The sequence below is a fragment of the Streptomyces sp. NPDC104814 genome, from assembly GCF_055583185.1.
On the sequence record NZ_JBVJOL010000002.1, the window covers coordinates 962815 to 1005237 of the forward strand.

Consider the following 42423-nt stretch of genomic DNA (forward strand, 5'->3'; position numbering starts at 1 on the left):
TGCCCTGCTTGAGCCTTTTGCCCTCTTCGTACCGGCCCGGGTTGGGATAGGGGCATGCGGGCCTCTTGCGGGACGGACGCCAACTGCCCGAGCCGCCGTAGCCGTACGAGCCGCCCGGCTGCCGCCCGATCAGCGGCACCGGCCCGTCCCGCCACTCCGTCAGCGGGCGGCATTCCTGCAGCGGCAGCCTGGCCCCGCTCGCCGCGGCCGCCTTCAGGCTCGGCCGGAACGCCTCCGCCAGCACGCGCGCGTCGTCCAGCGCGTGGTGTGCCCGCTGCTGGACGACGCCGAAATGGGCGGCCAGCGTCTCCAGCTTGTGGTTGGGCAGCGGCAGCCCCAACTCCTTGGACAGCGCGATGGTGCACAGCCGCTGCCGCACCGGCGCCTCGCTCTCGGCGCGCGCGTACTCGCGGGCGATCATCTGCCAGTCGAAGACCGCGTTGTGCGCCACCAGCACCCGGCCGGACAGCCGCGCCGCGAACTCCTCGGCGACGTCCCGGAAGAGCGGCGCCCCTTCGAGGACCTCGCTCGTCAGGCCGTGGATCCACACCGGCCCGGGGTCGCGCTCGGGATTGACCAGCGTGTACCAGTGGTCCTGTACCTCGCCGCGCGCGTCCAGCCGGTAGACGGCCGCGGAGATGATGCGGTCGTCCCGGGCCAGGCCGGTGGTCTCCACGTCAACGACCGCGTATCCCTGGGGATACGCGGCCGGCCACTCGGTGGGGGAGGAGACTGCGGTCGCGAGGTCTTCGAGCATGGTCCCTGAGGATACGGGCCGCCACTGACAGCACCGTCCGTCAGGTCCACTCCCGGCCAGGGGGATTCACGCCACCGGTGTGCCCGATACGTCCCTTCTTCGTCTGAAACGCCGCCCCTTGTGCGGCGTCAGCCTCCACACCGGCCCGGCGGGTCGGCGTTCCCGCCCGCGCCGCCCGGTGCCATGCTCCGCATGTGACCGACTCCCCCCATGACGAAGCCCACGGCGGCGCGCTCGGCGAGCGGCTGAACTGGCTGCGGGCGGCGGTGCTGGGCGCCAACGACGGCATCGTGTCGACCGCCGGTCTCGTCGTCGGCGTGGCCGGGGCCACCGACGACCGCGCGGCCCTGCTGACGGCCGGCCTGGCCGGGCTGCTCGCCGGCTCCATGTCGATGGCGGCCGGTGAGTACGTGTCGGTGTCCACCCAGCGCGACTCCGAGCTGGCCGCGCTGGCCCTGGAGAAGCGGGAGTTGAGGGAGCGGCCGGAGGCGGAGCTGGAGGAGCTGGCCCAACTCCTCCAGGAGCGCGGGCTGTCGTACGAGGTGGCCCGGGAGGCGGCCGAGCAGCTGACGGAACGGGACGCGCTGCGCGCCCACGCGCGCGTGGAGCTCGGCATCGACCCCGACGCGCTGACCAACCCGTGGCACGCGGCCTGGGCGAGCTTCTTCGCGTTCACCGTCGGCGCGCTGCTGCCGCTGCTCGCCATCGTGCTCCCGCCCGCCGGCGTACGGCTCCCGGTCACGGTCGTCTCCGTCCTGGCCGCCTTGATGCTCACCGGGTGGAGCAGCGCCCGGCTCGGCGCCGCCCGCCCGGGCCGGGCCGTGCTGCGCAACGTCGCGGGCGGCGCCCTGGCGATGGGCGTGACCTACGCGGCGGGAGCCCTGCTGGGGGCCGCCGGGGTCTGAGGGGCGGGGCGTCGGGACTCCGGCCGGGCGGGCGGGGCGGCTGGTGTGCGGCTGGGCTGCCCGGGTGTCCGGGACGCCCCGGCCTCCGAAGGGCGGGCGTGCAGGTCGCTGGCGTACCGTGAGGTGCGCTCGCCACCCCTGAGCGCACTTCACGACACCGCACGAGAAAGATCCTCGCCATGCGCGCCACCACCATTCACGCCCCCTACGACATGCGCGTGGAGGACGTGCCCGAGCCCGTGGTGCAGCTGCCCACCGACGCCGTGGTCCGGGTGCTGCGCGCTTGTATCTGCGGCAGCGACCTGTGGGCCTACCGCGGCGAGGCGGCCCGGCAGCCGGGCCAGCGCATCGGCCACGAGTTCCTCGGCGTGGTCGAGGAGACCGGCTCCGAGGTGACGACGGTCCGGCGCGGCGACCTGGTGGTCGCGCCCTTCATGTGGTCCGACGGCGTCTGCGACTACTGCCGCGAGGGCCTGACCACCTCCTGCGAGCACGGCGGCTTCTGGGGCTCGGTCGGCTACGACGGAGGCCAGGGCGAGGCCGTGCGCGTGCCCTACGCCGACGGCACCCTCGTCCAGCTCCCCAAGGACGCGGCGTCCGACGACCACCTGCTGTCCGCCCTGCTGACTCTGTCCGACGTGCTCGGCACCGGCCACCACGCCGCCCTCGGCGCGGGCGCCCGCCCCGGCGCCACGGTCGCCGTCGTCGGGGACGGTGCGGTCGGCCTGTGCGCGGTGCTCGCGGCCAAGCGGCTCGGCGCCGAGCGGATCATCGCGCTCGGCCGGCACGAGGTCCGCACCGGCATCGCCCGCCGCTTCGGCGCCACCGACGTCGTCGCGGAACGCGGGGACGCGGCCGTCGAGGCCGTCCGGGAACTCACCCGCGGCCAGGGCGCGCACGCCGTCGTCGAGGCCGTCGGCACCGAGCAGTCCATGAAGACGGCCGTCCACATCACCCGCGACGGCGGCGCCATCGGCTTCGTCGGCGTGCCGCACGGCAGCGGCACCGGCCTCGACCTCGGTGTGATGTTCGACCGGAACATCGCCCTGCGCGGCGGTGTCGCCCCGGTCCGCGCCTACATCCCCGAGCTGCTGCCCGACGTCCTGTCCGGCCGCATCGACCCCTCGCCCGTGTTCGACATGACGGTCGGCATCGAGGGCGTGCCCGACGGCTACAAGGCGATGGACGAGCGCACGGCACTGAAGGTGCTGGTCACGAACGACCGGTGAGCCGCGGCGACTGGCGATCCGCGGCGACCGGATCCGCGAGGACCGACGATCCGCGACGCCCGCTGAGCCTTTAGGTCCAGCGGATCGGCAGCGGCAGTGCCGTCAGCAACCCCGACACCGCGACCACCGCCCCCAGCGCGACGACCTCCGCCCGCGCCGGCGCGCAGGCGCTCAGCGGGTCGGCGGCCCGCCGCAGCCGCCGGCGCGCCACCAGGGCGAGCACCGCGGCGACGGCGACGAGCAGCACCTTGGCCAGCAGGGTGCGCCCGTACGCCGTCGCCGTCAGCTGTTCCAGGATCGTCTCCGGTGGCATGCGGCGCAGCGCACTGCACACCCCGGTCGCGGTGATCGCCGCGAGCAGGGCGACGGCCACGCGCGCGTAGAGGCCCAGCAGGGCCGCCCCGGCCGGGCCGCCGCCCCAGCGCCGCAGCGTGCGCAGGGCGGACAGCAGACCGCCCGTCCACAGCGCCGCGCACGTCAGGTGCACCACGGTGAGCGCCGAGCCGAGCAGCGGGGTGTGCTCGGTCGGCGGATGCGCGCGCAGCGCCTCGGCGACGACCACCGCGGCGAGCGGCCACGCCTGCGTGCCGGGCCGCCCCGACAGCGTGCACAGGCCGGCCAGCAGGAAGGCGTTGACCTCCAGCAGGGCCAGCTTGCCGTCACGGGACCGGTAGAGGCCGCCCACGTCGATCTGGCCGAGGCTGTGCGGGACCAGGTTGCCGGTGGACACCACCGAGGCGAGCGCCAGCGCCGCGAGGAAACCGGCGGCCGCGGCGTACGGCGCCCAGCTGCGCGGTCGTTCCCCCGGCGCGCCGGGCACCCGACGGGCGAGCCGGCCGGCGAACAGCTCGCCCGCGCACACGGCCGGCGCGGCGAACAGCACGGCGCGCAGCAGGCCGATGCCGGCGACACCGGGTGCGGCGGCCTCCCCGGTGCCGCGCAGGGCGGCCGGCGGCCCGAGCAGCGGTATCAGCGCGCCGAGCGCCACGAGGACGAGGGCGGCGGCGCTCCGGCCGACGCCGGTCCGCCGCCCGGAGCCGCCCGCGTCGGCGACCCCGGGGGTCGGTCGTATCAAGGGCACCTCAAGATCATCACCAGCCCCGCAGAACCGGGCAAGTCCGCGGAAACAACTGGCTGTACGGCATTCCGTCGATCCGTACGTTTCCGGCCGCGGACCGGCTCACGTCCAGCGGGCGGGATCGGCGCCCCACGGGCCGGAGGGCCGGGTCCAGTCGGCGGGCCCTCCGGCGAACGAGACGGCGGGCCGTGCGTAGCGCAGCCGGCCGAGCGCGCTGTCGGTCTCGGCGAGCCATGCCCCGGGTCCCTCGTACGTCTCGCCCGGCCCGGCCGGCGCGTCGGGGGTGCCGTCCGTCAGCCAGGCCGCCGTGCGCGCCAGCGCCAGCCGCACGGACCGGCTGCCGCCCTGTCGCGTCTGCTCCGTCACCGCGCGCAGCACACCCGCCGCGAGCAGATACCCGGTGCCGTGGTCGAGGGCCTGCGCGGGCAGCGCGCCCGGCTCCCCGTCCGACCCCTCGGTGACCGCGATGCCGGTCGCGACCTGCACGAGGCTGTCGAACCCGCGTCGTTGCGCCCATGGTCCCCGCGCTCCCCAGGCCGAGACCTGTGCCACCACGATCCCGGGCCGGCGTGCGGCGAGCGCCCGCGGTGACAGCCCGAACCGGTCGAGGGCGCCGGGCCGGTAGCCGGTCACGACGACGTCGGCATCCGCCAGCAGCTCCTCGAACCTCTCCCGGTCGGCCGCGAGGTCCAGCAGCGCCGACCGCTTGCCGAGGCCGGTGTCGGCGTGCTGGTCGGGCAGTTCGGGCAGCCAGGGCGCGTCGACACGGAGCACGTCGGCGCCGAGCAGGGCGAGCGTGCGGGTGGCGACCGGTCCGGCGAGGACGCGGGTGAGGTCCAGTACGCGCAGCCCGGCGGCGGGCAGCAGGGGTGTGCCGGTGAGCGGCGCGAGCACGCGCGCGGGGGAGTCGTCCAGTCGTTCCCGCTCGACGAGGGGACGCCCGGCGAGGGCGGCGGCCTGGGGATGACGGGCCCACTCCCCGGGGCTGCGCAGGGCGACGGCGAGCCCTCCGGCGGCGTACACGCTCTCCTCGACCTCGACGGCGGAACGCCCGGCGAGCACCGCCTGTACGGCGTCGGCGTCCTCCGGGAGGCCGCCCAGCGCGGCGAGCAGCCGGGCACGGTGGTGCGGGTAGTTGGCGTGCGTGCGCAGCCAGCCGTCGGCCGTGCGCCACAGCCGGGACAGCGGCGCGAACGAGACCGGCGCCCGGCCGTCGACGCGCAGCAGCCGTTCGCTGCCGAACGCGGCGGCCACGGCGCCGTCGTCCACCCGCACGGCCGGCACGTCGGGGAGCCCGGCCCGGTGCGCCGCGAGTTCCGCGGCGGCCAGCGCGCACGCCCCGACGCACGCGCGTGCCAGCTCCCGTACGGGAAGGCGCGCCGGCAGCGCGCCCTCCCGCTCCACGATGGACGTCCGCGCGAGGAGGGCGGGGTCGCCGCCCAGCGCGGACCATGCGGACTTGATGTCAGTCATGACTGCACTATGCAGTATTGACTGAATCAATATACGGACGGATCGGATTGATCCGCGGCCCGCGAGGCGGACTACTTGGTCACCGCGTCCAGTGCGTCCGCCATGCCCCAGCCGTAGAACCCGTTGCGGTTCTTCGTGCCCTCGCACACCGCGTCGACCTTGCCGTCGGCGTTGATGTCGTAGGGGTCCGTGCACGGCGTGGCGTCGGCCTCGGCGTACAGCAGCGCCTTGACCATGGCCGCCGAGGCGTGCGGATGGGTGGACTTGATCAACGCGGCAACGCCCGCGACATGCGGCGTCGCCATCGACGTACCGGCCATGTAGCCCCACTTGCCGCCGGGCAGCGTGCCCAGGATCAGGCCGCTGGTGGCCGGCGGGGCCGGGGTCTGGTAGCGGGTCGAGTCGCCGCCCGGGGCGGCGATGTCGATCACGCCCAGGCCGTAGTTGGAGAAGGACGACTTGATGCCCTTCGCGCCCGTCGCCGCCACCGTCACCACGCCCGGCAGCTCGGTGGGTATGTCGAAGCACTTCGACGTGTCGATCACCCGGTCGCCCGGGGTGGAGTCGTTCGGCGAGACCGGGTCGGTGATCTCGTCGGCCGCGAGGTCGTAGTTCTCGTTGCCCGCGGCCGCGATGTTCACCGCGCCCTTCTTCTCCGCGTACCGCGACGCGCGCGTGACGGCCTCCACCAGCGCCTTCTGGTCCGGGTCGTCGGTGCAGTTGAAGTACCACGGGTCGGTGTAATAGCTGTTGTTCGTCACGTCGACGCCGTGCTCCGCAGCCCAGACGAACCCGCAGACGACCGCCTCCGTGTAGAAGAAGCCGTCCGGGTTGCCCACCTTGATGCCGGCGACCTTCACGCCCGGCGCGACCCCGGTCATACCGATGCCGTTCTTCGCGGCGGCGATCTCCCCGGCCACGTGCGTGCCGTGCGGGCTCTCCGCCGCGCTCGGCCGCCACGCCCCGTCGGCCGTGTCCGGCTTGCCCGACACGCAGTTGACCGACGCGGCCCGGTCGAAGTTGGGCGCGATGTCCGGGTGGGTGTCGTCGACGCCGGTGTCGATCACCGCGACGGTGACGTCCCGGCTGCCCAGCGTCTTCTCGTGCGCCTTGTCCGCCTTGATGGCCGGCAGATCCCACTGCAACGGCTCCAGCGGGTCCTGCCCGGCCGTGGCCTGCGCGGCTGCGACCTCCTGGGCGGTGAGCACCTTCGGCGCGCCCATGTCGCCCGTGGACTGGGCCGGCAGCGGCGCGGTGCGCGTGGCGCCCGCCGACTGCACACCCGGCACCTTGCGCACGGCCGCGGCGAAGTCGGCGTTCGAGGAGTGGACGACGATCACGCCGATCTGGTCGTACGACGTCACGATCGTGCCGCCGGCCTTGGCGATGGCCTGCTTCACATGCGCCGAGACGCCGTGCCCCGGCGGGACGTTGACGACATAGCTGAGCGCGGCAGGGTCGGCGGTCGAGCCGGCGGTGGCGGCGGCCGTGTGCTGCGGCGCGGCCGAGGCGGTGACGTTCGGCAGGAACGCCAGAGCGGTGGCCAGGGCCATGCCGGCCGGGATCGCCACGAGTCGGCGGTGGCGCTGGTGGGACGCTGTCATGGTGTGCATGTCTCCAGTTCGTTCGCGGGACGAGCGGACCGTGCGGGCCGTGCGGAAGTGCCGGTGAGAACCGGTCACTTGACCGCGCGCAGCGCGTCGACGACGCCGAAGCCGTAGAAGCCGTTGACGCGTTTGCCGCCCACGCAGGTCGCGTCCACCACGCCGTCCCCGTCACCGTCGTACGGTCCGGCCGGGCAGCCCGGGTTGTCCGCCTGCGCCTTGAGCAGCGCCTGCAGCTGGGCCGGGGTCGCGTGCGGGTGCGCGGACTTCAGCAGCGCGGCCACACCGGCCACGTGCGGGGAGGCCATCGAGGTGCCCTGGAGGAAGCCGTACTGGTTGCCCGGCATCGTCGACAGGATGCGGCCGTTCTTCGACGGGGTGTCCGGGATCTGGTACTTGTCGCCGCCCGGCGCGGCCACGTCCACCACACCCAGGCCGTAGCTGGAGTAGTACGACTTGGTGCCCTTGACGCCGGTGGCGCTCACCGTGACCACACCCGGCAGCTGGGTCGGCACGTCGAAGCACTCGTGCGGGTTCACCGTCCGGGTCACCGGGGTCGCGTCGTCCGGGCTGGAGTCGTCCACCAGCGCGTCGGAGTCCAGGTCGTCGTTGGAGTTGCCCGCCGAGGCGATGTTGAGGGTGCCCTTGCGCTGGGCGTACAGCTGGGCCCTGTTGACCGCGTCCACGATCGCCCGCTGGTCGGGGTCGTCCATGCAGTTGTACAGCCACGGGTCCACGTAGTAGCTGTTGTTGGTGATCTCCACCCCGTGGTCGGCCGCGAAGACGAACGCGCAGACCACGTTCTCCGGGTAGAACAGGCCGTCCTTCGGGTCGCTCACCTTGATGCCGGCGACCTTCACGTTCGGCGCGACACCGGCCACCCCGATGCCGTTGCGGGCCGCGGCGATCTCGCCGGCGACATGCGTGCCGTGATAGTCCTCGGCCGGGTTGTACGGCCGCCAGGCGCCCTCGCTGGTGTCGGCGACACCGCCGACGCAGTTCGCCGACTGGGACCGGGAGAAGTTCGGCGCCAGGTCGGGGTGGGTGTCGTCCACGCCGGTGTCGATGATCCCGACGGTGACGTTCCGGCTGCCGGGGTTGGTCTTCGCCGCCTTGTCGGCGCCGATCGCGCGCAGGTCCCACTGGTCGGCCTCCAGCGGCTCCTCGCCCGTCGCAGCACCCTGGGTGACCTTCGCGGCCTCGGCCTTCGACAGGTACTGCACCGCGCCCTCTTCGGTGGTGCCGGCCGCGCTCAGCGGGGCGGTGCGCGTGGCGCCCGCCGACTGCACGCCGCGCACCGCGCGTATCTCCTTGCCGAACTCCGGGTCGGCGGAGTGCACGACGAAGACGCCTATGCGCGCGTACGTCGCCACGACGGTCCCGCCGTGCGCGGTGATCGCCTGCCGCACCGACTCGATCGTGCGGTGGTCGGTCCGCGTGTTGACGACGTACGCCAGCGTTCCGGCCGTGCTCGCCTGTGCGGTGGTCTCGGCGTGCGGCGCGGCCGACGCCACCGACGGCAGGAAGCCGAGCGAGGCGGTCAGCGACATCACGACGGGCACGGCGAGGGCGAGACGGCGTCTGGAGCGCAGATGAGCCATGGGGTCTCCACATCATCCGGAAAAGAAACCGGCCCGAGACACAGATGGTCCTCGGGCAGGTACATGACGGGTGGTGCAGGCCGAAGCTATCCCGCCACCTCGACGGCCAGCAATGACCTGTGACGATGCGACTGAAAGAAAAAGTGATGACCAGCGAAGACCCAAGGGAAAGAAAAGAGCCACTGAACCGGACCTCGCGCGGCGCCGTGCCGTTGTACAGGGAGCCCCCGCAGTGCCGGGAGCCCCTGCCGCAACCGTCCGCGACGCGAGGAGAACCAGGTGGCCACCGAGACACCACCCCCCTCCGAAACCCCCACCGCACTCCCCGCCCCAGAGGAGTTCGTCCATATGCAGGAAAGCGCGGAGTTCCGTGAACTGCGCCGCGCCCACCGCTCCTTCGCCTTCCCGCTCACCGTCGCGTTCATCGTCTGGTACCTGCTGTACGTCCTGCTGTCCAACTATGCGGGCGCTTTCATGGGCACCCGGCTCGTCGGCAACATCAACGTCGCCCTCGCGCTCGGCCTCGCCCAGTTCCTCACCACGTTCCTCATCGCCTGGTGGTACGCCCGGCACGCCGCCGCCAAGCTCGACCCCAGGGCCGAGGCGATCAAGTCCCGGATGGAGGACCGGACATGAACGCGGCAACGATCACCCTGGCCGCCGGTGAGGCGAGCGAACACCGGACGCTGATCATCACCCTGTTCGCCGTCTTCGTCGCCGCCACCCTCGTCATCACCGTCTGGGCCGGCCGGCAGACCAAGGACGCCGCCGACTTCTACGCCGGCGGCCGGCAGTTCACGGGCTTCCAGAACGGCCTCGCCGTCTCCGGCGACTACATGTCCGCCGCGTCCTTCCTCGGCATCGCCGGCGCCATCGCCCTCTTCGGCTACGACGGCTTCCTGTACTCCATCGGCTTCCTCGTCGCCTGGCTGGTCGCCCTGCTCCTGGTCGCCGAGCCGCTGCGCAACTCCGGCCGCTACACCATGGGCGACGTGCTCGCCTACCGGATGCGCCAGCGCCCGGTGCGCACGGCGGCCGGCACCTCCACCATCGTCGTGTCGATCTTCTACCTGCTCGCGCAGATGGCCGGCGCCGGCGTCCTCGTGTCCCTGCTGCTCGGCATCACCAGCGACGGGGGCAAGATCGGCATCGTCGCCCTGGTCGGCGTCCTGATGATCGTCTACGTGACCATCGGCGGCATGAAGGGCACCACCTGGGTGCAGATGGTCAAGGCGGTCCTGCTCATCGCGGGCGCCCTGCTGCTCACCTTCCTGGTGCTGCTGAAGTTCCACTTCAACGTCTCCGACCTGCTCGGCTCGGCCGCCGACAACAGCGGCAAGGGCGCCGCCTTCCTGGAACCCGGCCTGAAGTACGGCGCCACCGGCACCACCAAGCTGGACTTCCTCTCCCTCGGCATCGCCCTGGTGCTCGGCACCGCCGGCCTGCCGCACATCCTGATCCGCTTCTACACCGTCCCGACCGCCAAGGCCGCCCGGAAGTCCGTCATCTGGGCCATCGGCCTGATCGGCGCCTTCTACCTGATGACCCTCGCCCTCGGCTTCGGCGCCGCCGCGCTCATCAAGCCGGACGAGATCATCGCCTCCAACAAGGCCGGCAACACCGCAGCCCCGCTGCTCGCCCTGCACCTGGGCGGCACCGACTCCAGCTGGGGCGCGATCCTGCTCGCCTCCATCTCGGCCGTCGCCTTCGCCACCATCCTCGCCGTCGTCGCGGGCCTGACCCTGGCGTCCTCGTCGTCCTTCGCGCACGACATCTACACCAACGTCATCAAGAAGGGCCGCGCCACCGAGAAGCAGGAACTGGGCGCCGCCCGCTGGGCCACCGTCGGCATCGGAGCCGTCTCCATCGTCCTCGGCGCCCTCGCCCGCGACCTCAACGTCGCCGGTCTGGTCGCCCTCGCCTTCGCGGTCGCCGCCTCCGCCAACCTGCCGACCATCCTCTACAGCCTGTTCTGGAAGCGGTTCACCACCGCCGGAGCCCTGTGGTCCATCTACGGCGGCCTGGTCACCGCGGTCGGCCTGGTGCTGTTCTCCCCGGTGGTCTCCGGCAAGCCGTCGTCGATGTTCCCGGACGTCGACTTCCACTGGTTCCCGCTGGAGAACCCCGGCCTGATCTCGATCCCCGTCGGATTCCTGCTGGGCGTCCTCGGCACGCTGCTGTCGAAGGAGACCCCGGACAGCGGCAAGTACGCCGAACTTGAGGTGCGCTCGCTGACCGGCACCGGAGCCCACTGAGCGGCGCCTGGCACATCCTCCGAGCGGCCGTGGCGTGGGTGCCTGGTAGGTACCTACGACACGGCCGCGTCTTACGTCGTGGGATCGGGCTGGTGTCGCTGTCAGTGGTGTCACGTAGGCTCGCAGGTGACGAACCGGTGAGCTGGATACCCGTGACCGGTACGACAGCTCCGTGACGAGGGAGGGGGCCCACGTGCTCATCGACACCTACGGCCGGGTGGCCACCGACCTGCGGGTCTCGCTGACCGACCGCTGCAACCTGCGGTGCACCTACTGCATGCCCGAGGAGGGGCTGCAGTGGCTGGCCAAGCCCGACCTGCTCACCGACGACGAGATCGTCCGCCTGATCGACATCGCCGTCACCTCCCTCGGCATCACCGAGGTCCGCTTCACCGGCGGCGAGCCCCTGCTGCGACCGGGCCTGGTCGGCATCGTCGAGCGTGTCGCCGCCCTCTCCCCGCGCCCGCAGATGTCCCTGACCACCAACGGCATCGGCCTCAAGCGCACCGCCGCCGCCCTGAAGGCGGCCGGCCTGGACCGGGTCAACGTCTCCCTGGACACCCTGCGCCCCGACGTCTTCAAGGCCCTCACCCGCCGCGACCGCCACAAGGACGTCCTGGAGGGCCTCGACGCCGCCCGAGACGCCGGTCTGACCCCCGTCAAGGTCAACACGGTGCTGATGCCCGGCCTGAACGACGACGAGGCCCCCGACCTCCTCGCCTGGGCCATCGAGCACGACTACGAACTGCGGTTCATCGAGCAGATGCCGCTCGACGCCCAGCACGGCTGGAAGCGCGACGGCATGATCACCGCCGGGGACATCCTGACCTCGCTGCGCACCCGCTTCGAGCTGACCGAGGAGGGCCAGGAGAAGCGCGGATCGGCCCCGGCCGAGCGCTGGGTCGTCGACGGCGGCCCGCATGTGGTGGGCGTCATCGCCTCCGTCACCCGCCCCTTCTGCGCCGCCTGCGACCGCACCCGCCTCACGGCCGACGGCCAGGTCCGCACCTGCCTGTTCGCCACCGAGGAGACGGACCTGCGCGCCGCCCTGCGCTCGGGCGCCCCCGACGAGGAGGTCGCCCGCATCTGGCGCCTGGCGATGTGGGGCAAGAAGGCCGGAGCGGGCCTTGACGACCCGAGCTTCATCCAGCCGGACCGCCCGATGTCGGCGATCGGGGGCTAGCCCCCGGCGAGGGGCCGGCCGGCGGGGTCCGCGAGGGGGCTCAGGCGCCCTCGGGTGCCTGCCACTCCTCGAACCTCACGACGTCCTTCAGGAAACCCCGCACCCCGAGGAACTGCGACAGATGCTCGCGGTGCTCGTCGCACGCGAGCCACGTCTTGCGCCGCTCGGGCGTGTGGAGCTTCGGGTTGTTCCACGCCAGCACCCACACGGCGTCGGCGCGGCAGCCCTTGGCGGAACAGATCGGGGTCTCGTCACTCACAGCTTCGTCTCACAGGAACAGGCGCAGAGGAACAGGCGCACAAAAGGCGACGCCGAGCAGCCACGGGGGGAGCTGCCCGGCGTCGGTCCGTCGCTCCGACGGGGGATGCGGAGCGCGTACGCAGTATGTCACGACCCGCAGGCCGCAGGGCAGCGGAACAACAGGATTGATCTGAGCATTTCTTGAGCTTCGCGCACAGGCCGCGCACAACCGGCGCGCACCGCACTCACACCTGCGGCTCGGGCGGCTCCTTGGCGGCCCGCCCGGCCCGCTCCGCTCCGGGTTCCGCTCCCGGTTCCGTGAAGCCCTCGCCGGAGCGCTCGTCGTCCCGCGGCGGGGCGATCATCGTCCGCACCGGCGTCGTCAGGAACGTCGAGGGCAGCCCCGGCGCGTTCTCCCGCCCCGCGTTGGCGACCACCACCGCGACATAGGGCAGCACCGCGCCCAGGACCAGCGCCGCGATCGCGACGTAACGCTCCACGTTCCACAGGGAGACGGCGAGGATCACCGACAGGGTGCGGATCGTCATCGAGATGACATACCGCCGCTGCCGACCACGCACGTCCTCCTGCAGGCCCGTGCGCGCCCCCGTGATCCGGAACACCTGGGTGTTGCCGCTGTCGTGCTGCAGCTTCCGCATCGAATTCCACCACCCGCCCGCTCGGACTCCCCCGGACATCCCGGACACGTCCACGGTACGCCGCCCCCGCCACGCCCACGAGACCGGGTCCCCGGCCGGTGGAAGCGCGCGACCTGCGCCGTAGCGCGTACGGCGGTACCCGGCAGGCGCCGTACGGCGTACGGCCCGAGACTCGTCGTAATGCTCACGTCGAGCGGGACGAGGAGGCAGCCATGGGCTGGTTGTGGGCGATCATCGTCGGATTCGTGCTGGGGCTGATCGCGAAGGCGATCATCCCGGGCAAGCAGCACAGCCCCCTGTGGCTGACGACCATCTTCGGCATGCTGGGCGCCATCGTCGGCAACGCCGTCGCCCGCGCCGCGGGTGTCGAGGCGACCTCGGGCATCGACTGGATGCGCCATCTCTTCCAGCTGGTCGCCGCGATCGTCATCGTCGCCGTCGGCGACATGGCGTACATGGCCCTGTGGGGGAACCGCAAGCAGCGTCAGCGGGCCTGAACGGGACGGGCCCCGCACCCCTTCACAGGGATGCGGGGCCCGGCGCCGTACTCACGCCCCGGTGACCTCGACGGCGGCCAGGTTCTTCTTGCCGCGCCGCAGCACCAGCCAGCGCCCGTGGAGCAGGTCCTCCGCCGTGGGGACCGCGTCCTCGGCGGTGACCTTCACGTTGTTCACGTAGGCGCCGCCCTCCTTCACCGTGCGCCGGCCGGCCGACTTACTGGGCACGAGACCGACCTCGGCGAACAGGTCGACCACCGGGGCCGGCTCGGCGACCCGCACATGCGGCACCTCGGAGAGCGCCGCGGCCAGCGTGCGCTCGTCCAGGTCGGCGAGCTCGCCCTGGCCGAACAGCGCCTTCGACGCGGCGATCACGGCGGCCGTCTGGTCGGCGCCGTGCACCAGCGTCGTCAGCTCCTCGGCCAGCGCACGCTGCGCCGCACGGGCCTGCGGACGCTCCTCGGTCTGCTTCTCCAGCTCCTCGAGCTCCTCACGGGACTTGAAGGACAGGATGCGCAGGTAACGCGAGATGTCCCGGTCGTCCACGTTCAGCCAGAACTGGTAGAACGCGTACGGCGTCGTCATCTCCGGGTCCAGCCAGACGGCGCCGCCCTCGGTCTTGCCGAACTTGGTGCCGTCCGCCTTGGTCATCAGCGGCGTCGCCAGCGCGTGCGCCGTGGCCTCCGGCTCCAGCCGGTGGATCAGGTCCAGGCCGGCCGTGAGGTTGCCCCACTGGTCGCTGCCGCCCTGCTGGAGCGTGCAGCCGTAGCGCCGGTAGAGCTGCAGGAAGTCCATGCCCTGCAGGATCTGGTAGCTGAACTCGGTGTAGCTGATGCCCTGGTCGGACTCCAGGCGCCGGGCCACCGAGTCTTTCGTCAGCATCTTGTTGACGCGGAAGTGCTTGCCGATGTCCCGCAGGAACTCGATCGCGGACAGGCCCGCGGTCCAGTCCAGGTTGTTCACCATGATCGCGGCGTTCTCGCCCTCGAAGGACAGGAACGGCTCGATCTGGCGGCGCAGCTTGTCCACCCAGCCGGCGACCGTCTCCGGGTCGTTCAGCGTGCGCTCGGCGGTCGGGCGCGGGTCACCGATCAGGCCCGTCGCACCGCCGACCAGCGCCAGCGGCCGGTGGCCGGCCTGCTGGAGCCGGCGCACGGTGAGCACCTGCACCAGATGCCCCACGTGCAGCGACGGCGCGGTCGGGTCGAAGCCGCAATAGAACGTGACGGGACCGTCCGCGAGAGCCTTGCGCAAGGCGTCCTCGTCGGTGGACAGGGCGAACAGCCCACGCCACTTCAGCTCGTCGACGATGTCCGTCACGGTGGTATGTCTCCTCGAACGAAGGAAAATCGGAGAAAGCAGTGCGGGCTTCCCCGAAGGAAGGCGTCCCCCCAGTCTATGGGGGGCCACCGACACCTCAGACGCCCTGGCTGACCGAGCTCATGTTGAAGTCCGGCACCCGCAGGGCGGGCATCGCAGCCCTAGTGAACCAGTCGCTCCACTCCCGCGGCAGCGTCTTTTCCGTACGCCCCGCCTCCGTGGCCCGCCCCAGCAGGCCCACCGGCGACTCGTTGAACCGGAAGTTGTTCACCTCGCCCGTGACCTCGCCGTTCTCCACCAGGTAGACGCCGTCCCGGGTCAGACCGGTCAGCAGCAGCGTCGCCGGGTCGACCTCGCGGATGTACCACAGGCAGGTCAGCAGCAGCCCCCGCTCGGTGCTCGCGACCATCTCCTGAAGGGAGCGGTCCGCACCGCCGTCCAGGATCAGGTTGTCCGCGCCCGGCGCGACCGGCAGCCCGGTCAGGCCCGCGCTGTACCGGCTGGTGGTCAGGTGCCGCAGCTCGCCGCGGCTGACCCACTCGGTGTCCCCGACCGGCAGACCGTTGTCGAACACGGACTGGTCCCCGCCCGAGGAGTGCGCGATCACGAACGGCGCCGACTCCAGGCCGGGCGCGTACGGGTCGCTGCGCAGGGTCAGCGGCAGGCCGGTGAGCCGCTCGCCCACGCGCGTGCCGCCGCCCGGCTTGGAGAACACCGTCCGCCCCTCGGCCGCGTCCCGGGCCGACGCCGACCACAGCTGGTAGATCAGCAGGTCCGCCACGGCGGTCGGCGGCAGCAGCGTCTCGTACCGCCCGGCCGGCAGCTCCACCCGCCGCTGCGCCCAGCCCAGCCGTACGGCCAGCTCGGCGTCCAGCGCCGCCGGGTCGACGTCCTTGAAGTCCCGTGTGGCACGGCCGGCCCACGCCGAGCGGGTCCGGTCGGGCGACTTGGCGTTCAGCTCCAGCGTGCCCGTCGGCTGGTCGTGCCGCAGCCGCAGCCCCGTCGACGTGCCCAGGTACGTCGAGACCAGCTCGTGGTTGGCGAAGCCGTACAGCTCCCGCCCGCCCGCACGCGCGCGTGCGAACGCCTCGCCCAGGGCCGGGGCGAAGTCGGCGAAGACGGCCGAGGAGGTCTCCGCGGGCGGCTCGGCGAAGTCCGCGGACTCCGGCACCCCGGCCACCAGCGGCTGCGCGTCCTCGGCGGGCCCGGCACCGCGCGCGGCGGCCTCGGCGGCCCGCACCAGCGGCTCCAGCTCGTCGGCGGTCACCGCGGACCGGGAGACCACCCCGGATGCCGTGCCCTCCTTGCCGTCGACGGTCGCGATCACGGTGAGGGTGCGCCCGCGCGTGACACCGTTGGTGGTGAGCGCGTTCCCGGCCCAGCGCAGGTTCGCGGTGGACCGCTCGTCGGCGATCACCACACAGCCGTCCGCCCGGGACAGCTCGAGGGCCCGCTCGACGATCTCGTGCGGCTTGTTCGTCGCGGCGCTCATCGACCGGCCTCCTGCGTGGTGTTCAGAATGTTGACGCCCTTGAACAGGGCCGACGGGCACCCGTGCGAGACCGCCGCGACCTGCCCCGGCTGGGCCTTGCCACAGTTGAACGCACCGCCGAGGACGTACGTCTGCGGGCCGCCGACCGCCGCCATGGAACCCCAGAAGTCGGTGGTCGTGGCCTGATAGGCGACGTCCCGCAGCTGCCCCGTGATCCGTCCGTTGTCGATCCTGAAGAACCGCTGGCCGGTGAACTGGAAGTTGTAGCGCTGCATGTCGATCGACCACGACCGGTCCCCGACCACGTAGATCCCGCGGTCCACGGACCCGATGAGGTCCTCGGTGGACATCCCCGCCGGGTCCGGCCGGAGTGACACGTTGGCCATCCGCTGCACCGGCACATGCGCCGGGGAGTCGGCGTAGGCGCACCCGTTGGACCGCTCGAAGCCGGTGAGCCTCGCGATCCGCCGGTCCAGCTGGTAGCCCACCAGCGTCCCGTCCTTCACCAGGTCCCAGGACTGCGCCGCGACGCCCTCGTCGTCGTAGCCGATCGTGGCGAGCCCGTGCTCGGCGGTGCGGTCGCCGGTGACGTTCATCAGCTCCGAGCCGTACCGGAGCTTGCCCAGCTGGTCGAAGGTGGCGAAGGAGGTGCCGGCGTAGGCGGCCTCGTAGCCGAGCGCGCGGTCCAGCTCGGTGGCGTGCCCGATGGACTCGTGGATGGTCAGCCACAGGTTCGACGGGTCGACGACCAGGTCGTACAGCCCCGGCTCGACGCTCGGCGCGCGCATCTTCTCCGCGAGCAGCTCCGGGATCTCGGCGAGCTCGCGGTCCCAGTCCCAGCCGGTGCCGGTCAGATACTCCCAGCCGCGCCCGGCGGGCGGTGCCAGGGTGCGCATCGACTCGAACTCGCCGCTGGAGTCGTCCACCGACACCGCCGTGAGCACGGGGTGCAGCCGCACCCGCTGCTGTGTGGTCACGGTGCCCGCGGTGTCCGCGTAGAACTTGTTCTCGTGGACGGTGAGCAGGGAGGCGTCGACGTGGTCGACCCCGGCCGCGCCCAGCAGCCGCCGGCTCCACTCCGTCAGCAGCCCGGCCTTCTCCTCGTCCGGCACCGCGAAGGGATCGACCTCGTACGCCGAGATCCACGTCCTGTCGGCGTGCACCGGCTCGTCGGCCAGCTCCACCCGCTCGTCCGACCCGGCGGCCTTGATGACCTGCGCCGACAGCTTGGCCATGGCCACCGCCTGGGAGGCGACCTTCGCGGCGGCGTCCATCGTCAGGTCCACGCCCGAGGCGAACCCCCACGTCCCGCCGTGCACGACCCGCACCGCGTACCCGAGGTCGGTGGTGTCCGACGACCCGGCGGGCCTCGCGTCCCGCAGCCGCCACGAGGCGCTGCGCACCCGCTCCAGCCGGAAGTCGGCGTGCTCGGCCCCCAGCGCACGCGCGCGTGCGAGCGCGGCGTCGGCGAGGGCGCGTAGGGGGAGTGCCGTGAAGGCTTCGTCGATCGTATGAGGCACCGAGGTCTCTCCTGTCGTCGTGACCTGTCGTCGTGACCTGTGGTTGCCCCGATCATGTCGCGCCCGCCCGGCCGCGGACCACAGGTTTGCGGCTGACGTGCGCCGCTTTCTGTAGGGACCCCACAGTCAGTTCCGTATGCCGCTGTCGGTGCCCGAATGTCCGCGCGCCCGGGGGGACCGATAGGTTTTCCGGGAAGCCGCCTGTCGTTCCAGCTGTCCGGGCGGGTGTGTCCGACCGCAATCGAAAGGGTGATCCGTTGAGCCGCTCGGTTCTCGTCACCGGAGGCAACCGGGGCATCGGCCTCGCCATCGCCCGCGCGTTCGCCGACGCCGGCGACAAGGTCGCCATCACGTACCGCTCGGGGGAGCCGCCGGCCGGCTTCCTCGCCGTCAAGTGCGACATCACCGACCCCGAGCAGGTGGAGCAGGCCTACAAGGAGATCGAGGCCGAGCACGGTCCGGTCGAGGTGCTCATCGCCAACGCCGGTGTCACCAAGGACCAGCTCCTGATGCGCATGTCCGAGGAGGACTTCACCTCGGTCATCGACACCAACCTCACCGGCACCTTCCGGGTCGTCAAGCGCGCCAACCGCGGCATGCTGCGCGCCAAGAAGGGCCGGGTCGTCCTGATCTCGTCCGTCGTCGGGCTGCTCGGCTCCGCGGGGCAGGCCAACTACGCCGCCTCCAAGGCCGCCCTCGTCGGCTTCGCGCGCTCCCTCGCCCGTGAGCTGGGCTCGCGCAACATCACCTTCAACGTCGTCGCGCCCGGTTTCGTCGACACCGACATGACCAAGACGCTCACCGACGAGCAGCGCAAGAACATCGTGGCGCAGGTGCCGCTCGGCCGTTACGCGCAGCCGGACGAGATCGCCGCGACGGTGCGGTTCCTCGCCTCGGACGACGCCTCGTACATCACTGGAGCCGTCATTCCCGTTGACGGCGGACTGGGAATGGGTCACTGATCACCATGAGCGGAATTCTCGAGGGCAAGCGCGTCCTGATCACCGGTGTGCTGATGGAGTCCTCCATCGCCTTCCACGCCGCCAAGCTGGCCCAGGAGCAGGGCGCCGAGATCATCCTGACCGCGTTCCCGCGGCCCACCCTGACCGAGCGCATCGCCCGGAAGCTGCCCAAGCCCACCAAGGTCATCGAGCTCGACGTCACCAACGACGAGCACCTCGGCCGGCTCGCCGACCTGGTCGGCGAGGAGCTGGGCGGCCTCGACGGCGTCGTGCACTCCATCGGCTTCGCGCCGCAGGACGCGCTCGGCGGCAACTTCCTGAACACGCCGTTCGAGTCCGTCGCCACCGCGATGCACGTCTCGGCGTACTCCCTGAAGTCGCTGACCATGGCCTGCCTGCCGCTGATGCAGAACGGCGGCTCGGTCGTCGGTCTCACCTTCGACGCGCAGTTCGCCTGGCCGCAGTACGACTGGATGGGCCCGGCCAAGGCCGCCCTGGAGGCCACCAGCCGTTACATCGCCCGCGACCTGGGCAAGCAGAACATCCGCTGCAACCTCATCTCCGCGGGCCCGCTCGGCTCCATGGCCGCCAAGTCCATCCCGGGCTTCAGCGACCTGGCCGCCGTGTGGGACACCCGCTCCCCGCTGGAGTGGGACCTGAAGGACCCGGACCCGGCCGGCCGCGGCATCGTCGCCCTGCTGAGCGACTGGTTCCCGAAGACCACCGGCGAGATCATCCACGTGGATGGCGGTCTGCACGCCATCGGCGCCTGATCACGGCCGATCCGCCGACCCGGTCACGACCGGAGGACCGCTCGTGAAGGGCCCGCACCCGCTGGGGTGCGGGCCCTTTCCGTGTCACCCGTTCGGCTCACCGGCCGGGCGGACAGCGGTGCTCACCGCGCACGCTGGGAGGGCACCGCCCCGCAGCCGTACGGCCGAGGAGGTCCGCTTGTGTGCCTGTTCCGCAGCCTCGCCCCCGTGACCGTCGCCGCCGCTGTCGTCCTCTGCCTGCCGTACGACGCGCTGCCCCACGCGCGTGCGGCGCGCCCGGCCGCCGAGCAGCCCTTCGGCGCCGAGTGCCGCACGACCGTCCACGGCTCCGAGGTCGTCGCCTGGTGCCACAACCCCTATGTGGACACCGATCGCGTCGCTCTGCACATCGAGTGCGCCCGATGGTGGGACCTCGACACCGACTCCGCCCCGGTCCAGGCCGGCCCGGCCACGACGGTACGGCTGACCGGCCGGTGCTGGAAGGAGGTCGAGTCGGTGTGGATCAGCCACGACAAGGGGTGAGCCGCGGGGACCGGCCACGGGGAGGTGGACGGGCCGCGCGGGGTCAGCCTCCAGGGGGCGTGAAGCGGCCCGGGCGGCACAGGAACGGGTAGCTCGCGGCCTCCACCGCGGCCGTCTCGGCGTCACCGGTGCGCAGCGCGTCGAGCAGCCGCCGGTGGTCCATGTGCGTCTCCGGGGTCAGCCGGCCGCCGACGTCCTCGCGCAGCCAGTCCCGCAGCACCTCGCCCAGGTCGGCGTAGAGCGCCTTCAGCACGTCGTTGTGGGACGCCGAGACCACCGCGAGGTGGAAGGTGGCGTCCGCCGTCACGAACGCCTCCGCGTCCCCCGACTCCCACGCCTCCTCGCGCCGCAGCAGCAGCGCGTCAAGCTGCTTCAGGTCCTTCTCCGTGCGCCGGTGCGCCGCGAGCCGGGCCGCGCTCGACTCAAGCGTGGAACGCAGCTCGGCGACGTGCTGCGGATCGGCGTCGGCGAACCGCCGGTGCATCACACCGGCCAGCTCACTGGTCGCCACCACATACGTGCCGGAGCCCTGGCGGATGTCCAGCAGGCCGTTGTGCGCGAGGGCGCGCACGGCCTCGCGGACGGTGTTGCGTGCCACCCCGAGCTGCTCGACCAGCTCGGGTTCGGTCGGGATGCGCGAACCGACCGGCCACTCGCCGGAGGTGATCTGGTTGCGCAGCTCGGCGATGACCTGCTCGGACAGCACCGAACGTCGGGGATGGCTCAGGGGCATGGGACACCTTCGCACGCGCGCGGCCGGGGCCGGCCGCCCGGGAATGGACAACCAATCATCCCATGATTCTATGATGGGTGGCATGGCTAGTGAGGAAACACGGACGATGACGACCCCGACCCAGCCCGCGGCGAGCCGGAAGACCGGCGGCGCCGCCCCGCGCAAGTGGGCGACGCGCCTGGTCGTGCTCGGCATCATGCTGTCCGCGCTCAACCTCCGCCCTGCCATCACCAGCCTCGGCGCCCTCCTGGAGGAGGTCCGCGACGGGCTCGGGATGAGCGGCAGCGTGGCGGGCCTGCTCACCTCCGTGCCGTCGCTGTGCTTCGCCGTGTTCGGCGTGACCGCACCCCGGCTCGCCCGCCGCTTCGGCCCCGCCGCCGTCGTCTGCGCGGGCATGGCCGCCATCGCCCTCGGCCTGGTCGTACGGCCGTACGCCGGGAGCACGGCCGGCTTCCTCGCGGCCAGCGCGCTCGCCCTGATGGGCATCGCCGTGAGCAACGTGCTCATGCCGGTCATCGTCAAGCACTGGTTCCCCGATCGGGTGGGGTCCATGACCGGCCTGTACTCGATGTTCCTCGCGTGCGGCACCTCGATCGCGGCCGCCACCACCGTGCCGGTGACCCGTGCCCTGGGCGGCAACTGGCAGTCCGGCCTCGCGGTGTGGGCCGTCCTGGCCGCCGCGGCCGTCGTGCCCTGGCTGCCGGTCCTGCGCGACCGCGGCAGCGCCGACCCCGCCGCGTCCCGGCAGAGCGCGCCCGCAGCGTCGCGGCAGGACGCCCCCGGCGCGTCGCGGCGGAGCGGCGCGGCCGGGGAGCCCGCGCTGCGCATCACCCGTAGCCGCACCGCCTGGGCGCTCGCCGCCTTCTTCGGCCTCCAGGCCACCGCCGCCTACATCACGATGGGCTGGATGGCGCAGATCTTCCGTGACTCGGGCGTCTCGGCGGGCACCGCCGGTGTGCTCCTCGCCGTCACCATGGCGATGGGCGTGCCGCTCGCCTTCGTCATCCCGCGGCTGGCCACCCGGCTGCCCCACCAGGGCCCCATGGTGATCGCCCTCGGCGCCTGCGGCCTCGCCGGATACGCCGGGCTGTACTTCGCCCCGGCGGCCGGCGCCTGGCTCTGGGCCGTCCTGCTCGGCATCTCCAACTGCTCCTTCCCGCTCGCGCTGACCATGGTCGGCATGCGCGCGAAGACGGGCGCGGGTGTGGCACAGCTGTCGGCGTTCGCCCAGAGCACCGGCTATCTGATCTCGATCCCCGGTCCGCTGCTGGTCGGCGTGCTGTACCAGAGCAGCGGCGGCTGGGGCCTGCCGATCGCCCTGATGGCCGCGCTGATGCTGCCGCAGATGGTGGTGGGCTTCCTCGCGGGGCGTGACCGCACGGTGGAGGAGGAGGCGGCGTCCACCCGCTGACGGCCGGTGCGGGACCGCATCCGGCGGGCGCGGGTCCCGACGGGTGACGGCATGGGGGTGGATGAGGGGGTTTCGGCGGACCCCGAAGCCAGGTCTCCCCGGCCGGGGTGCGAGACTGGCGGCATGCCCGTGCTCGAGCCGAACCCCCAGAACGGCCAGAAGAAGATGCTCATCGTCTTCGGCTCGTTCCTCGCCATCTTCGTGATCATCGCCATCATCGCGACGATCGCCTCCCCGTGAGCCTGCGGCCGACCGCCTGCCCCTGAGCCTGCGCCCGGCCGACCGCCTTCCGTGAGCGTTCCCCGGCCGACGATCGCCTCGTGGTGAGGACATCCTGAGCCGTGCCACGCGTGAGGGTGGGGCTGCCCCCCCCTGTCCCCTAGGGGGTCAGGGTCAGGGTCAAGTGGGTGGATCACCGGATGGGCCGCGCCCCGCGGATTCCGTAGCGTCGAGACATGGCCGCCGAACGGCGGCCGGGACCACGTTCACGGCACGCTCGACGACCGCGGAGGCACCCATGTCGGCCCGTTCGCACACCCCGCCCCGCCCGGCGACCACGGGCGGCGTCCGGGCCCGGCTGCCCTGGTGGGCCCTCGCCCTGCCCACGCTCGCCTTCGTCACCCTGTTCGTGCTGATACTGAACCCCACGGACGCGCAGGCCGCCGCCGGTGAGCCGGCGATCACCCAGCTGCTCCGGCACCTCCAGGCGCTCCTCGCGCGTTAGGGGCCTCCCTTGGTGGGAAGGCCGGTCAACTCCCTGCGCCCCATGGCCTGTTTCATGCGAAGCTGGGACGCATGAGCGTCGCAGAACCCCGCAGGATCGTCCTCTTCCGGCATGCGAAAGCCGACTGGCCACAGGTGCCCGACCACGAGCGGCCGCTCGCCGAACGGGGCCGCAAGGACGCCGTCGAAGCCGGACGCAGGCTGGCCGACACCGGCATCCCCTTCGACCTGACCCTCTGCTCCACCTCGACCCGCACCCGCGAGACCTGGAAGCTCGCCGCCCACGAGTTCCCGCACCGGCCGAAAACGGTCTACGAGGAGCGGATCTACGAGGCCTCCCCGGGTGAACTGATCGCCCTGCTCAACGAGACCCCGGACGACGTGCGCAGCCTGCTGCTCATCGGTCACAACCCGGGCGTCCAAGGACTCGCCGAGGTCCTTGCCGGCGCGGCCGAGGACGAAGCCCGCGCGACCATGAGCCGGCGCGGCTTCCCGGCCGCCGCCTTCGCCGTCCTCACCTTCGACGCGCCCTGGAAGTCCCTGGAGCCGGGCCTGGCCACGCTGGCCGACTTCTGGGCGCCCGCCGACTGACCCACGCCCGCGCAGCGGCCCCGCCCTCCGCGCGCGGCGCCCACGCACAGGGGCCCGGCACCGTCGCGGTGCCGGGCCCCTGACGCGTCCGTCGTCCTACTCCCCGGCGACCGTGTCCGCCGCCTCGACCTCTTCGCGGGTGATCCCCAGCAGATACAGCACCGTGTCCAGGAACGGCACGTTCACCGCGGTGTGCGCGGCCTCCCGCACCACCGGCTTGGCGTTGAAGGCCACCCCGAGCCCGGCCGCGTTCAGCATGTCCAGGTCGTTGGCGCCGTCGCCGATCGCCACCGTCTGCGACAGCGGTACGCCCGCCTCCGCGGCGAACCGGCGCAGCAGCCGCGCCTTGCCCGCCCGGTCCACGATCTCGCCGGTGACCCGCCCGGTCAGCTTGCCGTCGACGATCTCCAGCGTGTTGGCCTGGGCGAAGTCGAGCCCGAGGCGCTCCTTGAGGTCGTCGGTCACCTGGGTGAAGCCGCCGGAGACCACGCCGACCTGGTAGCCGAGTCGTTTCAGCGTGCGGATCAGCGTGCGCGCGCCCGGCGTCAGCCGCACCTCGCTGCGCACCTTGTCCACCACGGACGCGTCCAGACCCTCGAGCAGGGCCACGCGCGCGTGCAGTGACTGTTCGAAGTCCAGTTCCCCGCGCATCGCGGCCGCGGTCACCTCGGCGACCTTGTCCTCGCAGCCGGCGTGCGCGGCGAAGAGCTCGATCACCTCGTCCTGGATCAGCGTGGAGTCGACGTCCATCACCACGAGCCGCTGCGCCCTGCGGTGCAGGCCCGCCGCGACGACCGCGACATCGACACCGAGTGCCGCCGCGTCCGTCACCAGGGCGGTCCGCAGCGGCTCGGTCGCCACGCCGGACACCGCGAACTCCACGGCGGTCACGGGGTACTTGGCCAGGCGGAAGATACGGTCGATGTTGCCGCCCGCCTTGGTGATCTTCGCGGCGATGGCGGCGGTGGCCTCGGCGGTGAGCGGGTGGCCCAGCACGGTGACCAGGGAGCGGCCGAGTCCGCGCGGACGGTTGTCGCCGTGGCCGGAGATGATCTCGGCCTGCATCTTCATCGACTCGGCCCAGCTGTGCACGGTCGCCCGCAGGTCGCCCTCGAGGCTCTGCGAGGGCTGGGTCACGAGCGCGCACAGCACGATCCGGCCACGGGTGACGACCTGCTCGATGTCGACCACGTCGACGGAGTAGGCGGCAAGGGTGTCGAAGAGTCCCGCCGTGATGCCCGGCCGGTCCTTGCCGAAGATCTTGACGAGGAGGGTGGGGACGTCCGAGTACTCGGGGGTCTCGGGAGTCCCGGGGGTCGAGGTCTGCGAAGCGCTCATGGTGTTCCCACCGTATCCGGCACCGAGTGCCTTGCGCCCCCGAGGTCCGCCTGGCGGACACGGAACACTCGGCGACACCCGGGTGACGCCCGGCCGACGGGGAGGGGTCCGGTCCGGGTCGGCCGGATGCCGCACGGCGGGGGCGCGAAGAGGCATGTACGGAGGTGTGCGCGGGCGCGTACGCCGCCGGCCCCCGTTCCCGCATCCGCCGGGTCCCGTGGCTCAGCGGCGCCCCTTGGGCCCCCGGGGCGGGGGAGCGGGCGGTGGCGGTGGCGGAGGCGGCACCTCGTCGGGCCAGGACGGCGACCGCCGGCCCTTCCGCGGCGGCGCGAGCGGACCGACGACAGTGGGCGCGCCGTACACGTCGGGCGCCGCCCCCTCCGGCCCCGTCTCCTGACGCCCGGTCCTGTCACGGCCCGTCTTCTCACGCCCCGGCTCGTCACGGCTCGTCCCCGCACGCCCGGCTCCCTCACGCTCCTGCTCCCCGGCAGGCCGCGAGTCCTCCGGCTCCTGGTGGCTCTCCGGGACCCGGAGGTAGGGGTTCGTGTCCGGGTTCGGCGCCCGGTACGAGGACCTGGGGGCATACGGCCCCGACCGCTCGGCCGAGGTGTACGGCCGCGACGGCTCGGCCGAGGTGTACGGCCGCGACGGCTCGCCCGAGGTCTCCGGCCCCGCCCGCCCGTCCGGGCCGTACGGCTCCGGCGACGCCCCGCCGGCCCCCGACGCCCCGCCGGCCTCCGAAGCCCCGCCGGCCCCCTGCGCCCCGCCCGCCCCCGCACCCTCCCACCGCACCGCCCGCGCCCCGACCTTCCCCGCCGCGTACGCCAGCAACCCCCCGACAGCCCCCGCCCCCGCGCCCCACACGGCCCCCAGCAACACGGCGAAGCCCCACCGCTGGTGCAGTTCGATGCCCGCGCCGAAGGCGTCGAAGCCGAGGACGGACAGTGACGCGTCGGCCGACAGCCCCGCCAGCCACCCGAGCAGTACCAGCGCCGGTGCGGTCACCGCGGCCAGCCCCGCCGCGCACCGTCCGGCGAAGGCCGCGGGCCGCAGCTGCGCGCCGTCCACCGGCAGCCGTACCCCCGTCAGCACCCCCGCGAGCAGCATCAGCGACGCCGCGCCCAGCGCCAGCAGCCACACCCGGCCGTCCAGATCGGCCAGCCGGGTGAGGGTCAGCGGACGGTCGGTGCCGGAGCCGACGAGGTCGTCCACGGGGTGCGGCAGGGCATGGGTCAGGATTCCCGTGGCCCGGCCGTCCCACGGCACGAACAGGCCGAGGGGGACGCCGAGCCAGACCCCGTTGGGCGCGCCGAGCAGCGCCGCGCCCGCGATCCGCCGCGGATGGGCGTCGCCCGTCGCCGCGTACGCCGCCGCCGCGAGCCCGGCGGCCACGGCCAGCAGCAGCACCGTCACGAGCGCGGACGCGGCCGGCCGTAGTACCCGGTGGACGGCCTCCCAGCCGCGCGGCAGAGGTGTGCGCCGCGAGGCCAGCAGCGCGACGAGCAGTACGCCGGCCGCCCAGCCGAGACCGCCGAGCAGCGTCGGTGCCGCGTCGACCGTGAATCCCACGGCCGCCTTGGCGCCGACGAGGTCGCCGATCCGGTCCGGCAGCGACCCGCCGATGTCACCGAGCTCGAGGTCGCCGAGCCCGACGTCACCCAGCCCGGGGATCGCCGGCCCGCCGCCGCCCGGCAGCCGGGCCCGCCCCAGCGCGCCCCCGTCGATCGTCACCACGTCGTGCCCGGCCCAGGCCAGGACGCCCATCAGACCGGTGAACAGGACGAGCACCGTGCCCACGCGCGCGAGGAGTTCGGCCGGTGCGACGACAACCCCGGCCGTCCGCAGGGACCGTAGAAAGAACCAGGACAGCAGCAGCGCACCGACCAGGCTCACCCCCAGTGGCGTGATCTCGATGGCCGTATGGGCCGTGGCGCCGTCGAGCCCGAAGACGGACACGTCCCCGGCCGGGCTGACCGCCCCACCCGCCCCGAGCGCCACCGTCGCCGCGGTCATCGGCCCCAACGCGCCCGCCGTATCGGCCCCGAGGAGATGCAGACCGAGCGCGGCCGTGCCCGCCATTCCTGCGAGTGCCCAGCTCACAGCGGCGATCGAGGACAACAGAACGTCCGTCCAGGGAAGTTGGGCGCCCGAGGGCGCGTCCCCGGTCTTCGCAGCTGAGCCCATGGCAGACCCCCCGATCCGCGCCGCGGCTTGCGCCGCGCTTGTCCCCCTCGCGGGGGATTACCACTCTCCGGCCCGGTTTCCACCCCGTCAACGGGAACGGCGGAGACGCTCTTGAGAGCTCTTCACAAGGCCCGACTTTCGGTCAGGGGGCCGCTACTGAAATAGTTCCCCCCGATGTTCGACATCCCTAGACTCCCTGCGACGGGGGTAATTCGGGGGACAACTCAGTGGGGCATGGAGTGCCGGAACTCGTACTGGAATCAAACGGACGTACCTGGACGCTCGATCCATCCAGGTCATACACCCTCGGACGCGATCCGCAGGGCGACATCGTCTTCGACGACGCCAGGGTCTCCTGGCGCCACGCCACGGTCAGCTTCAACGGCCGTGGCTGGGTGATCGAGGACCACGGCAGCACCAACGGCACGTTCGTGCAGGGGCAGCGGATCCAGCATCTGGAACTCGCCGCAGGGACGGCGGTGAACCTGGGCAACGCCACCGACGGCCCGCTGCTGAGCCTTACCGGCGCGGGCGCCGCGGTGGCCCAGCACCAGCAGCCGTACGCCGCGCAGGCCGCCAACCCGGCCTGGGGGCAGCCGCAGACGCCGCAGGCCGACTGGCAGCAGACGCCCCAGCCGCAGACCGCGCAGCCGCAGGCCCCGCAGGCCGACTGGCAGCAGCAGTCCGCCCCGGGCATCCCGCAGCAGCAGGGCCCGGCGCAGCACACGCCCGGTGGTGGCGCGGGGGCTCCGCCGGTCTACGGCGACCGCAGCCCGACCACCTTCCACCAGTTCTCCCTCGGCCGCGTGATGCGCATCGGCCGTGCCCTGGAGAACGAGCTGGTGGTCTCCGACCTGCAGGTCTCCCGGCACCACGCCGAGTTCCACGCCACGCCCGACGGTCGCATGGAGATCCGCGACCTCGGCTCGCACAACGGCACGTACGTCAACGGCCAGCCGATCCCGAAGGGCGGCTCGCAGCTGCTCGGCCCCACCGACATCGTCGGCGTCGGCCACTCGACGTTCCGGATCGTCGGCGACCGGCTCGAGGAGTTCGTGGACACCGGTGAGGTGTCCTTCTCCGCCCGCCACCTGACCGTCACGGTCGACGGCGGCAAGCAGATCCTCAAGGACGTCTCCTTCGGCGTCCCCGAGAAGTCGCTGATCGCGGTCATCGGCCCGTCCGGCTCCGGCAAGTCCACGCTGCTCAAGGCGCTCACCGGCTACCGGCCCGCCGACCAGGGCGAGGTCCTGTACGACAACCGCAACCTCTACAAGCAGTTCGCCGAGCTGCGCCAGCGCATCGGTCTGGTCCCGCAGGACGACATCCTGCACAAGGAGCTGACCGTCAAGAAGGCGCTGAAGTACGCGGCCAAGCTGCGCTTCCCGGCGGACACCACGGGCGCCGAGCGCGACGCCCGGATCGACGAGGTGCTGCGCGAGCTCAAGCTCGACATCCACAAGGACAAGAAGGTCACCTCCCTCTCCGGCGGTCAGCGCAAGCGCGTCTCGGTCGCCCTGGAGCTGCTGACCAAGCCGTCGCTGATCTTCCTCGACGAGCCGACCTCGGGTCTCGACCCGGGCATGGACCGCGACGTGATGCAGCTGCTGCGCGGCCTCGCCGACGACGGCCGCACCGTCCTCGTCGTCACCCACTCGGTGGCCGAGCTGGCACTGTGTGACAAGCTCCTGGTGATGGCGCCGGGCGGCGCGGTCGCCTACTTCGGCCCGCCGGAGGAGGCGCTGAACTTCTTCGGCTACGACACCTGGGCCGACGTGTTCTCGGCCTTCGAGAACTACCGCGACTACGACTGGGCGGGCCGCTGGAAGGGCTCGCAGCACTACCAGATGTACGCCGCGGACATCGACGCCGTCGCCCCGCAGGCCGTACAGGTCCCGCCGATGCAGGCGATGAAGCCGCCGAAGCCGCAGGGCTGGCTGTCGCAGTGGGTCACGCTGGTGCGCCGCTACGTCTCGGTGATCGTCTCCGACAAGGGCTTCCTCGCCCTGATGGTGATCCTGCCGGCCGTCCTCGGCGCGGTGAGCCTGCTCATCGACCACGACCGCGGTCTGCTGCCCAACCCGGTCAATCCGCAGACCGGCCGGATCATCCCCAACGGCACCGCGACCACGGTCCTGCTGATCCTCGCGGTCGGCGCGTGCTTCGCCGGCGCCGCCAACTCCGTCCGTGAGCTGATCAAGGAACGGGTGATCTACGAGCGGGAGCGCGCGACGGGCCTGTCCCGGTCGGCGTATCTGATGTCGAAGGTCTTCGTGCTCGGCCTGATCACCGTGGGCCAGGGCCTGCTGGTCGGTGTGATCGGCTTCGCCAGCCGGGAGATCCCCTCCGAGGGCCTGGTCCTCGGCGGCGCCACCCTGGTCGAGCTGTCCCTGCCGATCATGGCGCTGGGCTTCACCTCGATGATGTTCGGCCTGATCATCTCCTCGCTGGTGAAGACCGCCGAGAAGACGATGCCGCTGCTGGTGATGTTCGCGATCATCCAGGTGGTCTTCACCGGCTGTCTGTTCCGGCTGCAGGGCTCGGTCGGCGTCAACGAGTTCTCGTACCTGATGCCCTCGCGCTGGGCGGTGGCCGCCGCCGGCGCCACGCTGGACTTCAACAAGATCAGCCCGCCGGAGAAGGGCGGAGACACCGACTCGCTGTGGAACCACACGGTCGGGGCCTGGAGCCTGGACATGGTCGCGCTGATCGCGCTCGGCGTGGTCTGCGGCTTCTTCGTGGCGCGCTTCCTGCGCCGCCACGAGCCCGAGGTCATGCGCAAGTAGGACGGCCGGACAACCCCGAAGGGCGGCACCCCGTCAGTTGGGTGCCGCCCTTCGGCGTCTGTGCTCGCGAGGACCGTGGTCGTCGCGGATACGTCGCGTGTGCGAGAAGAGGTCCGCGCCGACCTCAGTACGCGCTGTTGACGTTGTCCATCGAGCCGTAGCGGTCGGCCGCGTAGTTGCAGGCGGCGGTGATGTTGGCGACCGGGTCGTAGATGTTCCAGGACGTGCCGGGGACGTGGTACGCCTTGAAGGTCGGCGGGATCACCTGGAGCAGGCCCTTGGACGGGATGCCGTTGATGGCGTTGATGTCCCAGTCGTTGATGGCCATCGGGTTGCCCGAGGACTCCCGCATGACGTTGCGGTGGATGCCGGAGTAGCTGGCCGGGATGTGGTGCTTCTTCAGGATGTCGAGCGACTCGCGGATCCAGCCGTCGAGGTTGTTCGGGTAGCTCTTGACCACGCGGGGCTTCAGGGCCGGGCGCTTGGCGGCGCGGCTCGCGGCCTCCTTGGCCTTGCGGACGGCCTCGGCCTTCTTCGCGGCGGCCTGCTTGGCGGCGGCCTGCTTCGCGGCCACGGCCTTGGCGACGGCGGCCTTCTGGGCGGCCTCGGCCTTCTTCTGCGCGGCGATCTGCTGCGCCTTGAGGTCGGCGCTGGCGAGCTGGTCGGTGATGCTCGCCTTGACGTCCTTGATCTGCTCGGTGCTGTAGGCGACCTTGGCGGGCGCGGCGGCCTCGCTGGTGACCGTGGTCTTGCCCTCGGCGCTGCTGGGCACCGCGGACATGGCGATCGCTGCGGCACCGAGGACACCGACACCGGCGGCCGCGAGCTTCTGGTGCTTGGTCAGCGAACGACTATAGAGACGGGAGGAAAAGTTCTTGGGCATGCGTAACGGACCTCTTCGAATAGCGCGGAGATCGCTCATGTCCGGCGGGGGACTACGGGCACTTCCCGCACGAACGCCGCGGACGGTGAGCCCGCGGCGCTGAGCGACGAAGCAATTCTTAGCGGCCGCAAAATTCGCTGGCAAAGGTGTGACGTACGAAGCCAGATAGTGGATCAGGTAATGGCAAAACGGCACAGACTGGACTGTCTGCCCCGTTCATGTGGGGGTGCTTGTCCTCCTAATCCCCTTCGTACGTGATCTGGACCCTATGCGCGGGCTCACACCGGCGGGGGGCCGGTCTCACCCGCAGTTGCGTCAGCAATGCGGTGTGTGAGGGCTCTCCTCCGGCAGGATGAGATGCAGGTCCCCGAACTCGTGCCAGAGATACAGACCGCGCAGCGCCTCCTCGTACGCACGGGTCACCGCCGCCCGGCCGGCGACGGCCTCCAGCATCAGAAGGTGCGAGGCCCGCGGCTCGTGCAGCCCGGTCAGCAGCCCGTCCACCACGCGCACCCCGCGCGCGGGCGTCACCACCAGATCCGTCCACCCCGCACGCGCGCGTACGGCCCCGTCGGCGCCCACCGCCGACTCCACGGCCCGCACCGCGGTCGTCCCGACGGCGATCACCCGCCCGCCCTCCGCCCGGACGGCGTCGATCAGCCGCGCCGACGCCCGCGGCACCGCGAACCGCTCCGGATACGGCGGCTCGTGCGCCTCGGCCGAGGCCACCCCCGTGTGCAGCGTCACCGGCGCGAACAGCACCCCCCGGCTCACCAGGTCCGCCACCAGCCGTGCCGTGAAGGGCCGCGCCGCGCTCGGCATCTCCGCACTGCCCGTGCCGTCCGCCGTCGGCTGCGCGAACACCGTCTGGTAGGCGGACAGCGGCTGGTCCCGCTCCGTGTACGCGTACCGGATCGGCCGCCCGTGCTCCCGCATCAGCCCCAGTACGTCCCCCTGCGCCACCCGCGCCCACCACAGCCGCGCGCCGCCCTCGCTCACCGGCTCCTCCAGGACGATCCGGGCGCCCCCGGGCAGACCTATGGACGCACCCGCGGGCGCCCCCGCACGCGCGCGCGTGGTGCCCCGGCCGTCCGGCTCCCGCAGTTCCACCGCCCACCGGCCGTCGTCCCCGCGCGTGGAGAAGTGCACCACCACGCGCGCGTGCCCGAGCCGTCCGTCGACCGCCGCCGCCAGCGTCGGCGAGGTGTTCACCACCAGCACGTCACCGGCCCGCAGCAGCCGCGGCAGCTCCCTGAACGCGTGATGCGCCACCCGTTCCCCGCGCGACACCAGCAGCCGCACCGCGTCCCGGTCCAGCCCCGGCCCCCGCTGCTCCACCGGCACCCGCGCGGACAGCTCCTCGGGGACCCGCAGCGCCAGCGTCACGACTGCTCCCGCAGCAGGGCCGCGCTGTACCGCCCGCTCGGCCGGCGCTCGTCCAGCAGCCGCAGCAACAGCGGAGCGACCTCCTCCGGCGCCGGCGTGCCCGTCAGATCCTCGTCCGGCTCCGCCGCCGCCAGCATTCCGGTCCGCATACCGCCCGGATCGGCCCACCACACCCGCAGGTCCGGTTCCTCCACGGCCAGCACCGCCGACAGCTGGTCCAGGGCCGCCTTCGTCGCCCCGTACCCGCCCCATGTGCGGTACGCCTCCACGGCCGCGTCCGAGCTCACGTTCAGTACCGCTCCGACCTCGGCCCGGCGCAGCAGCGGCAGCGCCTCCTGGATCAGCGCCAGCGGAGCCACCACGTTCGTCTCCAGCGCCGCCCGGAAGCCGTCCAGCGGATGCCTCTCCAGCGGGACCAGCGGCTCCACGCCCAGCACCCCGGCATTGTTGACCAGCAGATCGACACCGCCCAGCGTCCGGGCCGCCGCCACCAGCTCCGACCGGTGCCCGGCGTCGGTCACATCCCCGGCCACCGCCTCCACCCGTGTGCCCTGCGACGCGAGCGCCGCAGCCGTCTCCTTCAGTGCCCCCGCACCGCGCGCGTCCAGCACCAGATCCCAGTCACGGGCGGCCAGCGCCCCGGCCAGCGCCCGCCCCAGCCCCTTCGAGGCCCCCGTGATGATCGCAACCGGCATGACAACCGTCTCCTCGTCGCTCGGCCGCCTCCGTTCGGCGGTGACCTCACGGTAGGAATGCGGGCCCGGGCACCGCCTCGGACGCGGGCCGCACCCTGCCGGGTCCCTTCGCCCTAGGCGGGAGGAGGGACCGTTCGACCGTTCGTCCTAGTTCCGGGGCTCTAGGCGGCAGCCCGTCACGGGGCCGATCCGTGATGTCCGACCCCGCCGGTACCGTGAGGTCATGAGTCACGGTCCCCGGTCCGGCCTCGCCGCGGTGAGCGCCGCGCTGCTGGCGATGAGCAGGCATCTCGAGGTGCGCGACGTCCTGAAGACGATCGTCGCCTCGGCCCGCGAGCTGCTCGACGCCCAGTACGCCGCCCTCGGCGTCCCCGACGACCACGGCGGCTTCGCCCAGTTCGTCGTCGACGGCGTCAGCGAGGAGCAGTGGAAGGCCATCGGCCCGCTGCCGCGCCAGCACGGCATCCTCGCGGCGATGCTCCAGGAGGCCAGGCCCGAGCGCCTCGCCGACGTGCGCAAGGACCCCCGCTTCGAGGGCTGGCCCTCCGCCCACCCCGAACTCGCCGACTTCCTCGGCCTGCCCATCCGCGACGGCGACGAGGTCATCGGCGCGCTGTTCCTCGCGAACAAGAACTGCCCGCGTCAGGACGGCAGATGCGGCTTCACCGAGGAGGACGAGGAACTGCTCGCCCTCCTCGCCCAGCACGCGGCGATCGCCCTGACCAACGCCCGCCTCTACGAGCGCAGCCGTGAGCTGACCATCGCCGAGGAGCGTTCCCGCCTCGCCCACGAACTGCACGACGCGGTCAGCCAGAAGCTGTTCTCCCTGCGCCTGACCGCCCAGGCCGCCGCCCGCCTCGTCGACCGCGACCCGGCCCGCGCCAAGGGCGAGCTGCAGCAGGTGGCCGCCCTCGCCGCCGAGGCCGTCGACGAACTGCGCGCCGCCGTCGTCGAGCTGCGCCCCGCCGCGCTCGACGAGGACGGCCTGGTCGCCACCCTGCGCACCCAGATCCAGGTCCTCGACCGCGCCCACTCCGCCCGCGTGACGTTCGCCGCCCGCGGCATCCGCGCCCTGCCCTCCGCCCAGGAGGAAGCCGTGCTGCGCGTCGCCCAGGAGGCCCTGCACAACGCCCTGCGGCACGCCGCCGCCGAACACGTCGACGTCACCCTGGACCGCCGCGGCCCCGGTGCCGTTCTGCGTGTCACCGACGACGGCACCGGCTTCGACCCGAAGGCGATACGGCGCGCGGGACGCCACCTCGGCCTGGTCTCCATGCGCGACCGGGCGGACGGCGTCGGCGGCAGGCTGACCGTGGAATCGGCGCCCGGCAAGGGCACCACGATCGAGATGGAGGTCCCCGGTGGCTGAGGCAATCAGGGTGCTGCTCGTCGACGACCACCAGGTCGTCCGCCGGGGCCTGCGCACCTTCCTGGAGGTGCAGGACGACATCGAGGTCGTCGGGGAGGCGGCCGACGGCGCCGAAGGCGTCGCCCGCGCCGAGGAGTTGAAGCCGGACGTCGTCCTCATGGACGTCAAGATGCCCGGCATGGACGGCGTGGAGGCCCTGCGCAAGCTCCGCGAACTCCACAACCCCGCGCGCGTGCTCATCGTCACCAGCTTCACCGAGCAGCGCACGGTCGTCCCGGCCCTGCGCGCCGGCGCCGCCGGGTACGTCTACAAGGACGTGGACCCCGACGCGCTGGCCGGTGCCATCCGCTCCGTGCACGCCGGGCACGTGCTGCTCCAGCCCGAGGTGGCCACCGCGCTGCTCTCCCAGGAGGAGGCGAACTCCGGTCAGGGCCGGGGCAATGCGCTCACCGAGCGGGAGCGTGAGGTGCTGGGCCTGATCGCGGACGGCCGTTCCAACCGGGAGATCGCCCGGGCGCTGGTCCTGTCCGAGAAGACGGTGAAGACCCATGTGTCGAACATCCTGATGAAACTCGACCTGGCGGACCGCACGCAGGCCGCGCTGTGGGCCGTTCGTCACGGTGTGTCCGGGTGATCGGCAACTCGGAAGGTTCCCTTCCGGACTGAGATTCATACCGTCGTGGGAATGTCCCCCGGATGGCGTATCCCGGGGTGGGCTCCCGCCGTTCTCCAGTGCGTGCTGCGGCGACTGCCGCGGCAATCGCAAGGAGGGCTTTGAAAGTGAAGAACCTGAAGAAGGCAGCGGCCGTGACGATGGTGGCCGGCGGGCTGATCGCCGCCGGTGCGGGCATGGCCTCCGCCACCGAGGGCGCGCACGCCGGCGGCACCGCCGTGGGCTCGCCGGGTGTCGTCTCGGGCAACGTCATCCAGGCCCCGGTCCACGTGCCGGTCAACGTCGTCGGCAACAGCGTCAACGTCATCGGCGCCCTGAACCCGGCCTTCGGCAACCTCGGCCTCAACCACTGAGACCCCCCGCCTGACCCCGGCCCACCGCCCCCACCCGAGAGGCCGGGGTCAACCCCTCAAGGCGCCGACGAGACCGCGCCCCCGCCGGTGCCGCGCCCAGCAACGCGGCACCGGCCACCCAGCCCCGAGCGGTCGCGCGGCACCGGCCACCCAAGACGCGGGCAACTTCGCGCACCGGCTTCCGCTGCGGCCGCACCCGGCCCAAGCCCCGTGCAGCCACGCGCATCCCTGCGCAAGCCGCGGGCAGTCGTGCCGCAGGGCGGCACGGGTGGGCGCGGCCGGTGCCCCGCAGCGCCGGGCCGCGCTCCCACCCCCCGGCACCGGCCCCGGTCACCACCTCACGAACCCAGCCGAGCCCGCCCGCAAGCACCCGGCGCGCAGGAACAACCAACGCTCACGGCGCCCCCTTGACGCGCCGCAGGCCCGCTCACCGCTCACGATCCTCCACATACGCGTTGTAGGCAGCCACCTGCGCCCGCCGAGCCACCCGCTCCACAGGCCGCAACGCCTCCGCCCGCGCGAACATCTCCCCGGCGCTCACCGCACCCCCGTGCCCCTTCTCCGACGCCAGAGACACCAGCAGCCCCACCCGCTGCGCCAACTCCAGCACCCGTACCGCCCGCGGCGGATACCCCGGCGCCAGCACCTCCCGCCCCCGCTCGGCCCGCGCCCGGTACGCGTCGATCGCCGCCTCCGCCACCGGCCCGGACCCGGCGACATCCAGCCGCGCCAACGCGGCCGTCGCATCCCGCAGGCCCTCCGCCAGCTCCCGCTCGGCCTCACCCAGGGACGGCACATCGGCCGGCGGAGCCTCCCGCACCGGCAGACAGTGCCAGACGACCTCCACATGCACATCACCGTCGGGACCGGCCTCGTACACCTCGGGCACCAGCCCCAGCGCACCCCCGTGGCAGATCACCGCCTCCTCGGCCTCCAGCGCCCGCTTGTTGAACTCCGGCGGACCGCTCAGCCCCAGCGGATGCCCCGGCGCCGGCAGCGCCACCCGCAGCCCGGTCACGCCCAGCGACCGCAGACGGCCCAGCGCGAGCGTGAGACCGACCGGAGCCGACTCACCCGGCAGTCCCTCCACCCGGTGCACCGCGTCCTCACCCACGATGGCGAGTACGGCGTCATCCGGAGAGACAAGTCCGGCAAGAAGGGCATTTCCCCAGGCGGCAAGGCGGCCGGCGCGCGGTTCCACGAGCATGCCCCCACCCTAAGGACCGGACCGATGGAACGGCTCGCCCGGTCGGTGGCGTAGATTCGTTCAGGGCCGCGCCCACCGGCGCGGCGAACAGAGCCACAGGCGTACGCGACAGCCGTGACCGGCCACACTGCAAGGGGAGACAACGCGCTCATGAGCGATGTTCTGGAGCTTCAGGACGTATCCGTGGTCCGTGAGGACCGGGCTCTGGTGGACCAGGTCTCCTGGTCGGTCAAGGAGGGCGAGCGCTGGGTCATCCTCGGCCCGAACGGCGCCGGCAAGACCACCCTCCTGAACGTCGCCTCCAGCTACCTCTACCCCAGCAAGGGCACCGCCACCATCCTCGGCGAGACCCTCGGCAAGCCCGGCACCGACGTCTTCGAACTGCGCCCCCGCATCGGCATGGCCGGCATCGCCATGGCCGAGAAGCTCCCCAAGCGCCAGACCGTCCTCGAGACCGTCCTCACCGCCGCCTACGGCATGACCGCCACCTGGAACGAGGACTACGACGAGATCGACGAGCAGCGCGCCCGCGCCTTCCTCGACCGTCTCGGCATGAGCGACTACCTCGAGCGCCGCTTCGGCACCCTCTCCGAGGGCGAGCGCAAGCGCACCCTCATCGCCCGCGCCCTGATGACCGACCCCGAGCTGCTGCTCCTCGACGAGCCCGCCGCCGGCCTCGACCTCGGCGGCCGCGAGGACCTGGTCCGCCGCCTCGGCCGCCTGGCCCGCGACCCCATCGCCCCCTCGATGATCATGGTCACGCACCATGTCGAGGAGATCCCGCCGGGCTTCACCCACGTCCTCATGATCCGCCAGGGCAAGGTCCTCACCGCCGGCCCGCTGGAACTCGAACTCTCCTCCCGCAACCTCTCCCTGTGCTTCGGCCTCCCGCTCGTCGTCGAGCAGGTCGGCGAGCGCTGGACCGCCCAGGGCCTGCCCCTGTCCTGACCCCGTGCGCCCCGCCCGGCGCCCTGTCCGCAACCCGACCGGCGGCCCTACGATTGCCGTGTGAACGACATCGACGCATGGGTGTGGTGGCTCGTCGGTGCGGCAGCGCTCGGAATCCCGCTCGTGGTCACCGCGATGCCTGAGTTCGGGATGCTCGCCGTGGGCGCGGTCGCCGCGGCGATCGCCGCGGGCTTCGGCCTCGGCGTCGTCGTCCAGGTGCTCGTCTTCCTCGCCGTCGCGATCGCCCTCATCGCCGTCGTACGGCCGATCGCGGCCCGGCACAGCCGCCAGCGCCCCCAACTCGCCACCGGCATCGACGCGCTGAAGGGCCGACAGGCCGTCGTCCTCGAACGCGTCGACGGCTCCGGCGGCCGTATCAAACTCGCCGGAGAGATCTGGTCGGCCCGCGCCCTCGACACCGGCCGAGCCTACGAGGTGGGACAGGAAGTGGACGTCGTGGACATCGAGGGGGCCACCGCCATCGTCATGTGACCTCCCACGACGCGACAAGCGGCGACCCGGTGCGGACTCGGCCGAACACCCCCCGAGCCTTCCGACGGTCTGTCAGACTCGACCAGCAAGATCTTCAACAGCCATAAGATCTTCCGAAAGCGCCGAGGCGGAGAAGGGTACGGGCAGCCACGATGGAACCGGTCATCATCGTCCTGATCATTCTGGTGGTGTTGGTCTTCATCGCCCTGATCAAGACCATCCAGGTCATCCCACAGGCGAGCGCCGCCATCGTGGAGCGCTTCGGCCGCTACACGCGGACGCTGAACGCGGGCCTCAACATCGTCGTCCCGTTCATCGACACCATCCGCAACCGCATCGACCTGCGTGAGCAGGTCGTCCCCTTCCCGCCGCAGCCGGTGATCACCCAGGACAACCTGGTCGTCAACATCGACACGGTCATCTACTACCAGGTCACCGACGCCCGCGCGGCCACCTACGAGGTCGCCAGCTACATCCAGGCCATCGAGCAGCTCACCGTCACCACGCTGCGCAACATCATCGGCGGCATGGACCTGGAGCGCACCCTCACCTCCCGCGAGGAGATCAACGCGGCCCTGCGCGGCGTCCTCGACGAGGCCACCGGCAAGTGGGGCATCCGCGTCAACCGCGTCGAACTCAAGGCGATCGAACCGCCCACCTCCATCCAGGACTCGATGGAGAAGCAGATGCGCGCCGACCGCGACAAGCGCGCCGCGATCCTCCAGGCCGAAGGTGTCCGGCAGTCCGAGATCCTGCGTGCCGAGGGTGAGAAGCAGTCCCAGATCCTGCGGGCCGAAGGTGAGGCCAAGGCCGCCGCACTGCGCGCCGAGGGCGAGGCCCAGGCCGTCCGCACGGTCTTCGAGGCCATCCACGCCGGCGACCCCGACCAGAAGCTGCTGTCCTACCAGTACCTCCAGATGCTCCCGAAGATCGCCGAAGGCGATGCCAACAAGCTCTGGATCGTCCCGAGCGAGATCGGCGACGCCCTCAAGGGTCTCTCCGGCGCGATGGGCAACTTCGGCGGCATGGGCGGCGGTTCGGGCGGCAACGTCCCGCGCCAGAACGGCGGCGACGCGGACCGCCGAGAAAAGCCGTCCATCGACTGACAGGGCTCGACAACAAGGTTCCCCGCACCCACCTCAGGGGCGCGGGGAACTGTGCGACGAGCCGCTACGAAAACCCGCAGCCGACAGCGCACACAAAGTCCTACGGCGAGGACTCAGGCGGCATCCGACGTCAACCAATCGGGCAGAGTCGCAAGATCATCCGCCCCCATGGCCAAGAGCATCGCATCGGCCGGCGTCGGCTCGAACGGCTCCCGGAGCAGCCGCATCCCCGCCTCCTCCGGCGTTCGGTCCGCCTTGCGGTGATTGTCCTCCGCGCACGCGGCCACCGTGTTCAGCCACGAGTCCTGCCCGCCCCGCGACCGCGGCACCACGTGATCCACGGTCGTCGCCCTGCGCCCGCAGTACCCGCACCGGTGCCGGTCCCGGACCAGCACACCCCGCCTCGACCACGGCGCTTGTCTTCGGAACGGCACCCGTACGTACCGGCACAACCGGATCACCCGAGGCGCGGGTATGTCCACATCGGCGCCGCGCATGCGCAGCTCGGGGTGGGCCTGCTCGACGACCGCCTTGTCCTGCAGCACCAGAACCACGGCTCGGTTCAGCGTCACCGTCGACAGCGGTTCGAAGCTGGCGTTCAGAACGAGCGTGTCACGCATCAAGCCCACCTCCCGTGTGCACCGGCCCACCCCCCGGCGGGCTTGGATCAACTCTGGACGGGCGCGCCGAGATGGACAACGCAATAAAAAATGCCCGCCTCCGATCACTTCCAAGACCAGAGGCGGGCAAACCTTCCGTGAACGTCAGGCTTCCGCGGGCTCCTCGTACTCACCGATCAGCTGCGCCCGGGCGATCGTGTGGAACCGCAGGTTGAAGCCGACGGCGGCAGGAGAGGCGTCGGAATCCGGACCGAGCTTCTCCTGGTCCACGGCGTACACCGTGAACACATACCGGTGCGGCCCGTCCCCGGGCGGCGGCGCGGCCCCGCCGAAGTCCTTCGAGCCGTAGTCGTTGCGCACCTGCACGGCGCCCTCGGGCAGTCCCTCGAACTTGCCGGTGCCCGCACCCGCCGGCAGCTCGGTGACCGACGCCGGGATGTCGAAAACGGACCAGTGCCAGAACCCGCTGCCGGTCGGCGCGTCCGGGTCGTAGCAGGTCACGGCGAAGCTCTTGGTCTCCGGCGGGAAGCCCTCCCACCGCAGCTGCGGCGAGGTGTTGCCCTTCGCGTAGACCTGAGCGTCCTTGAGGGTGGCACCCTCCTGGACGTCCTCACTCGTCACCGTGAAGGACGGCACGGGCGGATGGAAGTCGTGGGGGAGCGGCCGCCTCTTGAGCTCGGTCACCTCGGTACCTCCTGATCGCTTGCGTTCAGTGGGTCCGAGCCTAGAACCAGTTCCGCTTGGAGCCGACCTCGGACAGCCACTGGTTCAGGTATGCCGCCCAGTCGGTCCCCTGCCAGTCGTTCAGACCGACCTGGAAGGAGCGGTAGGTGTCGCTGCCCTCGCTGAACAGACCCGGCTTCTTGTCCATCTCCAGGACGACGTCCATGGCGTGCTCGTCGGCGACGAAGCTCAGCTCCACCTGGTTCAGCCCGCGGTACTGCGACGGCGGGAAGAACTCGATCTCCTGGTAGAACGGCAGCCGCTGCCGCGTACCGCGGATGTGGCCGCGCTCCATGTCGGCGCTCTTGAAGCGGAAGCCCAGCTGGATGAACGCGTCCAGGATCGCCTTCTGCGCCGGCAGCGGATGCACGTTGATCGGGTCCAGGTCGGAGGAGTCCACGGCCCGCGCGATCGCCAGCTCGGTGGTCACCCCGATGTGCATGCCGCGCAGCGACTGCCCGTCGATCATGGTGACCGGCGTCTCCCAGGGAATCTCGAGCCCGAACGGCACCGCGTGCACGGCACCCGCCTGCAGCTCGAAGGCACCCCCGAGCCGCACCTTGGTGAACTCGATGTCCTGCTTGTACTCCTGGTCGCCGCTCTCCACCTCGACCTTGGCCTGCAGCCCCACCGACAGGCCCTCGATGTCCTGGCTGACGGACCCGCCCTGGATCCGAACCTCGCCCTGGACCACGCCACCCGGCACCACGTTCACCTCGGTCAGCGCGGTCTCGACCGAGGCCCCGCCGGCCCCCAGGCTCGCGAGCAGCTTCTTGAACGCCATGGTTCTCCTCAACGACTACGACGGAAACGACTGCGACTGCGTCCTCGCCCCGTACAAACGCGCACCGGTCCCGGCCGGTTCCGCGCCCTCACCCTGGCAAGCCGCACGCCCCCTGACCACCCCCTGGAACCGACCGACTCCAGTACGCTCGGAGGGCATGATCGCGAGCCCCGACCGTACGCCCCTGCCACGCGCCTTCTTCGACCGGCCCGTCCTCGAAGTCGCGCCCGACCTTCTCGGCCGCATCCTCGTCCGTTCCACCCCGGACGGCCCGATCGCCCTGCGCCTGACAGAGGTAGAGGCCTACGACGGCCCGAACGACCCCGGCTCCCACGCCTACCGCGGCCAGACCGCCCGCAACAGCGTGATGTTCGGCGAGCCCGGTCATGTGTACGTCTACTTCACCTATGGCATGTGGCACTGCATGAACCTGGTCTGCGGACCGGTCGGACGAGCCAGCGCCGTCCTGCTGCGCGCCGGTGAGATCGTCGAGGGCGCCGAGCTGGCCCGGGTCCGTCGCCTCTCGGCCAAGAACGACAAGGAGTTGGCCAAGGGTCCCGCCCGCTTGGCCACCGCCCTGGACGTGGGCCGGGCCCTGGACGGTACGGACGCGTGCGCCGAGGGAGAGACCCCGCTGCGGATGCTGACGGGCACGCCCATCCCCTCCGACCAGGTACGCAACGGTCCCCGAACCGGCGTCGCCGGCGAGGGCGGCAACGGTGACGTCCACCCCTGGCGCTTCTGGGTCGCCAACGACCCGACGGTGAGCCCCTACCGGGCCCATGTCCCGAGGCGGCGCAGCGGTTGACGCAGCGCGCGAAGGTGCGTAATGTGGCCCGAGCCGCTGAACCGGGTACGGCGATCGCCTGCAGCCGGAGCGGCCAACCCACTACCTAGCTACAGCCCCTCGGCGGGGTCGATTCTGGTGCGTTCGCGTACCCGAATTCGAACTCGCGGGACTCGATTATGAGTCGCCGAGAGAATGAGCTAACGTAGTGAATGTCGAAAGGGCGGACGGCGAAAGCCGAAAACCCCAGGACATCCCGCCGACCGGGAATCGGACGCCGAAAGGATCTGATAGAGTCGGAAACACCGAAGGGAAGCCCGAAGGGAAGCCCGGAGGAAAGCCCGAGAGGGTGAGTACAAAGGAAGCGACCGTTCCTTGAGAACTCAACAGCGTGCCAAAAGTCAACGCCAGATATGTTGATACCCCGTCTCCGGTCATCACGACCGGGACGAGGTTCCTTTGAAAAAACACAGCGAGGACGCTGTGAACGGTCGGGCCTATTCCGCCTGACCGTTCCGCTCTCGTGGTGTTCATCCCGATTACGGGAAAACATTCACGGAG

At 71.8% G+C, this 42423-nt stretch carries 41 protein-coding genes (1 of these 41 only partly in view); 21 read left to right on the top strand and 20 right to left on the bottom strand.

Translation table 11 applies throughout. The features are described from left to right. Positions 1-757, bottom strand: partial view of a DEDDh family exonuclease gene (locus ACZ64A_RS12880; protein WP_469810087.1) — the 5' portion only. Its footprint begins 236 nt before the window's first position; only the first 757 of its 993 coding nucleotides appear in the window; the start codon lies at positions 755-757; its stop codon lies off the left edge, out of view. Positions 758-951: 194 nt separating this feature from the next. Between ACZ64A_RS12880 and ACZ64A_RS12885 the strand changes: the two genes are divergently transcribed. Together ACZ64A_RS12885 and ACZ64A_RS12890 are read left to right on the top strand one after the other, a co-directional pair. Then, complete coding sequence (locus ACZ64A_RS12885) at positions 952-1662, top strand: VIT1/CCC1 transporter family protein (protein ID WP_469810089.1); 711 nt, start codon at positions 952-954, stop codon at positions 1660-1662. 179 nt (positions 1663-1841) lie between these two features. Continuing rightward, positions 1842-2891 (top strand): zinc-dependent alcohol dehydrogenase family protein, encoded by a 1050-nt coding sequence (locus ACZ64A_RS12890; protein ID WP_469810090.1) that lies wholly within the window; start codon positions 1842-1844, stop codon positions 2889-2891. 70 nt (positions 2892-2961) lie between these two features. Here ACZ64A_RS12890 and ACZ64A_RS12895 read toward each other — a convergent pair whose 3' ends face one another. The 4 genes from ACZ64A_RS12895 to ACZ64A_RS12910 form a co-directional block, all read right to left on the bottom strand. Then, positions 2962-3972, bottom strand: a complete 1011-nt coding sequence (locus ACZ64A_RS12895) for a CopD family protein (RefSeq protein WP_469810092.1) — start codon at positions 3970-3972, stop codon at positions 2962-2964. 99 nt (positions 3973-4071) lie between these two features. Further along, entirely contained in the window at positions 4072-5442 is a 1371-nt protein-coding gene (locus ACZ64A_RS12900) for a CoA transferase (protein WP_469810093.1), read from the bottom strand. A 71-nt stretch (positions 5443-5513) separates the two neighbouring features. Then, on the bottom strand, positions 5514-7046 hold the full coding sequence (locus ACZ64A_RS12905) for a S8 family serine peptidase (protein ID WP_469810194.1): 1533 nt from the start codon (positions 7044-7046) through the stop codon (positions 5514-5516). Between the two features lie 74 nt (positions 7047-7120). Beyond that, positions 7121-8647, bottom strand: a complete 1527-nt coding sequence (locus ACZ64A_RS12910; RefSeq protein ID WP_469810095.1) for a S8 family serine peptidase — start codon at positions 8645-8647, stop codon at positions 7121-7123. Between the two features lie 279 nt (positions 8648-8926). Here ACZ64A_RS12910 and ACZ64A_RS12915 point away from each other — a divergent pair, with 279 nt between their 5' ends. The 3 genes from ACZ64A_RS12915 (at position 8927) to moaA (ending at position 12085) form a co-directional block, all read left to right on the top strand. Beyond that, complete coding sequence (locus tag ACZ64A_RS12915; protein WP_469810096.1) at positions 8927-9283, top strand: DUF485 domain-containing protein; 357 nt, start codon at positions 8927-8929, stop codon at positions 9281-9283. Next, the gene (locus ACZ64A_RS12920; RefSeq protein ID WP_469810097.1) at positions 9280-10902 is read left to right on the top strand and encodes a solute symporter family protein; all 1623 of its coding nucleotides are present in this window, start codon (positions 9280-9282) and stop codon (positions 10900-10902) included. The genes ACZ64A_RS12915 and ACZ64A_RS12920 overlap by 4 nt, the downstream gene beginning before the upstream one ends. Before the next feature lie 193 nt (positions 10903-11095). Continuing rightward, a complete protein-coding gene (gene moaA / locus ACZ64A_RS12925) occupies positions 11096-12085 on the top strand; it encodes a GTP 3',8-cyclase MoaA (RefSeq protein WP_469810195.1) in 990 nt (329 codons plus the stop codon). A 40-nt stretch (positions 12086-12125) separates the two neighbouring features. Here the strand turns inward: moaA and ACZ64A_RS12930 are convergent, their stop codons facing one another. Together ACZ64A_RS12930 and ACZ64A_RS12935 are read right to left on the bottom strand one after the other, a co-directional pair. Beyond that, the gene (locus ACZ64A_RS12930) at positions 12126-12344 is read right to left on the bottom strand and encodes a hypothetical protein (protein ID WP_469810098.1); all 219 of its coding nucleotides are present in this window, start codon (positions 12342-12344) and stop codon (positions 12126-12128) included. Between the two features lie 226 nt (positions 12345-12570). Continuing rightward, positions 12571-12984 carry a DUF3099 domain-containing protein gene (locus ACZ64A_RS12935; RefSeq protein WP_469810099.1) on the bottom strand — a complete coding sequence of 138 codons (414 nt, stop codon included), beginning with the start codon at positions 12982-12984 and terminating at the stop codon, positions 12571-12573. A 212-nt stretch (positions 12985-13196) separates the two neighbouring features. Between ACZ64A_RS12935 and ACZ64A_RS12940 the strand changes: the two genes are divergently transcribed. Then, positions 13197-13481 carry a GlsB/YeaQ/YmgE family stress response membrane protein gene (locus tag ACZ64A_RS12940; protein WP_469810196.1) on the top strand — a complete coding sequence of 95 codons (285 nt, stop codon included), beginning with the start codon at positions 13197-13199 and terminating at the stop codon, positions 13479-13481. A gap of 51 nt (positions 13482-13532) precedes the next feature. Here the strand turns inward: ACZ64A_RS12940 and tyrS are convergent, their stop codons facing one another. From tyrS to ACZ64A_RS12955, 3 genes are all read right to left on the bottom strand, one after another. Then, positions 13533-14801: a tyrosine--tRNA ligase gene (tyrS, locus tag ACZ64A_RS12945; RefSeq protein WP_469810100.1), complete on the bottom strand. Its 1269-nt coding sequence runs from the start codon at positions 14799-14801 to the stop codon at positions 13533-13535. A 97-nt stretch (positions 14802-14898) separates the two neighbouring features. Further along, positions 14899-16293 carry a metallopeptidase TldD-related protein gene (locus tag ACZ64A_RS12950; protein WP_469810102.1) on the bottom strand — a complete coding sequence of 465 codons (1395 nt, stop codon included), beginning with the start codon at positions 16291-16293 and terminating at the stop codon, positions 14899-14901. Then, complete coding sequence (locus ACZ64A_RS12955) at positions 16290-17813, bottom strand: TldD/PmbA family protein (protein WP_469810104.1); 1524 nt, start codon at positions 17811-17813, stop codon at positions 16290-16292. Before ACZ64A_RS12955 ends, ACZ64A_RS12950 begins: the two co-directional genes overlap by 4 nt. 257 nt (positions 17814-18070) lie before the next feature. On the opposite strand from ACZ64A_RS12955, the gene fabG reads away from it, so the two are divergent. From fabG to ACZ64A_RS12970, 3 genes are all read left to right on the top strand, one after another. After that, positions 18071-18775: a 3-oxoacyl-[acyl-carrier-protein] reductase gene (gene fabG, locus ACZ64A_RS12960; protein ID WP_361637643.1), complete on the top strand. Its 705-nt coding sequence runs from the start codon at positions 18071-18073 to the stop codon at positions 18773-18775. 5 nt (positions 18776-18780) lie between these two features. Next, positions 18781-19548: an enoyl-ACP reductase FabI gene (gene fabI / locus ACZ64A_RS12965; protein ID WP_469810106.1), complete on the top strand. Its 768-nt coding sequence runs from the start codon at positions 18781-18783 to the stop codon at positions 19546-19548. A gap of 180 nt (positions 19549-19728) precedes the next feature. After that, positions 19729-20070 carry a hypothetical protein gene (locus ACZ64A_RS12970; RefSeq protein ID WP_469810108.1) on the top strand — a complete coding sequence of 114 codons (342 nt, stop codon included), beginning with the start codon at positions 19729-19731 and terminating at the stop codon, positions 20068-20070. A gap of 43 nt (positions 20071-20113) precedes the next feature. On the opposite strand, the gene ACZ64A_RS12975 is transcribed toward ACZ64A_RS12970, so the two are convergent. Continuing rightward, the gene (locus ACZ64A_RS12975; RefSeq protein ID WP_469810109.1) at positions 20114-20803 is read right to left on the bottom strand and encodes a FadR/GntR family transcriptional regulator; all 690 of its coding nucleotides are present in this window, start codon (positions 20801-20803) and stop codon (positions 20114-20116) included. 70 nt (positions 20804-20873) lie between these two features. Here ACZ64A_RS12975 and ACZ64A_RS12980 point away from each other — a divergent pair, with 70 nt between their 5' ends. The 4 genes from ACZ64A_RS12980 to ACZ64A_RS12995 all read left to right on the top strand — a co-directional run bounded on the left by ACZ64A_RS12980 (position 20874) and on the right by ACZ64A_RS12995 (position 23528). Next, a complete protein-coding gene (locus tag ACZ64A_RS12980) occupies positions 20874-22214 on the top strand; it encodes a CynX/NimT family MFS transporter (RefSeq protein WP_469810111.1) in 1341 nt (446 codons plus the stop codon). A gap of 123 nt (positions 22215-22337) precedes the next feature. After that, the gene (locus ACZ64A_RS12985) at positions 22338-22454 is read left to right on the top strand and encodes an SGM_5486 family transporter-associated protein (protein ID WP_363267678.1); all 117 of its coding nucleotides are present in this window, start codon (positions 22338-22340) and stop codon (positions 22452-22454) included. 277 nt (positions 22455-22731) lie between these two features. Beyond that, positions 22732-22938 (top strand): hypothetical protein, encoded by a 207-nt coding sequence (locus ACZ64A_RS12990; RefSeq protein ID WP_469810113.1) that lies wholly within the window; start codon positions 22732-22734, stop codon positions 22936-22938. Positions 22939-23009: 71 nt separating this feature from the next. Beyond that, positions 23010-23528 carry a SixA phosphatase family protein gene (locus ACZ64A_RS12995; RefSeq protein ID WP_469810114.1) on the top strand — a complete coding sequence of 173 codons (519 nt, stop codon included), beginning with the start codon at positions 23010-23012 and terminating at the stop codon, positions 23526-23528. Between the two features lie 96 nt (positions 23529-23624). Here the strand turns inward: ACZ64A_RS12995 and serB are convergent, their stop codons facing one another. After that, the gene (serB, locus tag ACZ64A_RS13000) at positions 23625-24866 is read right to left on the bottom strand and encodes a phosphoserine phosphatase SerB (RefSeq protein WP_469810115.1); all 1242 of its coding nucleotides are present in this window, start codon (positions 24864-24866) and stop codon (positions 23625-23627) included. 222 nt (positions 24867-25088) lie between these two features. Then, complete coding sequence (locus ACZ64A_RS13005) at positions 25089-27050, bottom strand: streptophobe family protein (protein ID WP_469810117.1); 1962 nt, start codon at positions 27048-27050, stop codon at positions 25089-25091. A 239-nt stretch (positions 27051-27289) separates the two neighbouring features. On the opposite strand from ACZ64A_RS13005, the gene ACZ64A_RS13010 reads away from it, so the two are divergent. Next, positions 27290-29836, top strand: coding sequence for an FHA domain-containing protein (locus ACZ64A_RS13010; RefSeq protein WP_469810118.1), 2547 nt, complete (start codon positions 27290-27292; stop codon positions 29834-29836). Positions 29837-29960: 124 nt separating this feature from the next. Here ACZ64A_RS13010 and ACZ64A_RS13015 read toward each other — a convergent pair whose 3' ends face one another. The 3 genes from ACZ64A_RS13015 to ACZ64A_RS13025 all read right to left on the bottom strand — a co-directional run bounded on the left by ACZ64A_RS13015 (position 29961) and on the right by ACZ64A_RS13025 (position 32800). Next, the gene (locus ACZ64A_RS13015; RefSeq protein WP_469810119.1) at positions 29961-30719 is read right to left on the bottom strand and encodes a transglycosylase SLT domain-containing protein; all 759 of its coding nucleotides are present in this window, start codon (positions 30717-30719) and stop codon (positions 29961-29963) included. Positions 30720-31034: 315 nt separating this feature from the next. Further along, positions 31035-32105, bottom strand: coding sequence for an S-adenosylmethionine:tRNA ribosyltransferase-isomerase (locus tag ACZ64A_RS13020; protein ID WP_469810120.1), 1071 nt, complete (start codon positions 32103-32105; stop codon positions 31035-31037). After that, entirely contained in the window at positions 32102-32800 is a 699-nt protein-coding gene (locus ACZ64A_RS13025) for an SDR family NAD(P)-dependent oxidoreductase (RefSeq protein ID WP_469810121.1), read from the bottom strand. Before ACZ64A_RS13025 ends, ACZ64A_RS13020 begins: the two co-directional genes overlap by 4 nt. 223 nt (positions 32801-33023) lie before the next feature. On the opposite strand from ACZ64A_RS13025, the gene ACZ64A_RS13030 reads away from it, so the two are divergent. From ACZ64A_RS13030 to chpE, 3 genes are all read left to right on the top strand, one after another. Continuing rightward, on the top strand, positions 33024-34169 hold the full coding sequence (locus ACZ64A_RS13030; RefSeq protein WP_469810122.1) for a GAF domain-containing sensor histidine kinase: 1146 nt from the start codon (positions 33024-33026) through the stop codon (positions 34167-34169). Beyond that, positions 34162-34803, top strand: coding sequence for a response regulator (locus ACZ64A_RS13035; RefSeq protein WP_469810124.1), 642 nt, complete (start codon positions 34162-34164; stop codon positions 34801-34803). The genes ACZ64A_RS13030 and ACZ64A_RS13035 overlap by 8 nt, the downstream gene beginning before the upstream one ends. Before the next feature lie 146 nt (positions 34804-34949). Next, on the top strand, positions 34950-35195 hold the full coding sequence (gene chpE / locus ACZ64A_RS13040) for a chaplin ChpE (protein WP_469810126.1): 246 nt from the start codon (positions 34950-34952) through the stop codon (positions 35193-35195). A gap of 427 nt (positions 35196-35622) precedes the next feature. Here the strand turns inward: chpE and ACZ64A_RS13045 are convergent, their stop codons facing one another. Next, positions 35623-36402 (bottom strand): hypothetical protein, encoded by a 780-nt coding sequence (locus ACZ64A_RS13045; RefSeq protein ID WP_469810127.1) that lies wholly within the window; start codon positions 36400-36402, stop codon positions 35623-35625. Positions 36403-36552: 150 nt separating this feature from the next. Here ACZ64A_RS13045 and ACZ64A_RS13050 point away from each other — a divergent pair, with 150 nt between their 5' ends. From ACZ64A_RS13050 to ACZ64A_RS13060, 3 genes are all read left to right on the top strand, one after another. After that, positions 36553-37350: an ABC transporter ATP-binding protein gene (locus ACZ64A_RS13050; protein WP_469810128.1), complete on the top strand. Its 798-nt coding sequence runs from the start codon at positions 36553-36555 to the stop codon at positions 37348-37350. A gap of 60 nt (positions 37351-37410) precedes the next feature. Then, a complete protein-coding gene (locus ACZ64A_RS13055; protein ID WP_469810129.1) occupies positions 37411-37842 on the top strand; it encodes an NfeD family protein in 432 nt (143 codons plus the stop codon). Positions 37843-37994: 152 nt separating this feature from the next. Next, a complete protein-coding gene (locus ACZ64A_RS13060; RefSeq protein ID WP_469810130.1) occupies positions 37995-38948 on the top strand; it encodes an SPFH domain-containing protein in 954 nt (317 codons plus the stop codon). A 113-nt stretch (positions 38949-39061) separates the two neighbouring features. Here the strand turns inward: ACZ64A_RS13060 and ACZ64A_RS13065 are convergent, their stop codons facing one another. The 3 genes from ACZ64A_RS13065 to ACZ64A_RS13075 form a co-directional block, all read right to left on the bottom strand. Further along, on the bottom strand, positions 39062-39568 hold the full coding sequence (locus ACZ64A_RS13065; RefSeq protein ID WP_469810131.1) for an HNH endonuclease: 507 nt from the start codon (positions 39566-39568) through the stop codon (positions 39062-39064). Positions 39569-39712: 144 nt separating this feature from the next. Further along, positions 39713-40252, bottom strand: coding sequence for a YbhB/YbcL family Raf kinase inhibitor-like protein (locus ACZ64A_RS13070; RefSeq protein WP_469810133.1), 540 nt, complete (start codon positions 40250-40252; stop codon positions 39713-39715). A 40-nt stretch (positions 40253-40292) separates the two neighbouring features. Next, complete coding sequence (locus ACZ64A_RS13075; RefSeq protein ID WP_469810134.1) at positions 40293-41075, bottom strand: sporulation protein; 783 nt, start codon at positions 41073-41075, stop codon at positions 40293-40295. A 157-nt stretch (positions 41076-41232) separates the two neighbouring features. On the opposite strand from ACZ64A_RS13075, the gene ACZ64A_RS13080 reads away from it, so the two are divergent. After that, positions 41233-41883, top strand: coding sequence for a DNA-3-methyladenine glycosylase (locus ACZ64A_RS13080; protein ID WP_469810136.1), 651 nt, complete (start codon positions 41233-41235; stop codon positions 41881-41883). Positions 41884-42423: the final 540 nt, after the last annotated feature.

Excerpts from the sequence above, each read along its gene's own strand:
- ACZ64A_RS12890 (WP_469810090.1), top strand. The coding sequence starts at position 1,842 with ATGCGCGCCACCACCATTCACGCCCCCTACGACATGCGCGTGGAGGAC.
- ACZ64A_RS12900 (WP_469810093.1), bottom strand. The coding sequence starts at position 5,442 with ATGACTGACATCAAGTCCGCATGGTCCGCGCTGGGCGGCGACCCCGCC.
- ACZ64A_RS12905 (WP_469810194.1), bottom strand. The coding sequence starts at position 7,046 with ATGACAGCGTCCCACCAGCGCCACCGCCGACTCGTGGCGATCCCGGCC.
- ACZ64A_RS12910 (WP_469810095.1), bottom strand. The coding sequence starts at position 8,647 with ATGGCTCATCTGCGCTCCAGACGCCGTCTCGCCCTCGCCGTGCCCGTC.
- ACZ64A_RS12920 (WP_469810097.1), top strand. The coding sequence starts at position 9,280 with ATGAACGCGGCAACGATCACCCTGGCCGCCGGTGAGGCGAGCGAACAC.
- ACZ64A_RS12935 (WP_469810099.1), bottom strand. The coding sequence starts at position 12,984 with ATGCGGAAGCTGCAGCACGACAGCGGCAACACCCAGGTGTTCCGGATC.
- ACZ64A_RS12940 (WP_469810196.1), top strand. The coding sequence starts at position 13,197 with ATGGGCTGGTTGTGGGCGATCATCGTCGGATTCGTGCTGGGGCTGATC.
- ACZ64A_RS12950 (WP_469810102.1), bottom strand. The coding sequence starts at position 16,293 with ATGAGCGCCGCGACGAACAAGCCGCACGAGATCGTCGAGCGGGCCCTC.
- fabI (WP_469810106.1), top strand. The coding sequence starts at position 18,781 with ATGAGCGGAATTCTCGAGGGCAAGCGCGTCCTGATCACCGGTGTGCTG.
- ACZ64A_RS12975 (WP_469810109.1), bottom strand. The coding sequence starts at position 20,803 with ATGCCCCTGAGCCATCCCCGACGTTCGGTGCTGTCCGAGCAGGTCATC.
- ACZ64A_RS12980 (WP_469810111.1), top strand. The coding sequence starts at position 20,874 with ATGATGGGTGGCATGGCTAGTGAGGAAACACGGACGATGACGACCCCG.
- ACZ64A_RS12985 (WP_363267678.1), top strand. The coding sequence starts at position 22,338 with ATGCCCGTGCTCGAGCCGAACCCCCAGAACGGCCAGAAGAAGATGCTC.
- ACZ64A_RS12990 (WP_469810113.1), top strand. The coding sequence starts at position 22,732 with ATGTCGGCCCGTTCGCACACCCCGCCCCGCCCGGCGACCACGGGCGGC.
- ACZ64A_RS12995 (WP_469810114.1), top strand. The coding sequence starts at position 23,010 with ATGAGCGTCGCAGAACCCCGCAGGATCGTCCTCTTCCGGCATGCGAAA.
- serB (WP_469810115.1), bottom strand. The coding sequence starts at position 24,866 with ATGAGCGCTTCGCAGACCTCGACCCCCGGGACTCCCGAGACCCCCGAG.
- ACZ64A_RS13005 (WP_469810117.1), bottom strand. The coding sequence starts at position 27,050 with ATGGGCTCAGCTGCGAAGACCGGGGACGCGCCCTCGGGCGCCCAACTT.
- ACZ64A_RS13015 (WP_469810119.1), bottom strand. The coding sequence starts at position 30,719 with ATGCCCAAGAACTTTTCCTCCCGTCTCTATAGTCGTTCGCTGACCAAG.
- ACZ64A_RS13025 (WP_469810121.1), bottom strand. The coding sequence starts at position 32,800 with ATGCCGGTTGCGATCATCACGGGGGCCTCGAAGGGGCTGGGGCGGGCG.
- ACZ64A_RS13030 (WP_469810122.1), top strand. The coding sequence starts at position 33,024 with ATGAGTCACGGTCCCCGGTCCGGCCTCGCCGCGGTGAGCGCCGCGCTG.
- ACZ64A_RS13045 (WP_469810127.1), bottom strand. The coding sequence starts at position 36,402 with ATGCTCGTGGAACCGCGCGCCGGCCGCCTTGCCGCCTGGGGAAATGCC.
- ACZ64A_RS13050 (WP_469810128.1), top strand. The coding sequence starts at position 36,553 with ATGAGCGATGTTCTGGAGCTTCAGGACGTATCCGTGGTCCGTGAGGAC.
- ACZ64A_RS13060 (WP_469810130.1), top strand. The coding sequence starts at position 37,995 with ATGGAACCGGTCATCATCGTCCTGATCATTCTGGTGGTGTTGGTCTTC.
- ACZ64A_RS13065 (WP_469810131.1), bottom strand. The coding sequence starts at position 39,568 with ATGCGTGACACGCTCGTTCTGAACGCCAGCTTCGAACCGCTGTCGACG.
- ACZ64A_RS13075 (WP_469810134.1), bottom strand. The coding sequence starts at position 41,075 with ATGGCGTTCAAGAAGCTGCTCGCGAGCCTGGGGGCCGGCGGGGCCTCG.
- ACZ64A_RS13080 (WP_469810136.1), top strand. The coding sequence starts at position 41,233 with ATGATCGCGAGCCCCGACCGTACGCCCCTGCCACGCGCCTTCTTCGAC.